The organism is Salegentibacter echinorum (assembly GCF_900129445.1).
In the GTDB taxonomy this organism is placed as follows: domain Bacteria; phylum Bacteroidota; class Bacteroidia; order Flavobacteriales; family Flavobacteriaceae; genus Salegentibacter; species Salegentibacter echinorum.
In genome coordinates this window covers 1-57,671 of sequence record NZ_FQVT01000008.1, presented here as the reverse complement: position 1 = coordinate 57,671, position 57,671 = coordinate 1, and the positions used below count along the sequence as shown (strand labels likewise).

Genomic DNA, 57,671 nt, shown 5'->3' with positions numbered 1-57,671 from the left:
TGCGGCGGGCCTCACTTTAGCGGCTTCAGAATATGAAAATTTTAAATCGAAATTTGAATCGGTGGTTGCTGAAACTATAGATAGACGCTTGCTAACACCAGAAATTTCTGTTGATGCTGAAATTAACTTAGATGAAATCACACCCAAATTTTTTAGGATCCTGAAGCAATTCGCACCTTTTGGACCGGGTAATATGACTCCGGTTTTTATGACACAAAAACTCACCGATACCGGTTTTGGAAAATGTGTTGGCGCCGAAGATGCCCACCTTAAATGCCAGGTAAAACAAAGAGGGAAAAAACCAATTTTTGATATGATAGGCTTTGGATTGGGACCTAAATTTGAAACTATTTCAGAAAAGAAAACTTTTAAGGCGGTTTATTCTTTAGATGAAAACGAGTGGAATGGTAATGTTTCCATTCAACTAAAGCTAAAGGATATCAGCGAATAAATTTATTCCTAACATTTGAAAAATGCAAACCTACGTTGTTAGGGGTGATTTAGCGACTTCAAAATTACTCTCCTCAATATTTAAAATATTCAGGAAAGATGTTAATTGAGAAATCTTATTTTAGAAGAAAAGTTAAGTTATGTCTCTTGTCTCTTGTCTCTTGAAGCGCAGCTTTTCTTCCTTGTAAATATATAATCAAGACTTAGGAATTTAAAGTGTAACGTTTATTAAACACCGGCGTCTAATGGGTAAACAATAGGGAATTAGACCGTTTAGCCCATGCTAATATATTTACGCGTACTTAAGGAGAGTTTTAATTTCGCGATTAATGCGTTAAAAAATAATAAGTTAAGGACATTTTTATCCTTACTTGGGGTAACTATTGGTATCTTTTCTATTATAGGCGTTTTAGCTGCAGTAGATTCGCTCGAGAAAGAAATTAAAGGCAGCTTGAGCGCCCTGGATAATAGCACTATTATCGTGATGCGGTTTTCTTTTGGTCCTACCGAAGTTCCGCAATGGAAACGCCAACAATTCCCCGATGTTAGTTACGACGAATATCAATATTTAAGTAGAAACCTCCCCAATACACAGGCTGTTAGTTATAGTATTGGCGTGCCCAATGAGTCTATAAAATATCAGGATGTTACCAGCACTGGGGTTGGCGTTGGTGCAGTGACCAGTGAATATTATGACATTGAATCTTTAGACCTGGCCGAAGGACGCTTTTTTAACGAGGCCGAATCGGTGAGCGGTTCCCCGGTAATAGTGCTGGGTCATGAAATAGCTCAAAATTTGTTTGATGGTTTTGATGCTATGGGGAAACAAGTGCGTATTTACGGCAGAAAATTAACGGTGATTGGCGTATTGGAAAAACAAGGCTCCAGTCTGTTTGGAAACTCTAAAGACGGGCAGGTGTTTCTACCTGCTAATCTGGCCCGTAGGGTTTACGGTGATAACAACCAGGGGGTTTTTCCGCAATTGGTTTTGAAACCGGAAGAAGATGTGGATAATGCAGAGTATATCGCTGTCCTGGAACAATACCTGCGAAATTACCGCGGAATAAAACCGGGTGATATCAACAATTTTTTTGTGAACCAATTGCAGGGCTTTGCCGATTTTATAGATAATATTACAGGTCAACTTAACCTTATTGGATTAATAATAAGTGGTTTTTCGCTGTTGGTTGGTGGCTTTGGAATTGCCAATATCATGTTTGTGAGTGTAAAAGAACGTACCAACCTTATCGGGATTCAAAAATCTTTGGGCGCAAAAAATAAATTTATTCTCTTTCAATTTTTATTTGAAGCAATAATCCTGGCCATAATCGGCGGACTCGTGGGCTTGGCTCTTGTTTGGTTAGTAGCCCAGGCTGCATCTCAATTTACAGGCGATTTTGATTTTGTACTCTCACCGTGGAATATGTTTATTGGTACCGCTGTTTCGGGAATTATAGGACTTATTTCAGGAATAATCCCCGCGATTTCAGCTTCAAAATTAGATCCCGTTGAAGCGATTAGGACTGGGATGTAATTCTAGAAAATAGAAAATAGATTTTAGAATAGAGACTTTTATCTAACTGCTATATCACTGTTCTTTTCTCTTTGTTCTTTCTTCTCTGTTCTTTTCTCTTTTTTAGGCCTCTAAACCCTCGGCTACTTCCTCATTTACCCATTCCAAAAATTCTTCATCTTCCTTAGAAAAAGGATCTGGGGTGTGAGAGTCTATATCAATTTGGCCAATGTTCTCGCCGTTTAGAAAAAGCGGTACTACAATTTCAGCTTTTACATTAATGCTGCAGGCTATGTAATTTGTTTGGGCTTTTACATCGGGTACTACAAAATTTTCATTGGAAACAGCTACCTGGCCACAAATCCCTTTTCCGAAGGGAATAATTGTATGGTCGGTTGGTTCTCCCGCAAATGAGCGCAGTTTTAATTCCTCTTTATCACCATTCTTAAAATAGAAACCTACCCAATCGTAATATGGAACATTTTCTTTTAGAATTTCACATACTTGCGATAATCTATGATCTACAGATAATTCCTCGCTAGTTAGGATTTTTTTAATTTCCGGTTTTAATTTCTGAAGTGGCATAACTTAAATTTTAAACAAAAGTATTTAAAATTTATAGCAACCGCCGATTCTTATTTCTATAAGTTTGTTAAAAACCATTTTCTAAAACTTGCTAAAGCTTTTTGTTAAATATAAATCGGTGCTACGCTTCATCTTTATGTTTCTGGGAAGCTATTTCGTGCTTAGTATTTGCTATAACCTGTACTTATCATTTTTTAGAAACTCAAAATATTACCCAGATCCTATCACTCATTTGGTAGCAAAACAAAGTGAAGCCCTGGTAGATGGTTTTGGCTACAATGCCCAAATTCTACCACACCATGCAGAACTTTCTATGAAACTTATAGTGAATCAGGTTTATCTTGCCAGGATTATAGAAGGTTGCAATGCTATAAGTATCATGATACTTTTTGCTTCTTTTGTGCTCTCTTTCTTCGGAAGGTTAAAACTTAGTTTATTGTATATCTTAGCTGGACTGGTCTTAATTTATGCTATGAATATTATTAGGATCGCCGTCCTCGCTATTGGAATTTATAAATTCCCACAGCACACCGTTTTTTTACACAGTATTATCTTTCCCCTAATAATTTATGGGACGGTATTTTTACTTTGGGTCGCCTGGGTTCGCATTTATGCTAAAAAACAAAACTCTTGAAAAAGCTTCCTAAACTTCTTGGAATAGCTTGTCTCGTTATCCTGCTAATTTTGGTGAGGTTGTTTGAAAATGAGCTTTTTTACGATCCTTTGATAAATTTTTATCGTTATGGTGGTCATTTATCAATGCAATTACCGCAAATTAATTTATCAAAATTGCTCATTTTCCTGAGCCTTCGGTTTTGGTTGAATACGCTAATCTCCTTAGGAATTCTTTTTATAGCTTTCCGAAGTAATCCAATGATAAAATTTTCCGCAATATTATTTAGTATTTTTTTCATTATGGGTTTTGCTGCATTTTGTTTTTTCTATATAAATTTAAGCCAGCAAAACGTGATGACCTTATTTTATATAAGGCGCTTTTTGATTCATCCTCTTTTCATCTTAATTCTACTGCCTTCATTTTATTACTATCGGCTTCAGAAATAAAAAACCATAATTTTGAAAGCTTTTCATAAAATCTAAAAAAGACGCTAAATAAAAAAGTGCTATTTTTGTAACCGATGAAAAAAGCTTTCCAAAATAGCGGCTCTGTTTTAATAGCACTCCTGGTGCTGTTTTCAACCTTTTCTTTTGCGGTTGATAAGCATTTTTGCGGAAGTTTTTTAGTAGATAAAGCCATTTTTTCTGCAGCAGATACCTGCGGCATGGAAATTTCTACCGATGGTGAATGTTGCACCAACGAAAAAGTAGTGGTAGATGGGCAAGATGAATTAAAACATCAATTTGATTCGTTAGACCTTAGCCAACAGCAGTTTCTCATCGGCTTTACTTATTCTTATATTTTTATTTTTGAAGATTTTTCTAAGGAAATTATTCCTTTTAAACAATATACTCCTCCACATCTGGTCAAAGATATACAGCTTGTAGACCAGGTATTCCTTATTTGATTATCGAATGTTAGACACTTACCGGATTTCTCGTAAATCTGGCAATGCCCCTGTTTCCATAACCGGGCTTTTAATTGATTCTAAAATTTGATATTCATAAAATCATGCTGAATAAAAGCATTAAATTCTTAATAGAGAATAAACTCGTGGCGGTGATTCTCCTTGTCCTTTTTGTGGGTTGGGGCGTGGTAAATGCACCTTTTAATTGGGAAACCGGATTAATTCCGCGCGATCCCGTGGCGGTAGATGCAATCCCCGATATTGGTGAGAACCAGCAAATTGTTTTTACTAAATGGGAAGGGAAATCTCCCCAGGACATTGAAGACCAAATTACCTATCCGCTCACTACTTCGTTATTGGGTATTCCCGGCGTGAAGACTATCCGGAGTTCCTCTATGTTTGGTTTTTCCAGTATTTATATCATTTTTGAAGAAGATATCGAGTTTTACTGGAGCCGAAGCCGGATTTTGGAAAAACTGAATTCCCTGCCGGCAAACCTGCTGCCCGAAGGCGTGAACCCCGCCTTGGGTCCCGATGCCACCGGTTTGGGACAGATTTTCTGGTACACTCTCGAAGGGCGTGATAAAGATGGTAATGTTACCGGTGGCTGGGATTTGCACGAACTGCGCAGCATTCAGGATTATTATGTGAAATATGGGCTTTCCGGTGCCAGCGGGGTTTCCGAGGTGGCTTCCATAGGTGGCTATGTTCAGGAATATCAAATAGACGTCAATCCTGAACTGATGCGCCAATACAATATTTCCCTGGCACAGGTGGTGAAGGCGGTAAAAGAGACCAACCGTGATATTGGCGCGCAAACCCTGGAAATAAATCAGGCCGAATATCTGGTACGTGGGTTGGGCTACGTCCAGGAAATAGAAGATATTGAAAATGCCGTGGTAACTTCAGAAGATTTTACCAGCATTAAAATAGGTGACATCGCCAAAGTAAACCTGGGGCCGGAAACTCGCCGTGGTATTTTGGACAAAGAAGGTGCCGAGGTGGTTGGCGGCGTGGTTGTGGCCCGTTATGGTGCCAATCCTTTGAACGTGATTAATAATGTAAAGGATAAAATAAATGAACTTAGCCCCGGCCTGCCCACCAAAACCCTTGAAGACGGCCGCGAATCGCAGGTAACCATTGTACCTTTTTACGACCGTACCCAACTTATCCATGAAACCCTGGGCACGCTTAACGAAGCCCTAACCCTGGAAATTTTAATTACCGTGCTGGTAATTATCGTGATGGTATTTAACCTGCGGGCCTCTATTCTTATTTCCGGCTTGCTGCCGGTTGCGGTTTTGATGGTTTTTGTCTCGATGAAAATATTTAACGTCGATGCCAATATCGTGGCGCTTTCCGGGATTGCTATTGCCATTGGGACCATGGTGGACGTAGGCGTGATTTTATCTGAAAATATCATCCGCCATCTCGATCAGGACAAAGAACGGAAACTGCTCACCACAAACGAGATAGTTTACAATGCAACCTCCGAGGTGTCTGGGGCAATTATGACAGCAGTGCTTACCACGATTATTAGTTTCCTTCCCGTCTTTACCATGGTGGGGGCAGAAGGAAAACTTTTCCGTCCGCTGGCTTTTACCAAAACCATGGCCCTGGTAGCCTCGCTTATCGTGGCACTGTTCCTTATTCCGCCATTTGCTGCTTCGTTCTTTAAAAAACGTACCCGGCGTACATCTGCGAGTTGGACGATACAGGCTATTCTTGTAATAGCAGGACTTACTGCTATTGTTTTTGGTTATTTCATCGGGATTGTTTTGGTCGCTTTTGGCGCAACCGGAATGCTACTCTTGAAAAAGAAAATTACCCCCAAAACATCAAATATTATCAATATTGCTATTTCGGCTTTCGCCATCGTGCTGCTTTTAGCTGAATATTGGCGACCGCTGGGGCCAGAGAATAGCATTTTTTGGAACTTTATTTTGGTAGGGATTATCGCTTTTGGCTTGCTGGGCGTGTTCGCCTTGTTCCAAAGGTTTTATACCCGTATCCTCAACTGGGCCCTGGGCAATAAGCTACTGTTTTTATCGGTACCTACAATCCTTGTGATCCTCGGATTTATGATTATGCGGAATACCGGCGAAGAATTTATGCCTTCGCTGGATGAAGGCTCCTTCCTACTAATGCCCACTTCACTTCCCCACGCCGGAGTGGAAGAAAACAAGCGGGTCTTGCAGCAATTGGATATGGCCGTGGCCGCGATTCCAGAAATCGAGACCGTGGTAGGGAAAGCCGGCCGCACAGAGTCAGCTCTCGATCCCGCGCCGCTTTCCATGTATGAAAACGTCATTCAGTATAAATCTGAATATATGCTGAATGAAGACGGTGAGCGACAGCGCTACCGGGTAAATGAAGATGGTTTGTTTTTGCTGAAAAACGGAAAACTGGCGATAAATCCAAGTTTAGAGGTGGACGAAGATGCCGCCGGTACTTATGGCGAAGATAAAATAGTAGAATTTCACCGTGTAAAAAACGAACAACTCATCCCAGATGAAGACGGCGAATATTACCGAAACTGGCGTCCTGAAATAAGCTCGCCAGACGATATCTGGAACGAGATTACCGCGGCCACCAGGCTGCCGGGGATAACTTCGGCGCCAAAGCTGCAACCTATCGAAACGCGGTTGGTGATGCTTCAAACCGGAATGCGCGCACCTATGGGAATTAAAGTACAGGGACAAAACCTACAACAAATAGAAGACTTTGGCCTTCAACTGGAAGAACTGCTAAAAGAAGTGGAAGGTGTAAAAGACGAAGCCGTTTTTGCCGACCGAATTGTAGGAAAACCCTATCTGCTGCTGGATATTCAACGCGACCGACTTGCCCGTTATGGTATTAGTATAGAAGAAGTGCAGCAACTTCTGGAGGTTGCCGTGGGCGGAAAACGCCTAAGTCAAACGGTTGAAGGACGCGAGCGGTACGGGGTGCGTGTACGCTATCCGCGGGAACTACGGGACAGCCCCGAAGACCTGGGCAATATCTATGTTCCGGTAGAGGATGGCTCACCGGTGCCGTTGGATGAATTGGTAGAAATACGTTATGAGCAGGGGCCACAGGTGATAAAAAGTGAAGATACCTTCCTTATTGGCTATGTGCTTTTTGATAAACAGGATGGTTTTGCTGAGGTAGAAGTCGTGGAAAATGCCCAGGCCCTTATTCAGGATAAAATCGATAATGGGGAGCTTAGCGTGCCAAAGGGCATTAGCTATAAATTTACCGGAACTTACGAAAACCAGATACGTGCCGAAAAGACACTGAGCGTCGTGGTGCCACTGGCATTAATGATCATCTTTTTGATTTTGTATTTCCAGTTTAAAAAGGTTTCCACATCGCTGATGATCTTCAGCGGAATCCTGGTAGCATTTTCCGGTGGGTTTATCCTCATTTGGCTCTACGGACAAGGGTGGTTCCTGAATTTCGACTTTTTTGGTGAAAACCTTCGGGATATGTTTCAGATAAAAACCATAAACCTGAGTGTGGCCGTATGGGTAGGCTTTATCGCCCTCTTTGGTATCGCCACCGATGACGGTGTGGTAATGGGCACCTACCTAACCCAAACCTTCGATAGGAACGAGCCCGAAACACGGGAAGATATCCGTAAATCGGTGATAGAAGCAGGCTCCAAACGTGTTCGTCCTGCCTTAATGACTACGGCGACCACCATCCTGGCACTCCTGCCCGTGCTTACCTCCTCGGGGCGTGGTAGCGATATTATGATCCCGATGGCCATCCCTGCTTTTGGCGGTATGTCTATCGCGCTAATCACCCTGTTTGTGGTGCCGGTGTTGTTTAGTTGGAGAAAAGAGGCCGGTTTAAAAACCTTGAAGAGAGGGGATGATGATAGGAGAATTGAAAATAGAGAATAGAAAAAGACTTTTAACATGAAACTGATAGATCTTTTAATAATTAAATTGAGTAATAAAAACGGAATGCTCTCTATTCTTTTTTCCCTATTCTTTTTTCTTATAGGAACAGCCCAGCAGCTCCAGCCTTACCTTACCCAGGCTTTAGAGAACAACCCGGAGATAAAAGCATTTGAACTGCGGTATGAAACGGCCAGGGAAAAGGTGCAAGAAGTGGGGATGCTGCCGGAAACCCAATTTGGTGCGGGTTATTTTTTGAGCGAACCGGAGACCCGTACGGGACCACAGCAGTACAAACTATCGGTGCAACAAATGATTCCGTGGTTTGGGACCATTACTGCAAGGAAAAATTATGCTTCCAGCCTTGCCGATGCACAATATGTGGAAATCGCCACGGTCCAACGGCAACTATTGTTAAATGTGGCCGAGAATTATTACAGGCTTTATGCCATTAGGGCAAAACAACGCGTCCTGGAAGAAAATATAGACCTGCTAGAAGCTTATGAGCAGCTTGCGCTTACTTCGTTGGAGGTGAACCAGGCTTCAGCGGTAGATGTGCTTAGACTTCAAATGCGGAAAAATCAGTTGCAGGAACGTTTTGAAAACTTTGATGAGGAATTTAAAGCTGAACAAGCTGCTTTCAATACCCTGCTCAATACCGAACGTGGTGCTACGATAGAAGTGTTCGACTCCCTGGCGGTGCCACAGGAAGACCCGGTACAATTGCCAGAGGTGCCACAAATACACCCTGAACTGTTGCGTTTTGATAAGTTGTATGAATCGGTAGAGGAGGCTGAAACACTTAACCGAAAAGAAGCATTGCCCGATATGGGTTTTGGCGTGGATTACGTTTCGGTTGGGGAAGCAACGGCGATGGAAGCCCCAGATAGCGGGAAAGATATACTAATGCCCATGGTTTCGATAACAATCCCAATTTTCGGCAATAAATATAAATCGGTTACCCGGCAGAACGAACTGAAGCAACGCGAGCTCAATGCACAACGGGAAAACCGGCATAACGAGTTGGTGTCGCGCCTGGAAGCCGCGGTGAGCAACCGGACAAAGGCACGCATAAGCTACCAGACGCAAATGCTGAACTTACAGCAAGCAAAAGATGCTGAAGAAATCCTGATGCGAAATTACGAAACCGGTACCATAGATTTTAATGATGTGCTGGACGTGCAGGAGTTGCAGCTCAGTTTTCAGCTGAATTTGATAGAAGCGGTAAAAAATTATTACCAGGCCAGTGCGAACATCAATTATTTAAGCGATAATTCAGAATAAATTTAAAACAAAAACGATGAAAAAATATATCATTTATATCGGAATATTGCTGGGCGGGCTGCTTCTGGGCTACCTGATCTTTGGCGGAAATAATGCTGAAAGAAACACCGAAACGGCTACTGAAGAACACGATCACGATGCGGAAAACCAGCTGTGGACCTGTTCTATGCACCCGCAGATTATGCAACCCGAGCCGGGCGACTGCCCCATTTGCGGGATGGAACTTATCCCTGCCGAAAATGGTGGTGGCGAGGTTGGTCCGCAACAAATAGAAATGTCTGAAACCGCCCTGGCCCTGGCCAACATCCATACGATGAAAATAGGCGAGAACCTTTCCGGGGAACAGGAATTGGTGCTTTCAGGAAAAATCGTGAAGAATGAAGAAGCAAAAAGCGTTCAGTCTTCCTATTTTGATGGCAGGATAGAGAAACTATATATAAATTATACCGGGGAGGAAGTACGCCGCGGACAGGTGCTGGCCACGATATATTCGCCCGAGCTGGTTTCTGCCCAGCAGGAATTGCTCACCGCCGCCAGGATGAAGGATTCACAATCCAGGTTATATGAGTCGGTGCGCAGAAAATTGAAATTATGGAAACTTAGCGATAAGCAAATTCAGGAAATCGAAGCTTCGGGAGAGGTAAAAGAGTATTTCCCTATTTACGCCACAGTTTCAGGCACCGTGACCGAAAAACTGGTGGAAGAAGGTGATTACGTGAAGCAAGGCCAACCCCTTTATGAGATCGCCAACCTTAGTACTGTTTGGGCGCAATTTGATGCTTATGAAAACCAGATTGCCCAACTTGAAGAAGGACAGCAAATAAACGTTACCGCCAATGCTTTGCCGGGCAAAGAATATGAAGTACCCATCACTTTTATCGAGCCCCTGTTAAGCACCGCCACGCGAACCATTAATGTGCGCGTGGAACTTTCCAATAAAGAGGGCCGATTAAAACCCGGGATGTTTGTACGCGGGAAAGTAGGATCGGCTGAAGGAGATTCGGGTGTGAATAAGGAAAATCGGATGATTACCGTGCCGAAATCGGCGGTGATGTGGACGGGGGAACGTTCGCTGGTTTATGTGCAACCTAACCCGGACCGCCCGGTTTTTGAAATGCGGGAAGTGGCACTTGGCGCCGCTGCGGGTGATAGCTACGCGGTTACCGAGGGCTTGCATAGTGGTGAGCGCATTGTGGTAAATGGTGCTTTTACCGTAGATGCCGCTGCGCAACTGCAGGGTAAAAAATCTATGATGAATAAAGACGGTAACAAGACTTCTACCGGGCACGAAGGTCATTCCGGGATGGAATCTGGAGCGAATTCTAACAATACGGCACCTGTAGAAGTTGAGGAACAATTTGAAGTATCCCAAAAATTGGTTGGTCAGTTTAGCAGGGTTTTTAATGAATATATAGCCTTAAAAAATGCGTTGGTAAAGGAAGATGCCGAAACAGCCCAGGCAGCTTCCAATAAAATGCTTCAGGCATTGAACAAAGTAGATATGGGCTTGTTGAAAGATTCTAAAGCACACAATCGCTGGATGTCGACTTCCGAAAAAATACAAAATATGGCGAAAAAAGTGGCTGAAACCATAGATATCGGGAATCAACGCGAACATTTTAAAGCTTTATCTGTGAATTTTAGTACGGCGGTGCAACTTTTTGGAGTAAGACAGACCGTATATGAACAATTTTGTCCTATGGCCGATGATAATAAAGGGGGATATTGGCTAAGCCTTAATCCCGAAATTGAAAATCCGTATTATGGGGAGGCGATGTTGAGCTGTGGGGAGACGCAACGAAAATTATAAAAGCTGAAAAAAATCTAAAAAGATGGACCCAATGATTGTAGAAGCTTTTGTTAAAAATATGGTTTGCAACCGCTGCATAAAGGTATTAAGAAACGAACTTCTTGAAGCAGGCCTGGATGTTAGAGAAGTAGAGTTGGGCCGGGTAGTTTATGCAAGCGAAAATATAGAAAACGATACCAGGAAATTGCATAATGTTTTACGCGAAAATGACTTTGAATTATTGCAGAATGCCGATAAAATCCTGGTAGAGCAGGTAAAATTAAGCTTGATTAAACTATTGGAAAAGCTTCCCGTTCAAAAATCTGGTACTTTATCCAGCTATTTATCCAAAGAGACCGAAACTGATTATTCGCGGTTAAGCCGGATTTTTTCCTATACCGAAAATATAACCCTAGAAAAGTATTTTATAAAACTTAAAATAGAAAAGGTTAAGGAACTTATCCAGTCCAGGGCCTATAATTTTACCGAGATAAGCCAACTGCTGGACTACAGTAATGTTAATTATCTTTCTAGACAATTTAAAGCTGAAACAGGAATGAATTTATCTGAATATAAAGGTCTTGATAAAAATTTTAGAAATTCTTTGGACAAAATTGTATAGATGTTTTACATAAATTTGACAGGTTAAAACTTTGACAACCTGTAACTTAGTTTCAATTTTAAAAAATAGAAAAATGAAAAGTAAAATTTTAAACCTTGGAATATTTCTTTTTATGGCCATTAGCCTTACTTCCTGTTTTGATAATAAGGCAAAACAATCTGTAGAAATAGATACTCCGGAAGAGGTTAAAAAAGCCGAAGAAAAGACAGCTGATATTGCTGACCAGGATTTTATTGATGGGATGACCGGTAAAATATGGCATAATTACCTGGAAATTAAAATTGCCTTAACCAAAGCTGATGCTGGCCAGGTGCAGGATGTAGCTAAAAGTATGGCAGATTCTTTTGCAGAAGAACGAGCCGATATGAAAGAAATTGCTAAAAAACTAAGCAAAACCGGGAATATTGAAAAACAACGCAGATTGTTTGCGGAATTCACAGAATTGGCGGGCCCTATGTTTGAAGATGCGCTTTCCGGTGGTACTATTTATAAAAAATTCTGTCCCATGGCGTTTAATAACAATGGCGCATACTGGTATGCCGATATTGAGGAAATAAACAACCCATATTTTGGCGATAAGATGCTCAAATGTGGTTCTGTGAAAAAGACCATTAAGAAGTAGGATACATTAACCAACCAAAAATCATATAAAATGAATTCAGAAGATAATATACAGAATAAAAAGAGTAGTAATTACCTTAGATTTTTTCTAATGCTAGGTTTGTCGTTTATAGCGATGTACATCACCATGTATTTTAATACTTATGAGTTTGATCACGTATATTTTAGCCTTACAAGATTTTATATGACCTGCCTGGGAATTTCTGCCATGGCAGTAATTATGTTATCATTAATGCTTAAAATGTATAAAAACAAGAAAAAAAACATCGCTATTTATGCCGGGAGCCTTATCCTGTTTGTTTCTGCATTAGGCTTAGTTAGGGCGCAACGTCCCATAGTTGGAGATCTTTTATATATGAAAGCGATGATTCCTCATCACTCTATTGCGATACTAACCAGTAAAAGGGCAGATCTTGAAGATCCTGAGACTAAAAAACTGGCTAAGGAGATTATTGAAGCCCAGGAACGGGAAATCGCCCAGATGAAAAAGATTATTTATAGATTGGAAAATAAGGATTGAGTTTGCCTAAAAAACTCCAAATAAATTTTATCTAATTTTACATTATCAAAAACCAAAACAATGAAAAGAAAATTTAGAAGCATTAGTATGTTAAGTCTGCTTGCAGGTAGTTTAGTGCTATTCTCGTGTAAGAACAACGAGAAAAAAGAAGTAGAAGCGCAACCTATGCAAAATGAAATGCACCAGCCAGACACAGATAAACAGGCTAAAATGGAAACTTATGAAGGTGAAGAGTTAGAAGCCGAATTCAAGGATGAAAAGACAGCAAAAATCTATAACTTATATGTAGAAGTTAAAGATGCTTTTGTAAATACTGATGCTGAAAAAGCAAGTGACAAAGCCGGCGAACTCGCTGAAAAGGCAAAAGAAAATGAAGACATTGCTTCTATTGCCAGGTCGATTTCAGAAAGCGAAGATGTGAACAAACAGCGGGAAGAGTTTTCTAAATTAACGGCGGCAATGGAGCCTGTATTGACCAACGCATTAGCTTCCGGAGAAATCTATAAACAATACTGCCCTATGGCTTTTGAAGGAAAAGGAGATTTTTGGTTTTCGAATTCCAAAGATATTTTTAACCCATACTATGGGGATAAAATGCTAAAATGTGGTAGGGTAGAAGCCACAATTCAGTAACAAGATTTATGCTTGCAGCCTGATTTTTCGGGCTGCAAGTTTTATTAATCCCTCAAAAGGATTTAATCGTGGGGCGATAGCCAAGGAGTTTAATTCCCTGGGGACCTGTCTCGAAATTTTGAAAATTTTTGCTGATTCATACTTCGTGGGCTTGACCCTGAGGTGTTGATTATTTGATAAAGTTTGGAAAAAAATATCCTACATATAAAAAATATGGTTTGTGACCGTTGTCTTATGAGCGTTCGCAATATTATGGATAGCTTAAATCTTGAATATAATAATTTGAGTTTAGGCCGGCTTGAATTGAGTAAACCTTTGTCTGCCGCAAATTTTGATAAATTAGATAAGGAACTTCAAAAAGTAGGCTTTGAGATTGTTGCAGAACGCAATTCACGTATTGTCACGACCATTAAGGCCAGGATTATCGAGTTGGTGTATGAAAAGAAGGATTTTGGCGATAAAAAGCTATCAGAAATCTTAAGTGACGCACTGCATTATGATTACAGTTATCTTACCGGTATTTTTACGAAAGCTGAAGGCAGAAGCATACAAAGTTATCATAACAAAATAAAAGCCCAACGCATAAAGGAATTGTTGGAATATGACGAACTGAATATTTCAGAAATAGCCGATAAAATGGACTTTGGCAGTGCAGCTTATCTTTCCACTTTCTTTAAAAAAGAAACCGGCTTAAGCCCCTCCCAGTATAAACTTCAATATTGGGAGCGAAAATCCCTTAATGATATCTGATGCCTTTTTATTTTAAATATTGTTTGTTCCTCTTTACTTTTCTAATTTTTTAAGCTGCAATTTTTTCCCGTCAAAAACTGCATAAGTATAATGCGTAATCCAATCACCGGTGTTCACGTAAGTTGCTTTTCCATTTAAGTCGATCTCAAGTGGTAAGTGCCTGTGGCCAAAGAGGAAATAATCATAATCCTTAGTTTCTAATTTTCTTTTGCAATATTGAATAAGCCATTCCTTTTCTTCACCTAAAAACTCCTGTTCTTCTTCGCCGGAAATTGCTTTGTTTTTTACTGAAAAATATTGAGCCAGAGGAATACCAATATCAGGGTGTAGCCAGCGATAGAGCCATTTGGATACCGGATTGGTAAAAACTTTTTTCATGCGTTTGTACCCGTGATCTCCCGGGCCCAGCCCATCGCCATGGCCAATTAAAAATGTTTTATTATTAAATTCAAATTCTTTTGGTTTGTGAAATGTGGGAATGCCCAACTCTTTTTCAAAATAATCCTGCATCCATAAATCGTGGTTTCCTACGAAGAAATAAACGGGAATTCCGCTGTCTTTTATTTCAGCCAATTTTCCTAAAGTTCTTACAAAGCCTTTAGGAACAGCGTGTTTGTACTCAAACCAAAAATCAAAAAGGTCTCCGAGTAAGAAAATAGCGGCAGCATCTTCTTTAATTTCATTCAGCCATTTTACAAATGTAGCTTCCCGCGGTTTACTTTCTTGCTGGGTAGGCGCCCCCAGGTGATTGTCACTAGAAAAATATACTTTTTTGCCTTTGGGAATATTCATTAATAATTATTATGAGCTGTGAATATAATTAATTAAGTGTACACCTCATAGATTTTAGAATCTGTGAGGTCTTAAGTAAGCAGTTTACTCCCCCTTCGGGGTTTGGGGGGCACTTTGATCACTGGCATACCATTCAGCAAAACTGGATTCTGTTTCCTGTAATTTCAGGGAATGCAGCTTTATATGATCTGGTAAATGCTTTTGAATTTTTTTGGCAAAATCGACCACCATGTTCTCACTGGTTGGTTGATAATCTACCAAAATCACGTGGTGCTCCCGTTCTTTTAACTCCCGGGCAAGTTCAATATGTGGCGTGTTTTGATTAAAAACCGTTGCATGATCAAATTGATCTACAATTTCAGACTTCACGATTTTTTTTAAATCCCCAAAGTCTATTACCATTCCGTTTTTTACGTGATCCATATCGTTAATAGGCTCGCCAATCACGCAAACACTAAGTTTATAACTATGGCCATGAACATTTCGGCATTTTCCATCGTAGCCGTATAGCGCATGCCCGGTTTCAAAAGAAAATTTCTTGGTAATTCTAATCTTGCTCATCACAGGTTATTTTTTGCAAAGGTAAGGGTTTTTTAGCGTTATATTTTTTCTCAAAAAATTAAGTTTCTGTTGTATATTTGTCTGCCTTTTTTATGAAAAATGAAAACCGAAACTGCTTCAGAACTATTTGAACAATTGGATTTTAAAGAAAATCCTTTCTACGAAAACATTATTACCAATTTAGTTGAAAATCACTATAGCATTGTAGATAATTTTTTTAATGCTGAAGAAGTTGCGGTGCTTCGAAAGGCATTAAAATCGAAATTTGACGAAGCTCAATTTAAAAAGGCGGCAATTGGGAACAGAACCAATGAAATTGTGTCCAAATCTATTCGTGGCGATTTTATTCTATGGCTCAATGAGACCGAGGCAGGGGAAGCTGAAAGCTTGTTTTTCAACAAAATTAATTCCTTAATTTCTTATTTAAATAAAACCTGCTTTTTGGGAATTCTAAGCACAGAATTTCACTATGCTCTTTATCCCGAAGGCACTTTCTACCAGCGGCATTTAGATACCTTTCAGAATGATGGAAGGAGAAAACTTTCTTTGGTATGCTACTTAAACGAAGAAGATTGGAAACCTGAAAACGGTGGGGAATTGGTGATTTATTCAGAAGAAAACGGGATAGAAGTTTCCAGGGCTATTTATCCAATGCCCGGTAGGGTGGTGATTTTTGAAAGTCAGTTAATGGAACACGAAGTAAAACCGGTAAAAACCGCCAGATTGAGTATAACCGGTTGGTTAAAAACTCGATAATGGAGATTAATGTCAATTTAACCCATAATGACGCATTCCAGCTTGTTCTTTTTAATTATTGAATTTTTTATAAAGTACTACAATAATTAAAACAAGCGCTAGAATTAACCAAAATCCCATTCCGCTTAGAAAGCTTAAGAATTCCCAAATATCTTTATCCATTAATTCATGCGATTTTTTTCATGTCTTTTACGCCAGCTATACCGTGCGTAAAAAAAAACAGCAAGCAGAAATAGAATTGCAAGTAAGTAAAGCCAGTTGTTTATGATAAATTCCCAAATGGTAAAACCCCACTCTTCATCGCGGGTAGCGGGCCTGTCTTTTGGTAAATGCTCTTGTTGAATGTTCATAGCTTTTATATAATAAGCAAGATACGCCTTTAAGGCCAGAGTATTTGTTATAGGGATGCTAATTCACTTTCTTAAAAGTTAAGTATAGATTTGTTTAGCGGTCTAATCGAGAATTAGTCTCTAAGCGATTTTCTGTTTTGTCTAATTATCCTGATGAGAATAAACACGACAATGATGGCAAATATGAGTAGTCCTCCTAGGATCGCGTACAAGTTACTTCCTACAAAGAAACCTAATTGATATGCCAGGTTTTCGCTATTTTCACTAGCCTTTTGAATAAGATAAAGTAGTGGTACCTGCATAATGTTATTTTTTATATTTGGATAATGCGTTTTTAGTAAAATCTGAAAGGACTAATTCCCCCGAGATTGCAGCTCTTTCCTCTAGTAACTGCTCCCAATTATCAGTATCTTTCCAAAGCATTTTTTTCATTTCCTGAAGTGCTTTAGGGTTATAGGAAGCTAATTTTTCAGTAAAAATTGCTACTTCTTTATCCAGGTCTTTTAGGTTGTCGAATACCCGGGCATACAGGCCTTTCTCCTTTGCCCAATAAGCATTTTTCCATTCGTGTGCTGCCAAAGAAAGTTCGCCCAGGGCACCAACTCCAATTTTGCGCTCTATTGCTGGTGCAATTACAAAAGGGCCAATTCCAATGCTGATTTCAGATAGTTTGATCGCGGCAGCATCTGTAGCCAGCGCATAATCACAGGCGGCAATTAAACCAACGCCACCACCCACTGTTTTTCCGTGAATGCGTCCCACAATAAGCTTCTGGCATTCTCGCATCACATTTAATACTTTTGCGAAGCCCGAAAAAAATAATTTTCCTTCCTCTAAAGTTTCAATAGCGACCAATTCATCAAAAGATGCCCCGGCACAAAAAGCTTTCTCCCCTTCAGATTTCAACAGGATCACTTTTACACTTTTATTTTCAGATAATTTTTGAAGCTCCCCGGCCAAACGGTCTAAAAGTTCTGATGGAAAGGAATTGCTGGCGGGATGACCAAATTCTAAATGCGCTATCCCGTTCTCGATATTAGTATATAAGCTTCCGTTTTCTCGTGTGGTATTCATAAATGATCCTCAAATTTGCTGAACTACCAAATTTAGAAAGTTTAATCATAAAAATGTTAGATTTATTTGTTTTTTCTATCAGTAATTTAAAAAATAGCCTGAAATTATTGTTTAATTCTAAGAAAATTGTCAATTTTTATTATAGAGACTGCCGACTGAGACTGCCGACTGAGACTGCCGACTGAGACTGCCGACTGAGACTGCCGACTGAGACTGCCGACTGAGACTGCCGACTGAGACTGCCCACTGAGACTGCCCGCTGAACTCACACTTCCTTGTTCAAATATTTTCTTCGGAATTTTATAATAAGTCCGCCGCCCCTTATCAGCATCCACACAAAAAAAGCGATCCAAATTCCGTATAATTTAAGTCCGAAATAATCGGAAATAAGTAGGGTGGGGGTAAAACCTAAAAATGTGGCTATCAGTAATAAATTTCTTAAGTATTTTGCCTCCCCCAGGCCTTTAAAAATGCCATCATACATAAAAGCGATGGCATTTACGGGCTGCATAAGTAAAACGATCCAGAAGACAGAGGCAAATATGGCCAGTACCGCCTCGTCTTTATTAAAGATTAATCCTATTTCATTATAAAACACGCCGCACATTGCCATTAAAATAAAGGCTATTAAGACCGCATATTTGCTTATTTTTTTACTTAATTCCCAAAGATTTCGGTAATCCTTGGCTCCTAAAAGTTTGCCGCCAATCGCATTACCGGCATTGGCATAACCATCAATAAAGAAACTAAAAAACAACCAAATATTCATTAAGATACTTTGTGCTGCAATAAAGTTTTTACCATAATCTGTAGCATAAGCGTTGGCCAGGTAAATTGCAAAATTAAGTGCTGCGGTACGCACAAAAAGATTGGCAGCCATAAGCAGCAATCCTTTTAACCGCGGATTAATATTAAAACTCAATTTTAAATGAAATGGTGTTTTCTTAAAGAAAAACCATAGCGCCATCACCAACATTGTAGCTTGAGCAGCAAGGCTTGCATAGGCGGCGCCTTTTAAATGCATTGCGGGAATTAATCCATCTACTCCATAAACCAAGAGATAATCTAAGGCTACGTTTACAAATGCGCCCGTTAAACTACACTTCATGGCCCATAGCGTATTTTGCAAACCTCTAAAAACCCCGAAAATTGCAAAGGTGACCAGGGTAAGCGGGTATCCCAGGGCCCTAATTTGATAATATTCTGAGGAATATTGTAAGATCAAACCTTCAGCATTGTAAGCGCTAAAAATGGAATTTGCGAAAAAAGCAGTAGTGAAATAAATAATTAGGCTAAAAACTAAATTAAAATAAATTGCCTGCGGAATTAATGTTTTTACCGCGTGTAACCTATTTGCACCTAAATGTTGTGAGATAATCGCTGAAATTGCAGTTTTGGTTTGAGCTACGATCCAGATAATGGCCGAGAGAAATGAACCTACAATTCCAGCCGCGGCAAGTGCCTCTACCGAGTTGTTTTCTACATTACCAATTACCGCGATATCGGTGAGGGAAATAAGCGGCTCGGCAATTCCCGCAATGATCGCAGGAATTGCTATTCGGTTGATATTTTTAAAGCTAACTGCTGTTTCCAAAAACGAAATTTAATGGGCAAATATAGGACGCTTATTTTTTTAATCCCTAAAGAATTGGCTTGTAGTTTGAAATGTTCATTCGATAATCTAGATTTAAATTCTCCGAAGTTGTCCCGAGCTAGTTTAAGTTGTTTTTTTCCGCTATATGCATTAAAGAAGAATCACATAATCTTTTCGTAACAATAAAAAGGAGCGCTGCTTTTATCTGGAAAATAAACAAAGCCTGAACGATCATAACCTCGAGCTTCATAAAATTTAAGATTTCGTTTGTTTTTGCTAAAAGTGTCTAACCTAATGGAGGCACAATTATTTTGTTTTGCGGTTTCTTCGGCGAAATCCATCATTTTTCGAGCATAGCCTTCTCCCCAATATTCGGGATGTGTCGCCAACCGATGAACATACAAATTATTTTTATTTGGTGTAAACCAATGAACATCGTTGTAAACCGAGGCCATTGTGCTTGTGAGTACCATAATTGAAACTATCCTTTTATCTTCTTCCCAAAGGTAAAGTTCATTTTTTCGAATATCTGCGGCTAATTTTTCGCGGGATGGGTAATTCTCGTTCCATTGAAAGATATTTTTCGCCTGTAGCGCTTTAGCACAGGCTTCGGTAAGTGATTTAATTGCGGGAAGGTCTTCCCTGATAGCTTTTCTTATCATTTCTAAAATAAAACAAAAGTTTGTTCGTAATTTACAGAAAATTATTACATTTGCCTTCCAAACGGGGGATTAGCTCAGCTGGCTAGAGCGTTTGGCTGGCAGCCAAAAGGTCATCGGTTCGACTCCGATATTCTCCACACAAAACCACTGTTCTTCTACAGTGGTTTTTTTGTTTCCACCAATTTTGCCGCTGGTTGGAGGGTCCCGATGCCAGCTCGAGAAGGTTTCGGAAGTTAATTCGTAACAGGCTACCGGTTTCCCCGAAACATCCGGGCAATATTCTCCACACAAAAAAGCTGTCTGAAAAGTAAGGTTCAACGTTATCACGTCGCGATGATTATAGGGAGAAGTGAAATAATCTTTGGTTTATTTCCTAAGTTTTAAGTGGAACATTCTTCACGCAATGATTGGTTTTTCATTGCTTCTTTAAAATTTTCACAAAGATAGTGATTTTACTATCTTTGTGAAAGTTGCTTAATAAACCATTTATGAAATATAGTAAATTTCTAAAACTTGCTAAGAAGAATGGTTGGCAATTGCTTAGACAGGGAAAAGGAAGCCACGAAATTTGGTTTAAAAATAATAGAAAAGTCGTAATTCCAAATCACGGCGCTAAAGAAATGTCGAAAGGCCTGGAAAAAAGTTTAAGAAAGGAAATGGGATTATAAAAACTGGTAGAAACAATATTGATAGCTATGGATGAAATAAAAGTAATTATCGAAAAAAGTTCAGATTCATACGGAGCTTATTCAGAAAACGTTCCTGGATTATATGGAGCGGGAAACACTCCAGAAGAATGTAAGGAATCTATATTAGATGCTATTGAAACTATTAAAACCTTAGATGATAATGAAATTCCAGATATACTTAAAGGCGATTATAATATAACTTATAAATTTGATACAGAAAGTTTATTGAACTATTATAAGGGAATATTTACTAATGCTGCTTTTGAAAGATTAACGGGAATAAACCAAAAACAATTACAGCATTACTCTAGCGGACTTAAAAAGCCAAGAGAAGCAACAAAAAGTAAAATTGAGGATTCTTTACATAAATTAGGAAAGGAACTTCTGGCTGTTAAACTTTAATTATCAATTTTTTACTATGATGTTTTTCATAATAAAACCTGCCAGAATTAATTTTGGCAGGTTTTATTGAAAATTTGAAATTAGGAATCTGCTTCCTCGTTGTCTATATATTCGTCTTTAAGTTCCTGCACACTAGCGTCCAGAAACTCTGCTGTTCTATTTAATACATGCTGAAATTCTTTGGTAACCTCCTCTTTGTTCCAGGGGTGTGAGATGCCAAAAACGTGATCGGCATTTTCTACCAAAAGCAATTTTGAGATTTCGCTCCATTCGAATAAATTCCCTGCATCTGCTATAGAAACGCTGGTGTCGTTACTTCCGTGAGCGATAAAATGGGGGATATCCAGTTTTTTAGTCGCTTTTTGAATATTTAAGCGTTCTTTATTTTCTTTAAAATTTTTATAAAATTGGTAGTGATGGGGTAGCTGTTGCCCCGTGCGGGTATTGGTAATATAGCTAACACCTTTCTTTTCCCAGGCTTCTAATTCTTTTTCCTTCGGAAAACGGGAGCCAAAATCACTAACGGAAGCAAGAGTAATTAGTTTATCAACCCGTTTTTCTTCCGCAGCTTTTAAGATTGCGATTCCGCCGCCCCGGGAGTGACCAATAAGCGTGATGTTTTTTACATCTATTTGTTGTGCTTCTTGAAAATCTGGTGTAGAAACCCAGTCTATTACAGATTGCAGGTCGTCTAATTCTTTAATGTAATTGTTGTCCCCAAAACCTTCAATATTAAGAAATTCGGTAGGATTATCTGGAGTTGTTCCGTTATGAGAAAAATTAAACTTTATAAAGAAATAGCCTTTTTCAGCATAAAATTTGCCCATGTTTTCCCAGGCGCCCCAATCTTTAAAACCTTTATAGCCGTGACAGAAGATTACGATAGGTTTTGGTTTTTTGTCTTCCTTAAAAATTAAATCTATTAAAATGGGTTTATTATGCTTGCCCTCAATTTGAAGATTGGTTCTTTTCGTAATTTCCATAGTAGTTTTTATATTTCTTTTTCTCTGAAAGGAATTTCAGGGTTGCAAATCTCGATAATTAATTTCTTTAATTCTAAATGAAATGCGTTAAGAGTTTCTTTATTTATTGCCGTTTCCTTAGAACTTGCTCTCGGTTTGTCTTTTTTTCCGAATTTAAGAAAACCGTTTTTTAAATTTTTAAAGGAAATAATTCCTGCTTCTACCGGTAACTCTAGATTTTTTTGGCCTTCCATCATACTGGTGTAAGCTAGAATTTGGAAACTTTTCCCGTATTTTTTATAATCACTCGTAAGCTCTTCCCAAGCTACAATTTCTACTTCGCTTTGTAGAACCTTTCCTGTTTTATAATCAATAATTCTGGTGATTCCGTTAGTATTTTCTACCCTATCTACTTTCCCGCGTATAGCAACAGGAAAATCTAATTCCCTTATTTCAATTTCCTGTTTCAACTTTTCTTCAATACTTAGAATTTTAATTTCATCGGTTTTTAAACGGTCTAGTTCTAAATTTAAAAAGTTGGTTAGATAGCGTTTGGCAACTTCATAAATAAGTAAGTTTTTTCCCCTGTTTACCGGTCCGCTGCCATAAGTTTTTTGAAATTGTGCTTCAACTTCTTTATTAATTCTACTTTTAAAATTTTTGATATCTTCTTCAGAAATAAATTTATTTTCCAAAGGCTTATAGAAATTTTCCAGACTATCGTGAATCACGGTACCCAGGGTGTTATAGGCCACAGTTTCTTCCACTTCTTCTTTATCCCGAACTCCCAGGATATATTGTCGATAAAAATCTAAGGGGTTTCTAATATAAGAGGTGAGTGCAGATGGTGAAAACCCATAACCGGCAAGGGCTTTTATTTGTGCCATAATTTCCGGCGTTTTTTTAACCTCTCTTAACTGAGTTTTGATCGCCGGCACCAGCGGACTTACCATAGTATGCGTGAGTTTATGGGCGGGTTGCTTTTCTATTTCAAGCTGCGTTAGAAAGCGACTTTTTTCGCCAGAGTTTAATCCGCTACTTTCTGTATTGTACAACAAGTGAACATTTTCTGCACGCTGTAAAAGCCGGTAGAAGTGGTAGGTGTAAACCGCGTCTTTTTCCTTATAGGTTGGTAATTTATAGGTTTGTTTAAGATCGTAAGGAATAAAGGAGTTCCCAGATTTCCCCGAAGGCAAAACCCCTTCGTTAACCGAGCAAATAATAATATTTTTAAAATCTAAAGCTCTGGATTCCAGCATTCCCATGAGCTGCAATCCTTTAAATGGACGTCCCTGAAAATCCAAACTTTCGGTGCTCATAATTTCCTTGTAAAATTGATAGAGCGATTTAATGGTTTGCAAGTAAGGATAAGATTCATAAAGATTCCTAAGCTTATTAAAAAGCACGTGGAAATGATATAAAAACTCAAGGCCCAGGACATCCTTTTCTTCTTTTAAATGGGTCTTGATGAAATTTATTATTTGTTGAAATGACTGTAAAGCAATTTCAGAATTATTGGACCAGTCTTTAAAACAGGCAGCGATCAATTCTTTTTCATCAGAAGAAAATTCAGCTGTTATTTCGGTTTCAGATAGGTTAACAATATTTTCTGTTTGAATTTTATCGATAAACTTGCTAGATGAAACTCCCAAAAACTCCTGAAGGCTGGGATGATTAATTATGGAAATTACATCTTTGTAATAAAATTTTTCGGCAGAATTTTGATGAATTTGAAACAACTTGTCAAATAAGGAGGCTATGGGTGCATTCTTTAACGGAAAACCCATTGTGATGTTGAGGTCTTTTACATTAGGCGGTAAGCTGTTTAAAATGGGTAAGAGAAGGTCTTCTTCGCCAAGCACTACGGCGGTTTCCTGTAGTGTCTCTTCATCGAGACTTGCCAATAGCTCCCCAAGATATTTCGCTTGGCCAATATTCTTGGGAATACCGGTAAGCGCTATTTCTTTGGGTTTAGCATATTCTTTTACACCTGTTTTAGGTGTTTTTTGCTGGTAAATTGGCCAGTTTTTTAAATATTGGTTAATAAAAAGTGAAGCATCGTGGTGACGGTCTTTAAGAAAAACTTCGTCCAGGTCCCAATAGATTTCGGCAAGATTCTGCTCCATTAGGTATTGCACAATTTTTTGTTCAGAAGCATTTAAAGCATTAAAACCAATAAAGACGTGTTGCCTGGTTTGAGTTTTGCTATAAGCTTCAATTTTCTCTGATGCAGCACGATAAATTAAGCCCTGGTAACCGGAATTATTTGCTAACAATGCATTAGCAAGAGCTTTATAATATTCAGGGAGCTTATGCCAAAACGCCAGGTAGTTCTTAATAAGTTTGGTCTTCTCCTTTTTTACATACCAGTGATTAATGTCCTGAATATCTGCCAGGTAATCAAAGAAATTCTTATAGTCTATTAAATAGCGGTCTATTTCATTAAAATCGTGAATTAGACTTTGTGCCCAGGTAATAAAGGTTTCAAAATCTTCCTGTTCTTCATTTGGAGTAAGTTTTTTATAAACAGTATAAAATTCAAACAGGCTGGTAGTATTATCTATTCCATGAAGTCCCGAAACTGTTTCGGTAAATTCTTCAATACTGTAAATTTTTGGAGCAAAAATACTTTTATCGCTTAAAGTAGAGAGTTCTTTAAGCAGAAAACTACCGGCTCTTTTACTGGGGAGTATAAAGATAGTTTCTGAAATATTTTGATTTGAAGATATGAGTTCTTTAAGAACTTCCTGAATATAAGATGCCATGGTATAAAAATAAAAAACGCCCCGGAAAACCGGAGCGTTTTTAATCAATAATTAATTAAATAATTACATATTATCAGAGTCTCTCATCTCTTTATCTTTATCTAAAGAAATCTCAACACGTCTGTTCTCTTTTCTTCCAGCTGCGGTGCTGTTAGAAGAAATAGGTCTTTCTTCACCATAACCATTAGAAGTGATTCTTTTTGCAGGAATCCCATTCTCTTCAAGGAATTTCTCTACAGAAGCAGCACGTTCTTTAGAAAGTTTCATGTTATAAGCATCAGCTCCAACACTATCAGTATGACCACCTACGTGGAAGATAGTTTGTGGATACTCTTTCATAATCTCGATAATTGAATTCAATGCATCTTCAGATCCACTGGTAATTTTAGCGCTATCAAATTCAAAAGTTACTGTCTTAGAATATTCGTTAAGTTCTTTAATAACTTCAACGTCTGGTTCTGGACATCCATTATTGGCTACAGTACCTGCAACATCTGGACAATCATCATCTTTATCTAATACACCGTCACCATCACGGTCTTCTTCAGGACAACCATTGTTAGATGCAGGACCAGCTTCGTTAGGACAGTCATCTTCGTTATCGGCAACTCCGTCACCGTCAGAATCTGGACATCCGTTCATTTCTTTTAATCCGGCTACTTCAGGACAGTCATCTTCGTTATCTGGAACTCCGTCACCATCAGTATCAGGACATCCGTCAAACTCAGCTAAACCAGCCTGGTCTGGGCAATTATCCATACGGTCTTCAATCCCATCACCGTCAGAATCTGGGCATCCGTTAAATTCTGGTAATCCAGGAGTTTCAGGACATTCGTCATCTTTGTCGTAAACACCGTCGCCGTCAGAATCTGTTCCGCCAAACATAAACTTCACACCGGCAGCGTGTTGAAAGTGAGTTGCACCATCTTCGTTAAATACGTGCTTGTAGTTAGACTCTAAAGTAAGTGCGATGTTGTCTGAAAACCAGAAGTTAAAACCTAACTTACCGTTTAAAGTTGCTACATCAAGATCGGAAATTGGTTGATCACCACTATCTCCAATACTAGTGTAACCACCACCAACACCTACGTAAGGATCAAACCAGCCATCATTAAGCAGGGCTCTAAGGCTGTAGTTGAAAGATCCATCTACAGAGTAGTAAGACATTTGTGGTACACTGGTGTCGCCATAATCTTCAATTCGGTTTACAGAACCCGCAAGTTCAAATACAAAACCATTTCCTATATAACGACCAACAGTTAGTCTAGATACAGAAGGTAAAATGTTCCAGTGATCACCAACATTAAAGTAGTCACTAAAAGTTCCACCAAGATCTTCGGTAGGATAAAAATCTACCGCATTAGTTTGAATCCCTATTGCCCAGGGATTGTCGGAATCTTGTGCCGTTGCCGAAGTAACGCCAAGAACCAACATTGTAGCGAATAAAATTTTGCTAAGATGTTTCATATTCAATAGTTTAGTTTTAAGTGTTAATTGTTAACAAAAGTATATTCTTAATGCCTATTGGCAAAGTGAAAAATAATAAAGTTTTCTTAATAATCCCTTGAATAATGCCGTATTTGAGCGTTTTTTAAGGATAATTAAGCACCTATTTTAGCATAAATTTAGTACCAATATCACTGTAAAACTATATGCTAAATTATTTTCATTTCTTTACCAACTTTAGTAAATGCTGCTATAGCTTTGTCTAGATGTTCTTTATCGTGTGCGGCAGAGAGCTGTACCCTAATTCTTGCTTTCCCTTTTGGTACTACCGGGTAAAAGAAACCAATTACATAGATTCCTTCTTCCAAAAGTTTATCTGCCATTTCCTGGGATAATTTAGCATCATGGAGCATTACCGGTACAATCGCAGCGTCACCGTCAATAATTTCGAAACCTGCATCTATAATACCTTTTTTAAAGTAACTGGTATTTTCTTTAAGTTTTTTACGCAGGCTGTCATCGGTCTCCAACATTTCAAAAACCTTAAGAGATGCTCCCACAATGTTTGGAGCTAAAGAGTTAGAGAATAAATAGGGGCGAGAACGTTGTCTAAGTAATTCTATAATTTCTTTCTTGGCGGTAGTGTAGCCTCCCATAGCTCCGCCCAGGGCTTTCCCTAGAGTTCCGGTAATGATATCTACCCGGTCCATAACTCCTTTTTCTTCTAAGGTTCCAATTCCTTTTTCTCCAATAAAACCGGTAGCGTGACATTCATCTATCATCACTAAGGCATCATATTTATCGGCAAGGTCACAAATCTCGTCTAATGGCGCAACCAGCCCATCCATAGAGAAAACCCCATCGGTCACGATAAGTTTAAAGCGGGCGCCTTTTTCATTTGCAGCTTTTAATTGTTCCTCAAGATCTGCCATATCCCCATTTTGATATCGGTAACGCGCCGCTTTACATAAACGTACCCCGTCTATAATTGAGGCGTGGTTAAGCGAATCTGAAATAATCGCATCTTCCTTGGTTAATAGCGGTTCAAAGATTCCGCCGTTCGCATCGAAGCAGGCCGCATATAATATGGTGTCCTCGGTTCCGTAGAAATCGGCAATTTTTTCTTCCAGTTCTTTGTGAATATCCTGGGTGCCGCAAATAAAACGCACACTAGACATTCCAAAACCGTGCGAATCTAAAGTGTCTTTCGCAGCTTTTATAACTTCAGGATGAGAAGAGAGCCCTAAATAATTATTGGCACAAAAGTTTATTACTTCCTGTCCCGTAGATATTTTTATCACCGCATCTTGTGGTCCGGTAATAATTCGCTCTTTTTTGAACAAACCATCTTCTTTAATTTGTTCCAATTCTTTTTGCAAATGTTCTTTAATTGCTCCGTACATAGTTACTGTTTTTTACAAAATTACATTTCTTTTATACAAGGCGAACTTTTAGCGACTTATTTGTATAAACCAGGTTTTTACTGGCTACGCTGTAACCCATCTCTTCCAGGACACTGGCGTAGTTATTAATTTGGTTTTCATGGGAAGTATGGTAACTCCCCGTTTTATAATCTATTATATTTATCGTATTTCCCAAAATATTTAATCTATCTGGGCGCAGGCGTTTTCCTTCCGGGCTTAAAATATCTCGTTCATTATAATTTAATGCATCTTCATCGTAGAAGGACGAAAGTTGTTCGTGATTGGTGATCTCCAGTAATAATTTTTCAATTTTTTCTGCGGAATTTTTAGTGATTACCCCATTGCTTACCGCTTTCTCTACTACCGGTCCCACCTGCTGCTTATAATCTATTTGTGCGAGCAAATCGTGAAGAATTTCCCCTTTTTCAATGGCTTCTTCTTGTTTGCTGTCCCATAACATCCCAGATTTTGTTACAATATTTACTGCTTTATTTTGAGTAGCCGAAGAATAGAATTTTTGGGAAATTGAAGTAGCTGTTTCCGTTTTAGAAGGCGTTGGTGTCCCAATTTCACCAAATTCATAAGTTGACTCATTGTCATTCCACATGCCAACTTGTTTTAAAAATCCAATCAATAAGCCAGAAGTTTTATAAGGTTTTTCGTTGCCTTTTTTATCGATCTCCTTTTTACTTAGAAGATAGAGTTGTTGCGAAGCCCGGGTACAGGCTACATATAATACGTTAAGTGTGTCTAGTTCTTTCTGCTCAATTAATTCTGAAAAAACTGCCGATGCGTGGGCACCCCAATTCAGCATTTTTTCTGATGCGCTTAGATAATTCACAGGAATTTCATTTAAGGGAGGCTCCATAGTTAACCAAACCGAATCCATACGGGTATCTTTAAAATCTGAATTCGCGTAAGGGTAAATTACCACGGGAAACTCTAAACCTTTAGATTTATGGATGGTCATGATTTGTACAGCATCTTCAGCTTTAGGTACTACTATGCTTAAACTTTCTTTTTCCTGCTCCCATAGTTCCAGGAAATCTGTGATACCAGAGGTGGCTTTTTGTGTGCTTTCAAAGATGAAATCCAGGAAAAATTGAATATAGGCATTGGAACCCGGCACCAGGTTAAAACTTCTTATGATATATTCGGCCGCCTCATATATGGAAAGTTGCTTTATTTTTTGCAGCTCAAAATGTAGTTCATAGTCCTTTAGCCAGTCGAAAAAATGTGATCCGTTTTTTTGTAAATTGGAAGAGATATTTGAAAACCGGTCTTCAATTTGCAGGAAATCTGCCAGAAAATCGAAAATTTCCAATTTTAAATTATTGTCATTTGGCGTTAAGGAAAATTCCAGTAGTGCAACGATAAAGTTGACTTCCGGTGCATTGGCTACCAGAAGGGTTTCCGAAGAAACTACCGGGATATTTTGCTCACTTAAATAATTTGCAATATTAATTCCTTCACTTCGTCGGCGCGTTAGAATACAAATGTCCCCTTTCTTAAAATCTTTATTTTCCAGATTTTGGATAATCTCTAAGATTTTTTCGGGATATAATTCGTGTTCTTCATCGGCATTTTTAGCGTCTATAAAACTTAAATTCACATAGCCAAAATCGCCCTTTTTGGGGTTTTGCGAACTATCTTCAAATAATTTGGAGTACGATTTATTTTGTAAATAAGCTGAAGCAAAATTAAAAAAGCTATTGTTGAAGTTTACCAGCTCACTGCCGCTTCGGTAATTATCTGGCAGGTTCTTTACCTCTTTTTCAATACTAAACGGATTAATATTTAGGCTAAGGTCTATAAATTGTTCGGCTTTCCCGCCCCGCCAACGATAAATAGATTGTTTAGCATCTCCAACCAACATCGCGCTGGCCGGTTCTTCGGTGTTTTCTGAAGAAAGCCTGTTTTCAATAAGCGGGATAAGGTTTTCCCATTGCATTTGCGAGGTGTCCTGAAATTCGTCTATAAAATAGTTTTGGTAACGTTCTCCCAGCCGTTCATAAATAAAGGGTGCAGGTTGATTTTTCACCTGCTCGCTTATTTTTGGGTTAAATTCTGAAATTAAGATAAAATTCCGCTCGCTTTTTATGGCTTCAACTTCCTGATTAATGGCGTTCAATAAAGAAAGCTGAGTGATGTTTTTTCTTATTTCCTTGAGAAACTCTAATTCTAAGTATGCTCGTTTAGAAATTTCAAAAGAGCTCACCACTATGGGTTGAATATCGTCTAAGGCATTTCTTATCGCTCCATTTTTATTGGACTTAGCATAAAGTGGATCTGTTTCCAGATTTTGCATCCATTTTAAATTGAAGTCGGCTATCTTCTGGCCTTCTTGTAGTTTTTTAAAATGTTTGGGAACCGAGCCACGGGTAAAGTCTTTTTCATCTAAATTATGGTTTTGCAGTAAATCGAAAAACTGTGTTACCATCTCTTCAATAAGGTCCTGGGTTTTGTCTATTTCCTCATTTACCTGTTTCTTGAATTTTTGGAAATCAGCCGTGGTTTTGTTTTCTAATTTCTTGAGAGCCTCCTGATTGTTTTCACCAACAAGTAGTCTGGAAATTTCAAAAAGGTCTTTGGTAATATCCCAACTTTTGTCTTCATCGGTCTTACTTAGAGCAAAAGCGACAAGAATTTTAGTGAGTTCTTTTTCTGTCCCCGCTTTACTTACCAAACGTTCTACAGCTTCCAGCAAAATTTGATGCGTGTTTAGGGCAATTTCAAAATTAACCGGTAAACCAAGATCTTTGGCAAAAGTGCGCAACACCCGGTGGGTAAAGCCGTCTATAGTAGAGACTTCAAAACCGGCGTAATTGTGAATAATGCTTTTTAAGATCTTTGCGGCTTTTGTTTTAAGCTCTGCTTCAGATAAATTGGTTTCTTCTAAAATAGCCTGAAAAAGCGGATTGTTACCTTTATTGGTTTCTTCAGCAGTAAAAGCTTTAAGACTTTCAATAATCCTGGTTTTCATTTCGGCTACAGCCTTATTGGTAAAGGTAATAGCGAGAATATTTTTAAAAGCATCGGGGCGCTTGCTTTCAAAAAGTAGAAGTAGGTATTCTTTCACCAGGGTGAAGGTTTTTCCAGAGCCGGCGGAAGCATTATATATGGTAAACTTATTTTTCAATGCTGCATTGTTTTTTGAAAATTGGTTTTAATTGAGATTAATCTTAAAAAATACTGACTGGTCTAGAGCTATGAAGTTCAACCATTTCGATTTTTTCGGAATTAATTCACAACAAAAAGTATTTTTTGGTAAATACGTGAAATATGCGGGTTAAAGGTAAAATAAAAATGTTTTCCCTGTTTGGAACGGCTTTTAAGTAATTTATAACATTAAAATGTTTTCATTAAACACCTTAATACCTAAATTTGAGTGAATTTAATACTAATCACTAAAAAAATATTAATATGGCTTTTGAGTTACCGAAGTTAAAATATGCATTTGATGCATTAGAACCACATATAGATGCTAAAACCATGGAAATTCACCACGGAAAGCATCACGCAGGTTATACTAAAAAATTAAATGCTGCGATAGAAGGAACAGATTTAGAAGGAAAGAATATTGAAAACATTCTTGAAAATCTTGATAAATCCAATAAAGCAGTAAGAAATAATGGTGGCGGATTTTACAACCACCGTTTATTCTGGGAAATAATGTCTCCCGATGGTGGCGGAAAGCCAAGCGGCGAGCTGGAAAAGGCTATCGACAATGCTTTTGGTTCTTTTGATGCTTTTAAAGAAGAGTTTTCTAAAGCGGCTGCAGGACAATTTGGTTCTGGTTGGGCATGGCTTTGTGTGCACGAAGGTGGAAAAGTAGAAATTTGCTCTACAGCAAATCAGGATAACCCACTAATGCCGGGAATTGGATGTGAAGGAACTCCAATTCTGGGAATCGATGTTTGGGAGCACGCTTATTATTTAAACTACCAGAATAAACGTCCAGAGTATATTGATGCTTTTTTCAATGTAATTGACTGGAAAGAAGTAGGTAGTAGATATGCAAAGCATAAATAAGAAACTTCCTTATTAAATACTATGAATAAAAAGGCCGCTTTTAGCGGTCTTTTTTTATGCTGAATTTTTAAAATAAAAAAAGGTAGATTTTTTCAAATCTACCTTTCTTTGCCCCAAATCTACCATGAACTTAACCTACTTACGTTATGGTGGTACCAAAGTATAATGAATATTGCTTACTACAAACTTTTTTAGTTTAAAGGTTAAAATATTAGTTGAACTATAACTTTTGAAGCATAATTGTAGGAAAATAAATGTTTTATAGAGTAGGATTTGTGTTTTATGTAAATGAAAAGATCTTTGCAATTTTAAATTTGAACCTAATTGAAAATTGAAGGAATAAAAGAAATGAATTGAGATTTAAAATATGAAAAGTTGCCACGAATGCACGAATATTTTTAATTATTACAGTGATTGTGGTTTTATCTCAAATAACCGGTTTTTACAAACACAAAATTTGTCACGAAGATTAAAGAAAATCACAAAAATAGTTTCGCCTAATTTTTCCTTAAGTTTTAGAGCCATTGTAGCGCAGATTGTTCAAAATAAAAAAAGGCAGATTTGAAAAAATCTGCCTTTCTTTGCCCCAAATCTACCATGAACTTAACCTACTTACGTTATGGTAGCACCAAAGTAGAATGAATATTGCTTATTACAAAATATTTTAGTCTAAGAGTTAAAATATTAGATAAACTAACTTTTTTAAATATAAATGTAGGAAAATGAGGATGTTTCTGATTAAATAACTTCAGTTTGTGATCATGTTCAAGCCATCTTTCTTTTAAAGAAGGAGGCTTTCATACCCCATGCCAGACTTTGGAATTATTTTAGAACATAAAAAAGCATAAAAAAAGGCGAATCGAGAGATTCACCTTTTTTTGCCCCAAATCTACCATAAACTTAACCTACTTATGTTATGGTGATGCTAATGTATAGAAACTTTTCAGTCTCCAAAATGATTTTAGACGAACGGCACAAAAAATTGATTAACGGCATTAATAAGCTCTATCGGTATTTCCTTCAAAGAAATTTATAAAAGCTCTGTTCACTACGCGATTCCCGCCAAAGGTGGGGTAGTTTCCTGTAAAGTACCAGTCTCCCAGGTTCTTAGGGCAGGCCTTGTGAAGATTGTCCACCGTTTGATAGATTACTTTTACTTTTGCATTGACATCTTTATCGCAAATTAATTCTGAAATTTTATCTGAAATCTGCTGGTCGCTAAAGGGTTCGTAAATTTCTTTTACAAAGTTTTTTACCTCTTCATCGGCGAGATCTACTTGCAGCTTACATTTTTCATAAACTTCCTTAACCAATTCGTATTTATTGTGGTCCTTTAGAAGCTCGAGGGTCGCCCTAAAAGCTACCAGGTCTTCTAAGCGTGCCATATCTATCCCATAACAATCTGGATAGCGAATTTGTGGCGCTGAAGAGACGATGACAATTTGTTCAGGATTAAGTCTATCGAGCATTTTAATAATACTTTTCTTTAAAGTGGTGCCTCGCACAATACTATCGTCTATAATTACCAGGTTGTCCTTTGGTCGCACCACACCATAAGTAACATCATAAACATGCGCTACCAGATCATCCCGACTACTGTCTTCGGTAATAAAAGTTCTTAGTTTTACATCTTTAATGGCTATTTTTTCGGTGCGTAACCTATGCGCCAGGATTTCTTTGAGACGCGCATCTGTGAGTGTTTCCTTTTCCTCCAAAATCGCATCGTTCTTCTGTTTGTTAAGCTCATCTTGTGCAGCTTCTACCATCCCATAGAAACTTGTTTCAGCGGTATTCGGAATAAAAGAAAATACCGTATTAATGGTATCGTGGTCTATAGATTTTAAAACTTCGGGCATTAATAAACGACCCAACATTTTTCGTTCCTTATAAATTTCGGCATCGCTTCCGCGGGAGAAATAAATACGTTCAAAGGAACAGGCTTTTCGTTCTAAAGGTTTTAGAATTTCTTTTATGGAAACCTTTCCGCTTTTTTTGGTGATGATGGCATTCCCCGGGGGAAGCTCATGTACATCGTTAAAATCTACATTGAAAGCAGTTTGAATTACCGGTCTTTCCGAAGCGACAACTACCACTTCATCGTCTTTGTAATAATAAGCAGGTCTAATTCCCGCGGGATCCCGAAGTACAAAAGAATCACCGTGCCCTAGTAAGCCGGCCATCGCATAACCGCCGTCCCAGGTCTTCGCAGACTTCTTCAGAATTTTAGCAACATTTAGTTTCTTTGCAATCACAGGAGAAGCTTCAACTTTACTAAAGCCTTGTTTTTTAAGCTTATTGTAAAGTTTTTCTACTTCAGAATCTAGAAAATGACCAATCTTTTCCATCACGGTCACAGTATCGGCTTTTTCCTTGGGATGTTGCCCCAATTCCACCAGGCTGTTAAAAAGCTGATTTACATTGGTCATATTAAAGTTACCGGCGACGATTAAATTTCTGTGCATCCAATTGTTCTGTCTAAGAAACGGATGAACACTTTCAATGCTGTTTTTTCCAAAAGTGCCATATCTTACATGCCCAAGATACACTTCGCCCACATAAGGCAGGTGCTTTTTTTGTAAGCTAACATCATTGGCATACTCGGGATTTTCTTTTATTTCTGAATTGATCCTGCTGTTAATCTGTTCAAAAATATCCTGAATAGGTTGCGCTTCATTAGAACGAATACGACTAATGTAGCGATCTCCCGGCGCAGTATTCAATTTAATATTGGCAAAACCAGCCCCGTCCTGGCCACGGTTATGCTGTTTTTCCATCATTAAATACATTTTGTTAATTCCGTAGAAAGCGGTGCCATACTTCTCTTTGTAATATTCCAGGGGTTTCAGTAAGCGTACTTGGGCAATTCCGCATTCGTGTTTTAGGGCGTCACTCATAATAAATACTTCCAGGTGTTTTTAATGCTTTTATGTAAAAAAAATGCCCTGAAAAATCAGGGCCTGTGTTTTTAAGTTAATTCTATTTCAAATTGAGTTAATTTTTTAAAGGCTGCAAGACGGGAGCGAACTTCGTCTTTAGAAAGCTTTTCCATTCTTTCGGTACCAAATTTCTCAACACAAAAAGAAGCCAGGTTGGACCCGTAAATAATGGCGTTTTTCATGTTTTCAAAACTAATGTCGCTAGAAGCCGCTAAATAACCTGCAAAGCCACCAGCAAAAGTATCGCCGGCACCGGTTGGGTCAAAAACTTCATCCAATGGTAGGGCGGGGGCGAAGAATACTTCCTCTTCGTGGAATAATAAAGCGCCGTGTTCTCCTTTTTTTATCACCACATATTTTGGTCCCATAGTGGCTATCTTTTTTGCCGCTTTGGCCAAAGAATATTCGCCAGAAAGTTGTCTTGCTTCTTCATCGTTAATTGTGATCACATCTACTTTGCTTATCACGTTTAGTAGATCATCTAAAGCATTATCCATCCAAAAATTCATAGTGTCTAAAATCACTAATTTAGGATTTTCCACTTGTTCTAAAACGCTTAGTTGAACCAAGGGATGTAAATTTCCCAGCATCACAATTTCAGCATCTTTATAATTGTTTGGCACCACTGGATTAAAATCGGCCAGCACGTTTAATTGGGTGTCTAAGGTGTCCCTGGCATTTAAATCGTTGTGGTAACGGCCACTCCAGAAGAAGGTTTTTCCGCCGGGAACTACTTCGATTCCATCAATATTAATATTATTTTTAGTGAGTAGGTCTAAATAATCCTGCGGAAAATCGTCTCCTACAATAGACACTACTGCGCTATCAACATTAAATTGAGAAGCCGAAAGGCCTATGTAAGTTCCTGCTCCTCCTAAAATTTTATCGGTTTTTCCAAAAGGTGTTTCTATAGCGTCGAAGGCTACTGTGCCTACAATCAATAATTTACTCATAATTAGTTTTAAAAAAGATGCTGCAAATATACAGTTTGTTTTTAAAAGCACTCTAAGCATAAAAGCTTAAATAACCTGGTTTATTAAGATTCTAAAAAGCCTTCGTCTATTAGTAATTTTTTCTCTTTAGAAGCGGCTACCGCAAGTGCATCGCAACGTTCGTTTTGTTTATGGTTATTATGTCCTTTAATCCATCTAAACCTTACGTCGTGTTTACGGAATTCTTTAAGAAAATCAATCCACAGATCGGCATTTTTGCGATCTTTAAAGTTTTTTTTCTCCCAGTTAAAAACCCATTTTTTGTTTACGGCATCTGCCACGTACTTAGAATCTGTGAAAACTATGGCGCTAATTCCCGGTTTTTTAAGTTTTTTGAGCGCTTCTATAACTGCAAGTAGTTCCATTCTGTTATTGGTGGTGTGTTTGTAGCCTTTAGCGAATTCTTTACGATAGCCTTTGCCTACCCACTCCATCACGATTCCATAGCCGCCGGGGCCTGGATTTCCCCTGGCTGCTCCATCGGTATAAATATGAACCTGCGCTGTTTGATTTGTCATTATTTTTCCTCCAATAATTGCTGAATAACTTCAGGAAAGTGTTTGTATTCTAATTGGTGTATTTTCTCTGCCAGGCTTTCTGGTGTGTCACCTTCTAAAACTTGGGTTCTCGCCTGCAGGATTATTTCGCCTTCATCATATTTTTCGTTCACATAGTGAATGCTAATACCACTTTCTTTTTCTTTATTCTCAATAATCTTTTGGTGTACTTTCATACCATACATCCCTTTGCCCCCATACCTGGGTAACAGGGCGGGATGAATATTTATAATTTTATCAGGAAATTTTTTAATAATATTTGCAGGAAAAATCCACATAAAGCCCGCCAAAACAATCAAATCTGGATTGATATCCTGCAAGATATGCAGCACTTCATTACTATTATATAGGGCATCTCTATCAAAATGCAAGGCTTTTATATTATGATTATGAGCTTTTCTTAGTACCTTTGCCGATCGTTTATTGGAAAAGACCGCCACTACTGCGGCTTGAGAAGATTTTTGAAAGAATTTAATTATATTTTCGGCATTGGTGCCTGTGCCCGATGCGAAAATCACAATTTTTTTCTGGTCGGTATTTTTTAGGTGGTTCAAAATAAGCGAGTTAAGTATTATTAGTGCATAAAATTAAGTCCTTTCGAGGAAATTATGTAAATTACAATCACATTTTTAAAGTAAAAATCGGTTTTAAAATAAAGTTTTTTATTTTTGCCACCTAATCAAAATTAAAATAGAATATTATGTCAGACATTGCATCAAGAGTAAAAGCGATTATCGTTGACAAGTTAGGAGTTGACGAGAACGAAGTGGTTAACGAAGCAAGCTTCACCAACGACTTGGGTGCTGATTCATTGGACACAGTGGAACTAATTATGGAATTTGAGAAAGAATTCGATATCCAGATTCCAGATGATCAGGCTGAGAATATTGCCACAGTAGGTCAGGCAATTTCTTATATTGAAGACGCAAAGAAATAAAAAGAGTATAGGCCATATGGAGTTAAAGCGAGTTGTAGTAACGGGGCTGGGAGCCCTAACCCCCATTGGTAACAATATTGATGAATATTGGGAGGCTTTGGTGACCGGAAAAAGTGGTGGTGCACCTATTACCTATTTCGATACCGAAAAATTCAAGACCAAATTCGCTTGTGAACTCAAAAACTATAACCCGCTAGACTTTTTTGACCGCAAGGAAGTAAGAAGGCTGGATAGGTTTGCCCAATATGCCATTGTAGCTTCAGATGAAGCTATTCAAGATTCCGGCATCAACCTCGATACCGTAGATAAATATCGGGTTGGTGTAATATGGGGGGCCGGAATTGGTGGATTGGAAACTTTTCAGGACGAAGTGATGAACTTCGCTGCCGGTGACGGTACCCCAAGGTTTAATCCCTTTTTTATTCCGAAGATGATCGCAGATATTGCCCCGGGTAATATCTCTATTCGTCACGGGTTTATGGGAGCGAATTACACCACGGTTTCAGCTTGTGCCTCTGCGGCAAATGCTATGATAGATGCCTTAAATAATATTAGGCTGGGACATAGCGATGTTATTGTTTCAGGAGGATCTGAAGCGGCAGTTACCATAGCGGGAATGGGTGGATTTAATGCCATGCATGCGCTTTCTACACAAAACGAAAATCCAGAGACAGCATCAAGACCTTTTGATGCTACTCGTGATGGTTTTGTGTTAGGAGAAGGTGGAGGTGCCTTAATTCTTGAGGAATATGAACATGCTAAAGCCAGGGGAGCCAAAATTTATGCAGAAGTATTAGGTGGCGGTTTGTCTTCTGATGCTTACCATATGACAGCACCGCATCCTGAAGGGGATGGAGTTGTGGCAGTAATGGAAAATTGTCTTAGAAATGCGGGAATGAACCCCGATGATGTGGATGCCATTAATACCCACGGAACTTCAACACCACTGGGTGATGTAGCCGAATTGAAAGCTATTAGTAAAGTGTTTGGCGAACATGCTAAAGATATTAACATCAATTCAACAAAATCAATGACCGGTCATTTGCTTGGTGCTGCAGGAGCAGTAGAAGCTATTTCGGCAATTTTATCTATGAAACACGGGATGGTACCACCTACCATAAACCATCAACATAAAGATGAAAATATTGATCCAGAATTGAATCTTACTTTAAATAAAGCGCAAAAGCGCGATGTTAAAGTAGTGATGAGTAATACTTTTGGTTTTGGAGGTCACAACGCTTGTTTATTATTTAAAAAATTTGAAGAATAACCTAATGTATTATGGGCGTTATTCGAAATATATTAAGTTCCCGCTCTAATAAAAGCGGGAATTTTTTTTCGGTGCTGAATAAAACCCTGGGATTTAAACCCAAAAATGTTTTGCATTACCGAAAAGCATTTACCCATCGCTCCCTCAATATAAAAGATGAAAAGGGCAACGCGATTAGTTTTGAGCGCATGGAATTTTTGGGCGATGCTATTTTAGGAGCTGTAATTGCCTCTCACCTTTACAAAGTAGCGCCCGGCGGTGATGAAGGTTATCTTACCAAAATGCGTTCTAAGGTGGTGAGTAGAAAACATCTAAATGAACTGGGAAAAGATCTAAAGCTTATAGATCACGTAGAAACAAATATTCCTAAAGATCAATTTGGCGCTAATATTCACGGTAATTTATTTGAATCCCTAATTGGTGCGATTTACCTGGATAGAGGATATAAATATTGTAAGCGCTTTATTTACGATAGGGTAATAGATCCTTATGTAGATATTGAGCAGTTAGAAGGACAGGTGATAAGTTATAAAAGCTTGCTTATCGAATGGTGCCAAAAAGAAAAGAAAGACTTTGAGTTTGAAGTTTATGAGGATACCGGGAATGATGAAATGAAGCATTTTGCGGTAAAATTATGGTTAGATGATAAAGTGGTAGCCAAAGCCAGGGCCACTTCAAAAAAGAAAGCAGAAGAAAAAACTGCCAAACGGGCTTATTATGCGCTACAAAACAAAATAAGCTAATTATTTGAAAGATTAGCACTCAACTACAACGTTTTCGTAGATAATAGCCAAATTTTAAGGCAGTTAACTCGGCATATTCTCAATGATGTGTTATCTTTAGCCTTAAATTAAAAGTTATGCAATCGCATAAAGTCCTGCTGGAGGAAGTTGAAGAGGAAGATTTTAGATTAATAGCTATATACTGCAATATTGAGGCTTACAGGATGGCTTATTTAATAAATGAGTTTCTGGGCCTTCAATTAAAAAGGGAACGAAAGGACGTAGATTTTAACCATAAATCCTTAGAGGCATTCTATGCCCATTTTTCGTTTAAAGATTTCGCAAATCACCGGTCTTACCATTTGGTGGCCAACAAGTTTAAAGGTGAACCAAAAAAGGTGTTGAGTTCCGGTTCTTTATTTGAAGAAGAAGAAGTACGCCCCCTGCAGGTTAATTTAATACCCGAGTATAAAAAAGTAGATTTTTTCCTTAAGATAGAGGAAGAGTTAAATGGGAAAGACCTAAATAAATTGGTACACGCTATTGGCCAGATACCACAAGTCTTAACCGTATATAAAATTGATACAGATTTTTTAAAATCTAAACAAAATTTAATTTTTGAATAATGCCAAAAACACCAACAGATAAGAAAACAAAGATTGTTGCCACCCTGGGGCCGGCAACAAGTTCTAAACAAACTTTAGATAAAATGCTCCAGGCAGGAGTAAATGTGTTTAGAATTAATTTTTCACACGCTAATTATGACGATGTTAAAGAACGCATCAAAATGATTAGGGACCTAAATAAGGAAAAAGGTTATAATGCCGCTATTCTTGGGGATTTACAAGGCCCAAAATTACGGGTAGGCGTTATGAAAGATGAAGTCTTAGTTGAAGAAGGAGATGAGATCATCTTTGCAACCGGAAAAGAATTTAAGGGCACCGCAGAGCGTGTATATATGAATTATGAGACTTTTCCAGAAGATGTTTCTGCCGGTGAACGAATCTTATTGGATGACGGAAAATTAATCTTTGAAGTAATAAGCTCCAATAAGAAGGATGAGGTAAAAACCAAAGTAATTCAGGGTGGTCCTTTAAAATCTAAAAAAGGAGTAAACCTTCCCAATACTAATATTTCTCTTCCTGCTTTAACAAAAAAGGACGTGAAAGATGCCATTTTTGCTTGTGAACAGCAGGTGGATTGGATGGCACTCTCTTTTGTGCGACACGCCGAAGATCTAAAAGAATTGCAGGACCTTATTAGCGAACATAGTGAATTTAAGATCCCGATTATTGCTAAAATTGAGAAACCGGAAGGTGTTAGTAATATTGATAAAATTGTTGCTTACTGTGATGGTTTAATGGTTGCCCGAGGTGACTTGGGAGTGGAAATTCCTGCCCAGGAGGTTCCGTTGATTCAGAAGAAATTAGTGCTTACCGCTAAAAAAGCCCGTATTCCTGTGATTATTGCTACCCAAATGATGGAGACGATGATTAGCAGTCTTACGCCAACCAGGGCAGAGGTTAACGATGTCGCCAACTCGGTAATGGATGGAGCAGATGCGGTAATGCTTAGTGGAGAAACATCGGTAGGACAATATCCCGTACAGGTTATTGAAAAAATGACTCAAATTTTGGAAACTGTAGAAAGCTCCCCCTTAATTAACGTACCACACGACCCACCGCACGTGCGTACCAAACGATATATTACAAAATCTGTATGTTATCACGCTGCGCATATGGCAAATGAAATTAAAGCCAAAGCAATTTGTACTTTAACCAATAGTGGATATACCGCTTTCCAGATTTCGGCCTGGAGGCCAGAAGCACATATTCTGGTATTTACCTCCAATACGAGAATCCTTTCCCAGCTAAATTTACTTTGGGGAGTGAAAGCCTTCTACTATGATAAATTTGTAAGTACAGATGAAACCATAGACGATATTAACCGGATTGCAAAAGAAAAAAGCTATGTTGAAATAGGCGATTTCACCATTAACCTGGCCGCAATGCCCATTGGTGATAAAGGGATGGTAAACACACTTAGGGTTTCTGAGATAGAGTGATGTTAATATGGTAATGTGCTGATATGCTGATGGGTTGATATGTCAATGTAATTGGAAAAACCAAATGAAGTTGGCAGTCTCGGTTTGCAGTGATCTATTTTAGTGAAATCTTAATTTTGAACCTTATGCTTTGAATTGACCGCAAGGAATTTAAAACCCAAGAATTAAATAAAAAAAGCCATAAACGCGCTAATAGTAGCAAGTTTGTGGCTTTTTTTGTTTCTATAATTCTATCTAAAATTTGATTCCCAAACTTAGTCCCAGGGATTTATAAAAAATATTACCGGGATCTTCATCAATAATTATTGGATCACTTCCATTTAAACTTAAATAATTCTGTTCAAAGAAAAGATTTGTGTTAATATTAAAACCTTCTCTTTTTAGAACAGGAAAACCTAAGCCGAACCTAAAATTATTACCATAATCAAATTGAGACTTATCGAGGGAAATATCTACCGCATCGTGTAAATAAACATATACATTGTTCTGGTCAACAAAAAAATACCGTATAGTTCCACCAATTTTAGGCATATTAAAATTAGGGTTAAAATGTGCCTGGAAGCCTCCCACAACACCAAGGCTAAGTTTATTGAATACCATATAATTAAAAGTATATAATAATCCTAAACTTAGATCTTTGTTAAGGTCAACAGATCTACCTCGATTTTCTATTCCATAATCATATCTCGCTTCATAAGGTATGATTCCTTCAATTTCAGCTGTGGAATACCACTTTTTTTGATCGCCAACACTTTGTTGTGCATTTAAGCCATTAAAGGAAATAAATAAGAATAGAAAAACGCTGCAAAAATAAAAACTTTTCATGCTACCATTCTTTATTTGTGAAATTTTTAGTTCGTAATACTGAAGTATTTTTTCTCATTACAGTAGGTGTTAAAGATTTGTTAAGTGCAAACCTATTTTTTTTTTGAATATTGCAAAAATATAGATGTTAAAAAATTAACATATTTTATTTTTTAGGTTTTAGTATAATGTGTCTTTAAATCATAATCTTAAATATGATAAATAAAACTAAAGAAACTTAGTATTATTTATAGAACATAGAATTATAAACACCAATTAAAATGTTGACCTATTTTTGTGATAATTTCGATTATAAGATAATGGGTTAATGTGGTGATACGCTATTTTGTTGATTCAAACACCAAACACATAACCGACATTCTAAAATTCAAATTTTAACTGAACTTCAATTTCTTTTTCTTCAATTGGTTTTTTGTTTGCCTTATCGGTATTTAAATTAGAAAGTGAAATTCCCAAAAGTCGCACAGAGTTGCGCATTTTTTCCTGGTAGAGCAGTTCTTTGGCGATTTCAAGGATTAAATCTTTGTTGGCGATATAATGGTTAATGGTTTTACTGCGGGTTTGTTGCGTAAAATCGCTGTATTTTATTTTTAAGGTAATTGTTTTTCCGGCTATATTATTTTTGCCAAGCCTTTTTTCTATTTCTCCTGCAATGTTTTCCAGACGTTCCAACATAAATATTTCTGAAGAAATATTTTCATTAAAGGTGCGTTCAGCTCCAACAGATTTTCTAATTCGGTTGGGTTTTACGGCACTTAGGTGCACACCTCGAACCACGTTAAAATAATGCGTACCGTTTTTTCCAAATTTTTCGATTAAATATTCCCGGGATTTTTGTTTTAGGTCTTTTCCGGTGAAAATTCCAAGTTTATACATCTTTTCGGCTGTAACTTTGCCTACACCGTGAAACTTCCTAATATCCAAAACTTCTAGAAACTCCTCAACCTCCTCAGGACCAACCGTTTTTTGTCCGTTGGGTTTATTAATATCGCTGGCTACCTTTGCAATAAATTTGTTGATAGATATCCCGGCAGAAGCATTTAGGCCTGTTTTTTCTTTGATCTCTTTCCTAATCTCGCGCGCAAGCAAACTTGCACTGGGATTTCCCTTTTTATTCTCGGTTACATCAAGATATGCTTCATCTAAAGAGAGCGGTTCTACAAGCTCGGTATATTCTAAGAAAATTTCCCTTATACGTTTGGAAATTTCGCGATATCGCTCAAAATTTGGTTTTACAAAAATAAGATGCGGACAGTTGCGCTTTGCCAAAACACTACTCATGGCGCTTTTTACGCCAAACTTACGCGCTTCATAACTTGCTGCAGTTACCACGCCCCGCTGCTCATTCCCGCCAACGGCAATCGCTTTATCGCGTAAGCTAGGGTCGTCTAATTGCGCTACCGAGGCATAAAAGGCATCCATATCAATATGGATGATTTTGCGAATGGGAAGTTCGGTGCTCACAATGCAAATTTAGTAAACTTCCATTTACCGAACTAAAGAGAAAAACGAATTGATTTACTTATTCGGTAGGCAGAGGAGTATCTTTTTCCAAACGAAACTTGCATATGACATTTCCTTTCTTAAAGTTTCGTTAGGGCTATAGATAAAAACATATAATTTAACTAACTTAATTTAATAGAAAGAAAATTATTAAATAGGTTCTTTGCACAAGTAAGAAGATTGCAGAATTAGACCTTAAATAGAGAAAAAACAAAAGACCAATTATGCCAAAAACAGCAATAATATTAGGAGCTACCGGACTCACCGGTGGCTTGTTACTTCATAATTTACTGGAAGACGATCGTTATGAAAAGATTAAGTTATTTTCCAGGAAATCTGTAGAAATAAATCATCCTAAAATTGAAGAGCACCTGGTTGATCTTTTAAAATTGAAAGAAGAAAAAGATAAGTTTACGGCAGATGAAGTCTTTTGCTGTATAGGAACGACCAAAAGTAAAACGCCAGACGAAAAGAAATACAGTAGTATAGACAGGGGGATTCCAATCGCGGCAGCTAAGTTATGCAAAGAAAATAACATAGACACTTTTTCAGTGGTATCTGCGCTAGGAGCTAATCCCAAAAGCCGTATGTTCTACAATCGAACCAAAGGTAAGATGGAAGATGAAGTGCTGGCGCAGGAAATTAAAAACACCTATATCTTGCAGCCTTCGCTTATAACCGGGGAAAGAAAAGAAAACCGGTCTAGTGAAAAAGTAGGTAAAATCATGCTTAATTTTCTCAATCCCTTTTTTCTGGGAACTTTGCGGAAATACAAATCGATTTCTGCCGAAAGTATTGCCGAAGCTATGGTGAAAATTACTAATTCATCAGAATTGAGTTTAAAACGGATTCCTTCCGATGAAATAAAAAATATAGCCAATTCGAATTATGGAGGAAATTGAACGAAAATATAGAGTGGTTTCAACAGAATTTAAAGATGATTCCCACCAAAAATATACGATTAAACAAGGCTTTTTAAACACACATCCCGAACGTACTGTAAGGGTGAGAATTACCGGGTCTACAGCTTTTTTGACTATAAAGGGAAAATCTACCGCAGATGGTTTAAGTCGGTTTGAATGGGAAAAAGAAATAGACGCGAATGAAGCCACACAATTATTAGCGCTATGTGAACCGGGAATGATTGTAAAAGATCGTTACCTGGTGAAAAAGGGAAATTTCACTTTTGAAATTGACGAATTCTACGGGGAAAATGAAGGTTTAATTGTTGCTGAAATTGAGCTTAACAATAAAACTGATAGTTTTGAAAAACCAAATTGGTTGGGAGAAGAGGTTACCGGGGATACCAGGTTTTATAATTCTCAATTAAGCAAAAATCCATATAAGTACTGGAAGAAATAGTTAAAATAAGTTGAGTATAAATGAATTTTAAGACTGTAATCTAATATAGCGGGTACAGTGGGAATGAACTCTCATTCCAACGTAGAATGAATCTCTCCCTTAGAATTAAAATTCCTGGCTCAAAACAGGTTTAACACGAAAGTTTTTAAATGAGGAGCCAAAATATTTAAAACGTAGCGCTAAACTATAACCATTTTTAAAGAATTAGTTATGGAAATTAAGCAAATACAAGAAGAAAATAGAGGTCGCTTTAAAGCAATTAGAAATAATGAAAAAGCTGGTGAAATTATTTATACCTGGGCAGGACAAAACACGATTATTATAGATCACACTGAAGTAGCCCCCAATTTTAGAGCGCGTGGTATAGCTAAAAAGCTTTTAGCAGCTACCATAGATTTTGCAAAAGAAAACAAATTAAAGGTGATCCCGCTTTGTTCTTTTGCTAAGAATCTTATGGAGAAAACACCCGAATTTCAAAAGGTTATGGCCTAGGTGTGACTTTGGTTTGTAAAAGACCACGGGATTTGCAGAAAGATATTTTCCATAGTTTTAATGAGACTTAATCACTTCCAGGATTTGGTCTTTTTGTAAAACACCAGATTGGCGCCAAAGCTGTTGGCCGTTTCTAAACAGTATCATAGTAGGTACGCCTCGCACCTGGTATTTACCGGCCAGCTCTTGATTTTTATCTACATCAATTTTTACGATCTTAATCTCATCTCCCAGGGTGGCTTTTACTTCTTTTAAAATTGGAGCCAGGCTTTTGCAGGGACCACACCAATCGGCATAGAAATCTATCAATACCGGTTTTTCATCTTTTATAATTTCGCTGAAGTTACTTTTCATTACTGTTAGTTTGAATACTTTCCAGGAATTTGACTTCCTCAAATTTTTATTTCAACCCTAAAAATAGCAATTGTACTTGTAATTTACTCAATAATTGAGATTTAAATGCTCCTGGGCTTGTCTTGAAATCCAAATTATTTTTATTAGAATATTTTGTGGGTTCATACTCAGATAGTTTACTAACTGAATTTTAAAAAGACCCCGTAATTCCTACCTGACCAAGACCTACATTCAATTTCCAGCTAATTTTATTTTGAGGCTTTTTTCCATAATCCCTTTCTTCATTGAGATAGGTGTCTATTGTTTCTACCACTAATACGCTTATGGCGATACTTAAACCCACGTCTGACAACCAGTGAGCACCAGCCCAAATTCTGGAAAGTGGGGTAATCATACCCACACCATAAATTCCTGCTTTTACGAAGGGATTATCGAATTGTTTAGCAATGGCATAAGCCGTGGTAACCGATAAAATGGTATGTCCCGATGGGAAACTATGGTAAACACCTTCCTTGCTAAAGGGTTTAAACTTGCCTTTTCCTTCGTTATTTCCCGGTCTGGAACGTCCCGTTGCAGTTTTAGAGATGGTTTGTATAAGTCCCGCGGTAGAAACCGCAGACAGTAAAAGCACGCCTGTTTTTCTTATTTTCTCATTTTTTGTAAATAAACCGTATAGATATAGCGCTCCATGAGCAGCATAGACATTTTGTGGATTTCCGAAGTACCATCCGAATTCTTTTATAACGTCTGGCACATTCTTCTCCTGGGTACCAAACCATTTTTTGGCATCATCATCTATTAAATACAATGCACCGGTACCCAGGACAATGGCTCCAGCAGTAATAAAATCGTCCTTCTTCCATTGTAATGGACGAGTGTAAGTGGTGGTGAGACCATTAAATGCGCTAACTCCATCATATTTTAATAACTCCCAGGTAGAAAGGGTATTTTCTTTTATTAAAATACTGTCCTGGCTATACGTCGAGCTCATCAATAAAAAAAAAGAGCAAATAAATAAAAAGAAATTCCGCATGGTTATTTTATACTTTTTGAATACTAAAAATTTCGATTTTAGATTCTCTTCCGGTAAGAGTTTTAATGCCCAGGGAAGAAATGTTATATTTAGATTTATCTTTTTGCAGATTTTTAACTGCTTCAGAAATAAGAATGGGTTTTTTATAGATTCCGCAGAGTTTTTCCAACCTGGCAGCTACATTAAGAGTATCCCCGTGATAGGCAATATCCCGTTTTACATCTCCTACTTCTACAGCGGTTACCATGCCCGCATGGACTCCCGCTTTAAAAAATGGCAAACTTTTATATTTGCTCAGGTAAAACGCTTCGCGCTCCCGAAATTGTTTTTGTACACTAAAAAAGAAATCAATACAATTGAGATTTCTAAAGCTATTTAGTGGCCAGCTTACAACAATTTCATCGCCTACATATTGATAAATTTCAGCATTATAATCTTTAACCTTTTTATTGATGTCCAAAAAACAATCCTGAATAAGGGAACTGTATTTAATATGTCCCAGATTCTCGGCAAGTTTAGTGGAAGCTTCTAAATCGAGAAACATGAAAATACGTTCCTCTTCCCTGGGCTGCCTAAACCTCCCAAAAAGGAAAGGAAGAAGTAGACCGGGACCAAATTTTTTACTCATCTGGTTAATAAAGCTCATGACCAGCGTCATAAAAAAGGTATAAATTAATAAGATAAAATAGTAGTACTTCCAATTTTTATCTAAGACAAGAGCGGTGGTTTCATCAAAGAAGAACGAGCCGGCGTGTTCAAGAAATACCTTTCTTGTAAGCGTGACAATCCCAATAAGGACTATAAAATATAATAAGCTCCCAATAAGGATACTAATCCCCAAAGGCCTGTTTTTGAAATATCTTTTTTCTAATAACCCGTCTATAATCCCCAGGGATACGCCCAGAGAGAGACCGGCAAATAAAACAAAAGAAATTAAAGAGCTAAAAGTTATATTAAAATCCCGGTCTATTGTTTTAAAGATGGATAGCGCATTTAAATGAATAATAATGACCAGTAAAGAGAATGCAATTATCCAGAAAACCACTTGTTTTATAATGCTGGTTAAAAGCGGGTATTTGTTAGCAAGTCTTATGGTTCTAAAAGTGTAGTTGTTTCTCATTCGCAGTTCTTTTATTGCTGAGAGTTAGATGATAAAATAGGTATAAGAGCTTAAGGTTTAAAATTGTAGTATTCCAATGACTATTCGATGAGAACACTAATAAGATAAGAATATTAAATAAAATAAGCAGTCTCAAATATATTTATTGGGACTGCTTATCTTCAACAATTAACAAAACAAATTCAACTCAATTCATTTATTGCCAGCCGCCACCAAGGGCTTTATAAAGATTCACAATAGAACTTAGTTTATTATACTCGGCGTCGATGAGGTTTAACTGGGAGTTTAGTGCGTTTTCTCTGGCTCTTAGAACTTCCAGGTAATTGGCGAAACCATTATTTAGTAATTCTTCAGAATATTCAGAAGCTTTACTATAGGCTTCATACTCGTCTTTTAAAACCTCCATTCTATCGGTGCTGGCATCATAATTATACAATGCATCTGAAACTTCTTTCCCCGCCTGTAAAATCGCTTTTTTAAAATTTAATAAAGCTTGTTCCTGCTGGGCCTGGGAAACTTCATACTGGGTCCTTATTTGTCTTTTATTAAAAATAGGTTCCATTAATGATGCTCCTAAATTAGCAAATAAAGAATTAGCATTAAGCAATTTATCTAATTCTAAACTTTGAAAACCACCCGTAGCGGTCAATTTTAAAGAAGGATAAAAATTAGCCCTTGCCGCATTAGTAAGTTCAAAAGCATTGATTAGGTTAAATTCTGCAGCAATCACATCTGGTCTGTTTCTAAGCAATTGAGAGGGTACTCCTGTGTTTAAAGGAGTAGTGATCTTTTGATCCTCTAAATCTGTCCTTCTAATTTGCTGCGGACCTTGCCCTAATAAAATAGAGAAAGAATTTTCCAGTAACCTTATTTGATTCTTAATTTGAATCAACAAAGCTTCTGCAGTATGAAGCTGAGCTTTGGTTTGTTGTACCCCAACTTCATTCACATTTCCTGCCTCTTTTAAAGCTTCGGTGGTTTCCAGGCTGCGTTTTCTGGTTTCCACGGTTTCTTTGGTGATGCGCAACTGCTCATCTAAACTTAGTAGCTGGTAGTAATTTTTTGCAATGCTTGCAATTAACTGCGTCTTAACAGCTTTATGGGCTGCTTCACTTTGTAAGTAAGCCGCGGTAAAAGCTCGGTCATTACTTCTTATTTTTCCCCAAATATCTGCTTCCCAGGACAGATTTCCCGAGAGTTCAAATTGATCTTGCGAACCGCTTAGAAAATCTCCAAACTGACTATTGTTTGACATTTCCTGGTGGGTAGCCGAAGCATTGGCAGAAAGCGTAGGGAAGTAACTAGCCTTCCCTTGCTTTACGTAAGCTTCTGCTGCAAGCATTTGCTGAATGGCAATTCTAATATCCAGGTTATTTTGCAAACCTTCTTCAATATGTTGAGCCAAAACAGGATCCCTAAAAAGCTCTCGCCATGAAATTGTAGCTATAGTTAGCGAATCTTGCGGAAGCTTGTCTGTTCTGTAAAGATCTTCAGAAAGTTCTTCTATTTCTGGCCTATCATATTCTTTGGCAGCAAAACAGGAAACCAATAAAAGCGGTAAAACTCCTGCCAGCACAAATTTATATACTCTATTCTTTCTCATTGCTATTCGTATTTTCAGAGATCGATTCATTTTCTGTTGTTATAGGTTCTGGTGCTCCACTTATTTTTTCCTGTAACCATTGGAAAAGGATAAATAAGATAGGGATCACAAATACCCCAAGTACAGTACCTATTAACAATCCGCCAACGGCACCTGTACCAATAGACCTGTTACCTGCGGCACCAACACCGCTTGCTAAAACCAAGGGCATTAAACCGAAGATAAAGGCAAAAGAGGTCATCAAAATAGGGCGTAATCTCACTTTTGCACCATCTATGGCAGCTTCTACAATAGATTCCCCCTGTCGTCTTCGCTGTATGGCAAATTCTACAATAAGAATCGCGTTCTTCGCCAATAACCCAATAAGCATGATCAAGGCAATTTGGAAATAGATGTTGTTCTGTAATCCTACCAACATTGTTACTAGATACGCACCAAAAACCCCAAGCGGAATAGAAAATATTACTGATAATGGTAGTAAATAACTTTCATATTGTGCCGCCAATAGGAAGTAAACAAACACAATTACCAAAATAAAGATCATTGTAGTTTGGTTTCCTGCATTTACCTCTTCCCGGGTTAGACCAGAGTAAGCGGTTGTAAAATCCTGGGGCAGAGTCTTAGCAACTTCCTCAACTGCCGCAATGGCATCACCGGTACTATAACCTGGATTTACTGCCCCGGTTAAAGAGGTAGAGTTGAAGAGGTTAAACCTGGTTACCGACTGTGGCCCATAAACGCGTTTTAACTTCACAAACTGGGTGATGGGCGCCATTTCGCCACTTTTAGTGCGTACCAGCAAGGCGTTAAGATCAGATTTTTCTGATCTTGCTTCGGGTAGCGCTTGTATATAAACCCTAAACTGTTTACCAAAGCGGGCAAAATCTGCGGCATAAATCCCACCAACATATCCCTGAATAGTTGCGAATATACTATTAATGCTTACACCAGATTCTTTTGCCTGGGGCACATTAATGTCCATCTCATATTGCGGGTAACTCGTGTTGAAGGAGGATTGCGCATATTGAATTTCTGGACGCTGTGATAACTTGCCAATAAATTCCTGGTTTACCTTATCTAATTCGGTAAACTCACCTCCCGAACGGTCTAAAAGGTTTACTTCAAATCCTGAAGAAGAACCAAAACCGGGAATACTAGGGGGGGAGAAGAAAATAATGTTGGCATCTGGAATGGTAGCGGCAATACCAAATAATTTTTTGGTAATTTCCTCTACAGACTGGTCCTCATCACGATCGTCCCAATCATTAAGTTTAATAAACCCTAAACCATAGTTACTTCCCTGTCCATTAAGTAAACTAAATCCATTAATCACAGAAACACCATTAACACCGGGGAGGTCTTTTACTTTATTGTATAATTCCTGGTTTACCTCATTGGTACGGTCTATAGAAGAACCGGCTGGTAACTCGGTGTTAACAAAGATCAACCCACGGTCTTCACTAGGTACAAAACCAGTAGGGACGGTGTTAGATATCCATAAGAAACCACCAATTGCACCAACAAGGACTACGGCGGTGATCCACCAATGTTTATGTAAGAAACCTAAAGATCTTCCGTAGCGATCTACAGTGGCGTTAAACCCACGGTTAAAGCCGGCATGAAAACGCTGCATTATATTTTTCTTCTTGCCTTTATCATCCCTTTCTTCGTGAGGTTTAAGGAATAAAGCACATAAAGCAGGACTAAGCGTTAATGCATTTACGGCCGAAATAATAATAGCTACAATTAAAGTAACTCCAAATTGCTCGTAAAATACTCCTGTTGGCCCGGTAATAAAAGTAACCGGTACAAACACCGCTGCCATAACCAGGGTAATAGAAATAATAGCACCGGCTATTTCGTGCATCGCTGTTAGGGAAGCTTTCCTGGCATCTTTACTACCTTCATCCAATTTGGCGTGTACTGCCTCCACAACTACAATAGCATCATCTACCACAATACCAATGGCCAGAATCATGGCAAATAGCGTTAGCAGGTTAATGGAATAACCAAAGAGGTTAAGGAAAAAGAATGTACCAATAATTGAAACCGGTACCGCTATCGCAGGGATTAACGTAGATCTAAAATCCTGAAGGAATATATATACCACAATAAACACCAGAATAAAGGCTTCAATAAGTGTATGGGTTACCTTACTAATAGAAGCGTTTAGAAATTCATTGGTATCATAAGGAATAAATACTTCAACCCCCTCGGGTAGATCGCTCTTTATCTCATCAAGACGCGACTTAATATTCTTAATAATTTCCTGTGCATCAGATCCCTTGGTTTGATAAACTGCCATAGAAACCGATGGATAACCTTTAGTAGTTGAGCCTGAGGCATAAGACTCTGCTCCCAATTCTATTTTAGCGACATCTTTCAGTCTAAGGAATTCACCGTTTCCTAGAGCTTTCAGAATTATATTTTCGTATTGACTTTCATTACTCAAACGCCCGGGATAGGTGATTACGTAAGAAAAGGCATTCCCATCATTTTGTCCTAAAGATCCGGCAGCTGCTTCCTGGCTTTGCTCCCGTAGGGCAGCACCTACATCGGCAGGTTCCAGGCCATATGCAGCGAGTTTCTCTGGTTGTAACCAAATACGCATAGCGTATTTTTTACTACCAAATATATTCACTTTACCAACCCCGTTTACCCTTTGAAATTCTGGAACAACATTAATATTTAAATAGTTCTGAATATAGGTGTCGTCATAATCTTTATTGGTACTGTAAAACGACATAAACATTAAAGCACTGGTTTGCTGCTTTTGTGTAAGCACCCCGGTTTGTTTTACTTCCTGGGGTAATAAGGGATTAGCCCGGGCCACCCTGTTTTGTACGTTTACAGCTGCAATATCTGGATCTATATCCTGATCAAAAAATACAGTGATTGATGCCGTACCGTTGTTGGTTGCAGTAGAGGTAAGGTAGGTCATACCTTCTACCCCGTTAATTTGCTCTTCAATTGGTACAATAACACTTTCCAGTACCGTTTGTGCGTTTGCTCCCGGATAAGAAGCAGAAACCTGTATAGTAGGTGGGGCAATATCGGGGTATTGCGTAACGGGTAGCGTTGTAAGTCCCAGCACACCCAATATCACAATGATAATGGAAATTACTGTAGAGAGTACAGGCCTATCAATAAATGTTTTTAACATAACTTCTTTCTTTCTTCAACTATTATCTAAATACTTGTTCCATCGGTTTAGCAATACTATCAAAAGGAACTTCCTGTGGCTTAATAGGGGTGCCGTTTTTCAATTTCCCAATCCCTTTCGCGATTACTTTGTCACCTTTCTCAATACCAGATTCGATGACATAGAGATTCTTAACAGGAGTCGTGATTTTTATTTGGGTAGAATTCGCTACGGTATTCGAGTCGGTTTCTACTACTTTATACACATAAGTTTGTCCCTGTTGCTCATAGGTTGAACGCTGTGGTACGACCACTGCATCTTCAAAGGTTTGTGGAATTTTAATTTCCCCACTGTTACCGTTTGTTAAAATTCTGTTCGGATTAGGGAATATGGCTCTAAAGGAAACAGAACCTGTACTCTTGTTTACCTGGGAATTTATCGCCTCTATTTTGCCTTCTTCAGCATAGGTTTTTCCATTGGCCATCACTAATTTTACAGGAGGCATGTTTTTAATTTTTTCTTCCCGCGTTTTTCCTTCAGCAGTATTAATAAAATCGAGATACTCATCTTCATTTAAAGAGAAATAAGCATAAACCTCGCTAATATCTGCCACGGTGGTAAGTGGTTGAGGGTCTGAGGGGCTTATCAACACACCTCTTCTAAACCTAATCGAGCCTACATAACCATTTACGGGGCTTTTAATATTAGCATAGCCAATATTTGCAGAAATACTGTTATAATTACTTTTCGCCTGTTGTAATTTAGCTTTTGCAGTTTCTAATTGTACTTCGCTAATTATATCTTTTTCTACTAAGGGCTTCAATTTATCTACTTCAACCTGGGCCGCATTTACGTTGGCTTTAGCAGCGTCTGCTTCTTGATTTAAAGATTCGGTCTCCAGTTTAAACAGGATTTGTCCTTTTTTTACTTTTTCTCCTTCGTCAACTAAAACATCGGTGATATAGCCGGAAACTTTAGCCCTCACTTCACTGCTTATAACTCCTTCAATACTGGTGGGGTAACTGCTGTAACCTGTTACGGTTTGTGTAGGTACTTCAAATACCGGAAATGGCATAGTGCGTTGTTGCCCTGCCTGTTGCGCATTTTGATCGTCCCCACAGGAGATTAATGTAAGGGTAGCCGTTAGAACAGCTATGTGTTTAATTATATTTCTCATTTTAATAAGCATTGATTGTTTCTAACTGTTTAATTATTTTGGATTTTAGACATTTTGCCAATTGTTTCCTGAAGATTTTCTTCTTGTTTAATCAAATAATCTTTAAAAAGCATGGTTACCTCACCGGTTCTTTTAAACTTCTCTTGATTGTAAATGGAGTTAAACCGTGTGATCTTTTCAATAAGTTTGATTTCTTCTGAAATAGCATCCTGATATTCCATAAGGGTGTTCTTTAAGTACATTCTACTCGCTTTAAAATAGCGTTTACGATCCCCAGATTTGGTGAAATACTCTACTTTTTTAAGCTGAATAAGTAGGTTGAGTTGTGTAGATACAGAGCTTTTACTTGCTTCTGTAATTGACATTATTTCCTCAAAAGTGTTCCCATCATTGGGAGAGAGAATCATGATCGCATAAATGCGTGCCGCTAAAGGAGCGATTTGGTGAACCTTTTCAAAGTGAACCCCAACTTCTTCAATAAGTTTGCGTTTTTCTGGTGAGCAGCAATTCATAATTATATTTTATAAAAAATCCGCTGCAAAGATACACGCAGTTCGGAACTAACCGAACTAACGAAACTTAAATTAATGTTAAAGTTGAGCTAGATGATTCTTCAAAATCATGAAAAGTACTCTCTAGCGTGGGTTAGCCGCCAATAAGAATAATTTGCGCTACTTCAATAATAATGGCGCTTAATCGAAGGCTCTTAAAATACCGAGTTCATTAGATCTTATCACAAAACCAAAGCGCACAATACTTTTAAATTCACTATAGTCAATAAGACTTTCTGCATGCCCGCTATACCATTCTAACATTAAATATAAGCTGGAAGCTTCAAAAGGCCTGTAATATAAGCGACTTCTAATGGCGCCTTTCCATTCCCAGTTTAAACCTTTTCTAATCATTAAATTAAAAACAAGTTTATCTGGTTTGAATTCGTGGGAAAGATTGACTTCTCCCGGCCCTACATACTCTAGCAGCTCGGGATTTCCGTCTTTATACTTAAAGGGAACCCAGGCCTTTACACTAAGTACTGTTTTGGGACTAATTGAGGTGTGATAACTAAAAGTAACCCTGTTCCAACTCCTGGAATATATACTATCCCTGCCGTTAGATTCATGTTCTAGTTCGATTGCTGCAAGTCCCGCTAATTGATCATCTTCCTTGTAAATGGCTTTCCCAAGTCCAATCCCAGGATTAAAATTTATTTCCTGAAACGGACTTGAAAACTCATAGATGTTCCAAAAAGCTTTTTGAGTATAAGTGAGATAGAGATAAGAATCTAGAGGTAAAGTGTTCCTGGTAAGGAGTTGTTTAAAACTAATTTGATATTTTGCATCGGCCGTTTTCTTAGAAACTTCTGTATTGGTGGGAATACCGCTTATAAAATAATTGTCTTTGTGAATAGAAAAAAGCGGCATTTTGGCAATCGTATCGTTTATTTCTTTTCTGGTTTGTGCATTTAAATAACCGGATAGAAGAAATAAAACAGAAAAAGTATAAAGTAATTTTTTTTTCATTTGTGCCATGGGTTTCGATTTTTAGCTTCAAAGGGCGAGGTTTATGGTTTGTGGAGTTTCTATGTGTAAAATACGTAGATCGTTTACATTATACCTCGAAAAAGTTTGCTAAATTAAAGGAATTTCAAAAATAAGTAGGCTGGAATAACTGTTATATTATTCCTCGCTTTCATAAATCCCTATCTTTAAATCTCCGCTTTTGTTCATTGTTGCGCGATACATGCCGGCAGTGTTGAACTCCATGCTTACATTTCCCTTATGGTCTATGGCGATAATTCCACCGTTACCTCCCAGTTCGGGTATTTTATGCTGAATAACTTCCCGGGCAGCTTCGGCTAATGATAAGCCTTTATATTCCATCATCGCAGAAATATCGTATGCGGCCATTCCGCGAATAAAGAATTCACCCCATCCGGTGCTGGAGATCGCTGCGGTTTTGTTATTGGCATAAGTCCCGGCCCCAATAATTGGAGCATCTCCAATGCGGCCCCATCTTTTATTGGTCATTCCGCCGGTAGAAGTACCTGCAGCCAGGTTGCCGTTTTTGTCTAATGCCGCACAGCCTACAGTACCAAACTTAGAATTTTTGATAAAAGGATCTGTAAAAGCTGTTTTTTTATCATCGTGGTCTAATTCAGTTTTTTCTGAATTTCTTTTCTTTAAACGCTGCAAAGATTTAAAACGCTTATCGGTATAAAAATAAGCTGGGGCCACCAATTCTATATCCTGTTCTTTGGCAAAAGCTTCGGCACCTTTTCCAGAAAGCATCACGTGTTCAGAATTTTCCATCACTTCCCAGGCCAGGTTTATAGGATTTTTTACCGTGGTGACACCGGCGACTGCTCCCGCGTTTAAGGTTTTTCCGTCCATAATTGAAGCGTCTAGCTCATTGGTTTCGGCATTGGTGAATACCGCGCCTTTTCCCGCGTTAAAAAGTGGCGAGTTTTCCATAATGTTTATACTGCGTTGTACTGCTTCTATCGCTGTACCGCCATTAGCGAGAATTTCATGCCCTGTTCTTATGGCTTCTTCCAGTTTCGTTTTGTAAGCTTTTTCTAAAGAATCGCTCAGGTTTTCTTTTAAAATAGTACCGGCGCCCCCGTGAATTACAATGCCAAAATTTTCTACGGAATCGACTTGTTGTTTACCTTGTTTAGATTCAATGGTGTTATCCCGATGTTCTGGCCTATTATTACAGGCCATTAAAATAGAAATAGAACAGAGTAGTAGTAATTTTTTCATAAAATTATTCTTTCAATGCTAATGATGCGGAAAAGATAAGCATTTTTATAACTATATGTTGCGCCAGGGATAGCAGCGAAAAGCCCACAGGAGCCAAAGGCGACGAGGACTTGTAGCGGATAGCCCGGTTTAGGCGCCCAAAAAAATATTATCACAACATAATATTTTGTTAGCTTTAACCCGCATAATCCAGGACATGCATGAAAAGTGTTTCGAGCGAGTAACTCCCTCCCGATAGCAATTGGGATAGGATAACTTATGTTTCAGTATCAAAAATGTTAGTTGCACTCAATCGCTTTAGATCTTTCAATAGTTTTGATGAATAACCCAGATTAAACTGTAATTTTAAACAAATAAATTAAAAAAAATATGGCTGTAAATAAACCTTTTAACTTAAATAAGTGGATTGAACAAAACCGGGAAAGCCTTAAGCCGCCGGTTGGAAATCGCAACCTTTACAAAGAATCTGAAGATTATATTGTAATGGTGGTAGCCGGTCCCAACGCTCGCAAGGACTACCATTATAATCAAACCGAAGAGCTTTTTTATCAATTGGAAGGGGAGATTGAAGTGCATATCCAGGAGCAGGGAGAAAAGAAAACTTTTGTCCTGGGACCCGGCGATATGTATTTGCACCCTGCAAAGGTGCCGCATTGCCCCGTGAGAAAAGAAAATTCCCTGGGATTGGTGGTAGAGCGAAAACGCAATCAGCTGGATATTGAAGATGGACTTTTATGGTATTGTGATAATTGTAACCATAAATTATACGAGGTCTATTTTCCTTTAAATGATATTGAAAAGGACTTTTTAAAGCATTTTAAATATTTCTACGGAAATAGAAAACTGCGAACCTGTGATAACTGTGGTGAGGTAATGCCGGTAGATGAAAAGTTTGTCGCCAAAGACGATTAATTTAGGTTAACCCTTGTAATTTAGACTAATGTTGAGAAGTGCTTTTAAATGAGGGATAATCTCAAATTGTCCCCGGCATTCGAAATAATTTTTAATACTCAAAAATAGGTGTAACTATCCCAAGCTATCCCTTTAGGTTTGTAAAGTACAATTTCACTTATTTAAGAAAGGATGGTAATGATGATGAAAATTTCTTTTTTTGCTTCTTTTTTTCTTTGTTAATA

The 57,671-nt window shown here is 38.1% G+C and carries 53 protein-coding genes and 1 tRNA gene (1 of these 54 running past the window's edge); 27 read left to right on the top strand and 27 right to left on the bottom strand.

Going from position 1 to position 57,671, the window contains the following annotated elements:
- Together recJ and BUA71_RS12215 are read left to right on the top strand one after the other, a co-directional pair.
- Positions 1-451, top strand: the final stretch of a protein-coding gene (gene recJ, locus BUA71_RS12220; protein WP_072880178.1) for a single-stranded-DNA-specific exonuclease RecJ. It extends 1,244 nt beyond the left edge of the window; 451 of the gene's 1,695 nt are visible here — the last part of the coding sequence; the start codon falls outside the window, past its left edge; its stop codon occupies positions 449-451.
- 279 nt (positions 452-730) lie between these two features.
- Positions 731-1,984 (top strand): ABC transporter permease, encoded by a 1,254-nt coding sequence (locus BUA71_RS12215; RefSeq protein WP_072880176.1) that lies wholly within the window; start codon positions 731-733, stop codon positions 1,982-1,984.
- 102 nt (positions 1,985-2,086) lie between these two features.
- Here BUA71_RS12215 and BUA71_RS12210 read toward each other — a convergent pair whose 3' ends face one another.
- Complete coding sequence (locus BUA71_RS12210) at positions 2,087-2,548, bottom strand: GAF domain-containing protein (protein WP_072880174.1); 462 nt, start codon at positions 2,546-2,548, stop codon at positions 2,087-2,089.
- 88 nt (positions 2,549-2,636) lie between these two features.
- Between BUA71_RS12210 and xrtF the strand changes: the two genes are divergently transcribed.
- From xrtF to BUA71_RS12155, 11 genes are all read left to right on the top strand, one after another.
- On the top strand, positions 2,637-3,182 hold the full coding sequence (gene xrtF, locus BUA71_RS12205) for an exosortase family protein XrtF (RefSeq protein ID WP_072880172.1): 546 nt from the start codon (positions 2,637-2,639) through the stop codon (positions 3,180-3,182).
- Entirely contained in the window at positions 3,179-3,610 is a 432-nt protein-coding gene (locus BUA71_RS18015; protein ID WP_072880169.1) for an exosortase F system-associated membrane protein, read from the top strand. Before xrtF ends, BUA71_RS18015 begins: the two co-directional genes overlap by 4 nt.
- A gap of 74 nt (positions 3,611-3,684) precedes the next feature.
- Positions 3,685-4,071 (top strand): HYC_CC_PP family protein, encoded by a 387-nt coding sequence (locus BUA71_RS12195; protein WP_072880167.1) that lies wholly within the window; start codon positions 3,685-3,687, stop codon positions 4,069-4,071.
- A gap of 104 nt (positions 4,072-4,175) precedes the next feature.
- Positions 4,176-7,958 carry an efflux RND transporter permease subunit gene (locus tag BUA71_RS12190; RefSeq protein WP_072880165.1) on the top strand — a complete coding sequence of 1,261 codons (3,783 nt, stop codon included), beginning with the start codon at positions 4,176-4,178 and terminating at the stop codon, positions 7,956-7,958.
- A gap of 15 nt (positions 7,959-7,973) precedes the next feature.
- A complete protein-coding gene (locus BUA71_RS12185) occupies positions 7,974-9,239 on the top strand; it encodes a TolC family protein (protein WP_394333534.1) in 1,266 nt (421 codons plus the stop codon).
- A 16-nt stretch (positions 9,240-9,255) separates the two neighbouring features.
- Positions 9,256-11,049 (top strand): efflux RND transporter periplasmic adaptor subunit, encoded by a 1,794-nt coding sequence (locus BUA71_RS12180; RefSeq protein WP_072880163.1) that lies wholly within the window; start codon positions 9,256-9,258, stop codon positions 11,047-11,049.
- 31 nt (positions 11,050-11,080) lie between these two features.
- On the top strand, positions 11,081-11,650 hold the full coding sequence (locus BUA71_RS12175) for a helix-turn-helix domain-containing protein (protein ID WP_072880161.1): 570 nt from the start codon (positions 11,081-11,083) through the stop codon (positions 11,648-11,650).
- Positions 11,651-11,723: 73 nt separating this feature from the next.
- Complete coding sequence (locus BUA71_RS12170) at positions 11,724-12,272, top strand: DUF3347 domain-containing protein (RefSeq protein ID WP_072880159.1); 549 nt, start codon at positions 11,724-11,726, stop codon at positions 12,270-12,272.
- A 30-nt stretch (positions 12,273-12,302) separates the two neighbouring features.
- The gene (locus tag BUA71_RS12165; protein ID WP_072880157.1) at positions 12,303-12,791 is read left to right on the top strand and encodes a DUF305 domain-containing protein; all 489 of its coding nucleotides are present in this window, start codon (positions 12,303-12,305) and stop codon (positions 12,789-12,791) included.
- A 60-nt stretch (positions 12,792-12,851) separates the two neighbouring features.
- A complete protein-coding gene (locus BUA71_RS12160) occupies positions 12,852-13,424 on the top strand; it encodes a DUF3347 domain-containing protein (protein WP_072880155.1) in 573 nt (190 codons plus the stop codon).
- 183 nt (positions 13,425-13,607) lie between these two features.
- Positions 13,608-14,174: a helix-turn-helix domain-containing protein gene (locus tag BUA71_RS12155; RefSeq protein ID WP_245812584.1), complete on the top strand. Its 567-nt coding sequence runs from the start codon at positions 13,608-13,610 to the stop codon at positions 14,172-14,174.
- Positions 14,175-14,207: 33 nt separating this feature from the next.
- Here BUA71_RS12155 and BUA71_RS12150 read toward each other — a convergent pair whose 3' ends face one another.
- Together BUA71_RS12150 and BUA71_RS12145 are read right to left on the bottom strand one after the other, a co-directional pair.
- The gene (locus tag BUA71_RS12150; protein ID WP_072880150.1) at positions 14,208-14,966 is read right to left on the bottom strand and encodes a UDP-2,3-diacylglucosamine diphosphatase; all 759 of its coding nucleotides are present in this window, start codon (positions 14,964-14,966) and stop codon (positions 14,208-14,210) included.
- Positions 14,967-15,050: 84 nt separating this feature from the next.
- Positions 15,051-15,527 (bottom strand): 6-pyruvoyl trahydropterin synthase family protein, encoded by a 477-nt coding sequence (locus BUA71_RS12145; RefSeq protein WP_072880148.1) that lies wholly within the window; start codon positions 15,525-15,527, stop codon positions 15,051-15,053.
- A gap of 99 nt (positions 15,528-15,626) precedes the next feature.
- Here BUA71_RS12145 and BUA71_RS12140 point away from each other — a divergent pair, with 99 nt between their 5' ends.
- Positions 15,627-16,283 (top strand): 2OG-Fe(II) oxygenase, encoded by a 657-nt coding sequence (locus BUA71_RS12140; protein WP_072880146.1) that lies wholly within the window; start codon positions 15,627-15,629, stop codon positions 16,281-16,283.
- 463 nt (positions 16,284-16,746) lie between these two features.
- Here the strand turns inward: BUA71_RS12140 and BUA71_RS12130 are convergent, their stop codons facing one another.
- From BUA71_RS12130 to BUA71_RS12115, 4 genes are all read right to left on the bottom strand, one after another.
- The gene (locus BUA71_RS12130; RefSeq protein ID WP_072880142.1) at positions 16,747-16,935 is read right to left on the bottom strand and encodes a hypothetical protein; all 189 of its coding nucleotides are present in this window, start codon (positions 16,933-16,935) and stop codon (positions 16,747-16,749) included.
- Between the two features lie 4 nt (positions 16,936-16,939).
- Entirely contained in the window at positions 16,940-17,707 is a 768-nt protein-coding gene (locus tag BUA71_RS12125) for an enoyl-CoA hydratase/isomerase family protein (RefSeq protein ID WP_072880140.1), read from the bottom strand.
- Positions 17,708-17,972: 265 nt separating this feature from the next.
- Entirely contained in the window at positions 17,973-19,301 is a 1,329-nt protein-coding gene (locus BUA71_RS12120) for an MATE family efflux transporter (protein ID WP_072880139.1), read from the bottom strand.
- A 161-nt stretch (positions 19,302-19,462) separates the two neighbouring features.
- Positions 19,463-19,963, bottom strand: a complete 501-nt coding sequence (locus BUA71_RS12115; protein ID WP_072880137.1) for a GNAT family N-acetyltransferase — start codon at positions 19,961-19,963, stop codon at positions 19,463-19,465.
- Between the two features lie 63 nt (positions 19,964-20,026).
- Here BUA71_RS12115 and BUA71_RS12110 point away from each other — a divergent pair.
- From BUA71_RS12110 to BUA71_RS12100, 3 genes are all read left to right on the top strand, one after another.
- Positions 20,027-20,100, top strand: a tRNA-Ala gene (locus tag BUA71_RS12110).
- A gap of 351 nt (positions 20,101-20,451) precedes the next feature.
- Entirely contained in the window at positions 20,452-20,631 is a 180-nt protein-coding gene (locus BUA71_RS12105) for a type II toxin-antitoxin system HicA family toxin (RefSeq protein ID WP_072880135.1), read from the top strand.
- 27 nt (positions 20,632-20,658) lie between these two features.
- Entirely contained in the window at positions 20,659-21,054 is a 396-nt protein-coding gene (locus tag BUA71_RS12100) for a type II toxin-antitoxin system HicB family antitoxin (protein ID WP_072880133.1), read from the top strand.
- Positions 21,055-21,134: 80 nt separating this feature from the next.
- Here BUA71_RS12100 and BUA71_RS12095 read toward each other — a convergent pair whose 3' ends face one another.
- The 5 genes from BUA71_RS12095 to BUA71_RS12075 form a co-directional block, all read right to left on the bottom strand.
- Positions 21,135-22,037 (bottom strand): alpha/beta hydrolase family protein, encoded by a 903-nt coding sequence (locus tag BUA71_RS12095; RefSeq protein WP_072880131.1) that lies wholly within the window; start codon positions 22,035-22,037, stop codon positions 21,135-21,137.
- Positions 22,038-22,045: 8 nt separating this feature from the next.
- The gene (locus BUA71_RS12090; RefSeq protein WP_072880255.1) at positions 22,046-24,781 is read right to left on the bottom strand and encodes a PD-(D/E)XK nuclease family protein; all 2,736 of its coding nucleotides are present in this window, start codon (positions 24,779-24,781) and stop codon (positions 22,046-22,048) included.
- A gap of 63 nt (positions 24,782-24,844) precedes the next feature.
- A complete protein-coding gene (locus tag BUA71_RS12085; RefSeq protein ID WP_072880129.1) occupies positions 24,845-26,248 on the bottom strand; it encodes an OmpA family protein in 1,404 nt (467 codons plus the stop codon).
- Positions 26,249-26,436: 188 nt separating this feature from the next.
- Positions 26,437-27,630 carry a glycine C-acetyltransferase gene (kbl, locus tag BUA71_RS12080; protein WP_072880127.1) on the bottom strand — a complete coding sequence of 398 codons (1,194 nt, stop codon included), beginning with the start codon at positions 27,628-27,630 and terminating at the stop codon, positions 26,437-26,439.
- Positions 27,631-27,661: 31 nt separating this feature from the next.
- Entirely contained in the window at positions 27,662-30,790 is a 3,129-nt protein-coding gene (locus tag BUA71_RS12075) for a UvrD-helicase domain-containing protein (RefSeq protein WP_072880125.1), read from the bottom strand.
- A gap of 284 nt (positions 30,791-31,074) precedes the next feature.
- Between BUA71_RS12075 and BUA71_RS12070 the strand changes: the two genes are divergently transcribed.
- Positions 31,075-31,683, top strand: coding sequence for a superoxide dismutase (locus BUA71_RS12070; RefSeq protein ID WP_072880123.1), 609 nt, complete (start codon positions 31,075-31,077; stop codon positions 31,681-31,683).
- A 995-nt stretch (positions 31,684-32,678) separates the two neighbouring features.
- Here the strand turns inward: BUA71_RS12070 and BUA71_RS12065 are convergent.
- The 4 genes from BUA71_RS12065 to purN form a co-directional block, all read right to left on the bottom strand.
- Positions 32,679-34,577, bottom strand: coding sequence for an amidophosphoribosyltransferase (locus tag BUA71_RS12065; RefSeq protein ID WP_072880121.1), 1,899 nt, complete (start codon positions 34,575-34,577; stop codon positions 32,679-32,681).
- Between the two features lie 71 nt (positions 34,578-34,648).
- A complete protein-coding gene (locus BUA71_RS12060; RefSeq protein ID WP_072880107.1) occupies positions 34,649-35,572 on the bottom strand; it encodes a PfkB family carbohydrate kinase in 924 nt (307 codons plus the stop codon).
- A gap of 83 nt (positions 35,573-35,655) precedes the next feature.
- Entirely contained in the window at positions 35,656-36,129 is a 474-nt protein-coding gene (rnhA, locus tag BUA71_RS12055; RefSeq protein WP_072880105.1) for a ribonuclease HI, read from the bottom strand.
- Entirely contained in the window at positions 36,129-36,722 is a 594-nt protein-coding gene (purN, locus tag BUA71_RS12050; protein WP_072880103.1) for a phosphoribosylglycinamide formyltransferase, read from the bottom strand. The genes rnhA and purN overlap by 1 nt, the downstream gene beginning before the upstream one ends.
- A 146-nt stretch (positions 36,723-36,868) precedes the next feature.
- Here purN and BUA71_RS12045 point away from each other — a divergent pair, with 146 nt between their 5' ends.
- The 5 genes from BUA71_RS12045 to pyk all read left to right on the top strand — a co-directional run bounded on the left by BUA71_RS12045 (position 36,869) and on the right by pyk (position 41,162).
- Positions 36,869-37,105 (top strand): acyl carrier protein, encoded by a 237-nt coding sequence (locus tag BUA71_RS12045; RefSeq protein ID WP_013069791.1) that lies wholly within the window; start codon positions 36,869-36,871, stop codon positions 37,103-37,105.
- Between the two features lie 16 nt (positions 37,106-37,121).
- Positions 37,122-38,375 carry a beta-ketoacyl-ACP synthase II gene (gene fabF / locus BUA71_RS12040; RefSeq protein ID WP_072880101.1) on the top strand — a complete coding sequence of 418 codons (1,254 nt, stop codon included), beginning with the start codon at positions 37,122-37,124 and terminating at the stop codon, positions 38,373-38,375.
- Between the two features lie 11 nt (positions 38,376-38,386).
- On the top strand, positions 38,387-39,118 hold the full coding sequence (gene rnc / locus BUA71_RS12035) for a ribonuclease III (RefSeq protein WP_072880099.1): 732 nt from the start codon (positions 38,387-38,389) through the stop codon (positions 39,116-39,118).
- Positions 39,119-39,234: 116 nt separating this feature from the next.
- Positions 39,235-39,723, top strand: a complete 489-nt coding sequence (locus BUA71_RS12030) for an IPExxxVDY family protein (protein ID WP_072880097.1) — start codon at positions 39,235-39,237, stop codon at positions 39,721-39,723.
- Positions 39,723-41,162, top strand: coding sequence for a pyruvate kinase (pyk, locus tag BUA71_RS12025; protein ID WP_072880094.1), 1,440 nt, complete (start codon positions 39,723-39,725; stop codon positions 41,160-41,162). The genes BUA71_RS12030 and pyk overlap by 1 nt, the downstream gene beginning before the upstream one ends.
- A gap of 234 nt (positions 41,163-41,396) precedes the next feature.
- Here the strand turns inward: pyk and BUA71_RS12020 are convergent, their stop codons facing one another.
- Both BUA71_RS12020 and dinB read right to left on the bottom strand, forming a co-directional pair.
- A complete protein-coding gene (locus BUA71_RS12020; RefSeq protein WP_072880092.1) occupies positions 41,397-41,987 on the bottom strand; it encodes a hypothetical protein in 591 nt (196 codons plus the stop codon).
- A 360-nt stretch (positions 41,988-42,347) separates the two neighbouring features.
- Complete coding sequence (gene dinB / locus BUA71_RS12015; RefSeq protein ID WP_072880090.1) at positions 42,348-43,451, bottom strand: DNA polymerase IV; 1,104 nt, start codon at positions 43,449-43,451, stop codon at positions 42,348-42,350.
- A gap of 263 nt (positions 43,452-43,714) precedes the next feature.
- Between dinB and BUA71_RS12010 the strand changes: the two genes are divergently transcribed.
- The 3 genes from BUA71_RS12010 (at position 43,715) to BUA71_RS12000 (ending at position 45,344) form a co-directional block, all read left to right on the top strand.
- Positions 43,715-44,392, top strand: a complete 678-nt coding sequence (locus tag BUA71_RS12010; protein WP_072880088.1) for an NAD(P)H-binding protein — start codon at positions 43,715-43,717, stop codon at positions 44,390-44,392.
- The gene (locus BUA71_RS12005) at positions 44,379-44,852 is read left to right on the top strand and encodes a CYTH domain-containing protein (RefSeq protein WP_072880086.1); all 474 of its coding nucleotides are present in this window, start codon (positions 44,379-44,381) and stop codon (positions 44,850-44,852) included. The genes BUA71_RS12010 and BUA71_RS12005 overlap by 14 nt, the downstream gene beginning before the upstream one ends.
- Before the next feature lie 210 nt (positions 44,853-45,062).
- On the top strand, positions 45,063-45,344 hold the full coding sequence (locus BUA71_RS12000) for a GNAT family N-acetyltransferase (RefSeq protein WP_072880084.1): 282 nt from the start codon (positions 45,063-45,065) through the stop codon (positions 45,342-45,344).
- Between the two features lie 57 nt (positions 45,345-45,401).
- Here the strand turns inward: BUA71_RS12000 and trxA are convergent, their stop codons facing one another.
- The 9 genes from trxA to BUA71_RS11955 all read right to left on the bottom strand — a co-directional run bounded on the left by trxA (position 45,402) and on the right by BUA71_RS11955 (position 56,535).
- Positions 45,402-45,698: a thioredoxin gene (gene trxA / locus BUA71_RS11995; RefSeq protein WP_072880082.1), complete on the bottom strand. Its 297-nt coding sequence runs from the start codon at positions 45,696-45,698 to the stop codon at positions 45,402-45,404.
- A 190-nt stretch (positions 45,699-45,888) separates the two neighbouring features.
- Positions 45,889-46,689 (bottom strand): phosphatase PAP2 family protein, encoded by an 801-nt coding sequence (locus tag BUA71_RS11990; protein ID WP_245812583.1) that lies wholly within the window; start codon positions 46,687-46,689, stop codon positions 45,889-45,891.
- A 49-nt stretch (positions 46,690-46,738) separates the two neighbouring features.
- The gene (locus tag BUA71_RS11985) at positions 46,739-47,851 is read right to left on the bottom strand and encodes an adenylate/guanylate cyclase domain-containing protein (protein WP_072880078.1); all 1,113 of its coding nucleotides are present in this window, start codon (positions 47,849-47,851) and stop codon (positions 46,739-46,741) included.
- Between the two features lie 196 nt (positions 47,852-48,047).
- Positions 48,048-49,454, bottom strand: a complete 1,407-nt coding sequence (locus tag BUA71_RS11980; RefSeq protein WP_072880076.1) for an efflux transporter outer membrane subunit — start codon at positions 49,452-49,454, stop codon at positions 48,048-48,050.
- Positions 49,441-52,617, bottom strand: a complete 3,177-nt coding sequence (locus BUA71_RS11975) for an efflux RND transporter permease subunit (RefSeq protein WP_072880074.1) — start codon at positions 52,615-52,617, stop codon at positions 49,441-49,443. Before BUA71_RS11975 ends, BUA71_RS11980 begins: the two co-directional genes overlap by 14 nt.
- Positions 52,618-52,639: 22 nt before the next feature.
- The gene (locus BUA71_RS11970) at positions 52,640-53,773 is read right to left on the bottom strand and encodes an efflux RND transporter periplasmic adaptor subunit (RefSeq protein WP_072880253.1); all 1,134 of its coding nucleotides are present in this window, start codon (positions 53,771-53,773) and stop codon (positions 52,640-52,642) included.
- A gap of 29 nt (positions 53,774-53,802) precedes the next feature.
- The gene (locus BUA71_RS11965; protein WP_072880072.1) at positions 53,803-54,285 is read right to left on the bottom strand and encodes a GbsR/MarR family transcriptional regulator; all 483 of its coding nucleotides are present in this window, start codon (positions 54,283-54,285) and stop codon (positions 53,803-53,805) included.
- Positions 54,286-54,465: 180 nt separating this feature from the next.
- Positions 54,466-55,293: a phospholipase A gene (locus BUA71_RS11960; RefSeq protein ID WP_072880251.1), complete on the bottom strand. Its 828-nt coding sequence runs from the start codon at positions 55,291-55,293 to the stop codon at positions 54,466-54,468.
- 156 nt (positions 55,294-55,449) lie between these two features.
- Positions 55,450-56,535 (bottom strand): isoaspartyl peptidase/L-asparaginase family protein, encoded by a 1,086-nt coding sequence (locus BUA71_RS11955; RefSeq protein ID WP_072880070.1) that lies wholly within the window; start codon positions 56,533-56,535, stop codon positions 55,450-55,452.
- Positions 56,536-56,904: 369 nt separating this feature from the next.
- On the opposite strand from BUA71_RS11955, the gene BUA71_RS11950 reads away from it, so the two are divergent.
- A complete protein-coding gene (locus tag BUA71_RS11950) occupies positions 56,905-57,447 on the top strand; it encodes a 3-hydroxyanthranilate 3,4-dioxygenase (protein ID WP_072880068.1) in 543 nt (180 codons plus the stop codon).
- The last annotated feature ends 224 nt before the right edge of the window (positions 57,448-57,671 follow it).

Excerpts from the sequence above, each read along its gene's own strand:
- BUA71_RS12020 (WP_072880092.1), bottom strand. The coding sequence starts at position 41,987 with ATGAAAAGTTTTTATTTTTGCAGCGTTTTTCTATTCTTATTTATTTCC.
- BUA71_RS12005 (WP_072880086.1), top strand. The coding sequence starts at position 44,379 with ATGGAGGAAATTGAACGAAAATATAGAGTGGTTTCAACAGAATTTAAA.
- rnc (WP_072880099.1), top strand. The coding sequence starts at position 38,387 with ATGGGCGTTATTCGAAATATATTAAGTTCCCGCTCTAATAAAAGCGGG.
- fabF (WP_072880101.1), top strand. The coding sequence starts at position 37,122 with ATGGAGTTAAAGCGAGTTGTAGTAACGGGGCTGGGAGCCCTAACCCCC.
- BUA71_RS12100 (WP_072880133.1), top strand. The coding sequence starts at position 20,659 with ATGGATGAAATAAAAGTAATTATCGAAAAAAGTTCAGATTCATACGGA.
- BUA71_RS12045 (WP_013069791.1), top strand. The coding sequence starts at position 36,869 with ATGTCAGACATTGCATCAAGAGTAAAAGCGATTATCGTTGACAAGTTA.
- BUA71_RS12215 (WP_072880176.1), top strand. The coding sequence starts at position 731 with ATGCTAATATATTTACGCGTACTTAAGGAGAGTTTTAATTTCGCGATT.
- pyk (WP_072880094.1), top strand. The coding sequence starts at position 39,723 with ATGCCAAAAACACCAACAGATAAGAAAACAAAGATTGTTGCCACCCTG.
- BUA71_RS12115 (WP_072880137.1), bottom strand. The coding sequence starts at position 19,963 with ATGATAAGAAAAGCTATCAGGGAAGACCTTCCCGCAATTAAATCACTT.
- BUA71_RS11990 (WP_245812583.1), bottom strand. The coding sequence starts at position 46,689 with ATGAGCTCGACGTATAGCCAGGACAGTATTTTAATAAAAGAAAATACC.
- BUA71_RS12030 (WP_072880097.1), top strand. The coding sequence starts at position 39,235 with ATGCAATCGCATAAAGTCCTGCTGGAGGAAGTTGAAGAGGAAGATTTT.
- trxA (WP_072880082.1), bottom strand. The coding sequence starts at position 45,698 with ATGAAAAGTAACTTCAGCGAAATTATAAAAGATGAAAAACCGGTATTG.
- BUA71_RS12000 (WP_072880084.1), top strand. The coding sequence starts at position 45,063 with ATGGAAATTAAGCAAATACAAGAAGAAAATAGAGGTCGCTTTAAAGCA.
- BUA71_RS12190 (WP_072880165.1), top strand. The coding sequence starts at position 4,176 with ATGCTGAATAAAAGCATTAAATTCTTAATAGAGAATAAACTCGTGGCG.
- BUA71_RS11965 (WP_072880072.1), bottom strand. The coding sequence starts at position 54,285 with ATGAATTGCTGCTCACCAGAAAAACGCAAACTTATTGAAGAAGTTGGG.
- BUA71_RS12125 (WP_072880140.1), bottom strand. The coding sequence starts at position 17,707 with ATGAATACCACACGAGAAAACGGAAGCTTATATACTAATATCGAGAAC.
- BUA71_RS12085 (WP_072880129.1), bottom strand. The coding sequence starts at position 26,248 with ATGAAACATCTTAGCAAAATTTTATTCGCTACAATGTTGGTTCTTGGC.
- BUA71_RS11960 (WP_072880251.1), bottom strand. The coding sequence starts at position 55,293 with ATGAAAAAAAAATTACTTTATACTTTTTCTGTTTTATTTCTTCTATCC.
- BUA71_RS12180 (WP_072880163.1), top strand. The coding sequence starts at position 9,256 with ATGAAAAAATATATCATTTATATCGGAATATTGCTGGGCGGGCTGCTT.
- BUA71_RS11970 (WP_072880253.1), bottom strand. The coding sequence starts at position 53,773 with ATGAGAAATATAATTAAACACATAGCTGTTCTAACGGCTACCCTTACA.
- BUA71_RS12185 (WP_394333534.1), top strand. The coding sequence starts at position 7,974 with ATGAAACTGATAGATCTTTTAATAATTAAATTGAGTAATAAAAACGGA.
- BUA71_RS11955 (WP_072880070.1), bottom strand. The coding sequence starts at position 56,535 with ATGAAAAAATTACTACTACTCTGTTCTATTTCTATTTTAATGGCCTGT.
- BUA71_RS12010 (WP_072880088.1), top strand. The coding sequence starts at position 43,715 with ATGCCAAAAACAGCAATAATATTAGGAGCTACCGGACTCACCGGTGGC.
- BUA71_RS12160 (WP_072880155.1), top strand. The coding sequence starts at position 12,852 with ATGAAAAGAAAATTTAGAAGCATTAGTATGTTAAGTCTGCTTGCAGGT.
- BUA71_RS11950 (WP_072880068.1), top strand. The coding sequence starts at position 56,905 with ATGGCTGTAAATAAACCTTTTAACTTAAATAAGTGGATTGAACAAAAC.
- BUA71_RS12150 (WP_072880150.1), bottom strand. The coding sequence starts at position 14,966 with ATGAATATTCCCAAAGGCAAAAAAGTATATTTTTCTAGTGACAATCAC.
- BUA71_RS12095 (WP_072880131.1), bottom strand. The coding sequence starts at position 22,037 with ATGGAAATTACGAAAAGAACCAATCTTCAAATTGAGGGCAAGCATAAT.
- BUA71_RS12170 (WP_072880159.1), top strand. The coding sequence starts at position 11,724 with ATGAAAAGTAAAATTTTAAACCTTGGAATATTTCTTTTTATGGCCATT.
- BUA71_RS12195 (WP_072880167.1), top strand. The coding sequence starts at position 3,685 with ATGAAAAAAGCTTTCCAAAATAGCGGCTCTGTTTTAATAGCACTCCTG.
- BUA71_RS12210 (WP_072880174.1), bottom strand. The coding sequence starts at position 2,548 with ATGCCACTTCAGAAATTAAAACCGGAAATTAAAAAAATCCTAACTAGC.
- BUA71_RS12130 (WP_072880142.1), bottom strand. The coding sequence starts at position 16,935 with ATGCAGGTACCACTACTTTATCTTATTCAAAAGGCTAGTGAAAATAGC.
- BUA71_RS12060 (WP_072880107.1), bottom strand. The coding sequence starts at position 35,572 with ATGAGTAAATTATTGATTGTAGGCACAGTAGCCTTCGACGCTATAGAA.
- BUA71_RS12090 (WP_072880255.1), bottom strand. The coding sequence starts at position 24,781 with ATGGCATCTTATATTCAGGAAGTTCTTAAAGAACTCATATCTTCAAAT.
- rnhA (WP_072880105.1), bottom strand. The coding sequence starts at position 36,129 with ATGACAAATCAAACAGCGCAGGTTCATATTTATACCGATGGAGCAGCC.
- BUA71_RS12105 (WP_072880135.1), top strand. The coding sequence starts at position 20,452 with ATGAAATATAGTAAATTTCTAAAACTTGCTAAGAAGAATGGTTGGCAA.
- BUA71_RS12070 (WP_072880123.1), top strand. The coding sequence starts at position 31,075 with ATGGCTTTTGAGTTACCGAAGTTAAAATATGCATTTGATGCATTAGAA.
- BUA71_RS11985 (WP_072880078.1), bottom strand. The coding sequence starts at position 47,851 with ATGAGAAACAACTACACTTTTAGAACCATAAGACTTGCTAACAAATAC.
- BUA71_RS12065 (WP_072880121.1), bottom strand. The coding sequence starts at position 34,577 with ATGAGTGACGCCCTAAAACACGAATGCGGAATTGCCCAAGTACGCTTA.
- BUA71_RS12175 (WP_072880161.1), top strand. The coding sequence starts at position 11,081 with ATGATTGTAGAAGCTTTTGTTAAAAATATGGTTTGCAACCGCTGCATA.
- BUA71_RS11980 (WP_072880076.1), bottom strand. The coding sequence starts at position 49,454 with ATGAGAAAGAATAGAGTATATAAATTTGTGCTGGCAGGAGTTTTACCG.
- BUA71_RS12145 (WP_072880148.1), bottom strand. The coding sequence starts at position 15,527 with ATGAGCAAGATTAGAATTACCAAGAAATTTTCTTTTGAAACCGGGCAT.
- BUA71_RS12165 (WP_072880157.1), top strand. The coding sequence starts at position 12,303 with ATGAATTCAGAAGATAATATACAGAATAAAAAGAGTAGTAATTACCTT.
- kbl (WP_072880127.1), bottom strand. The coding sequence starts at position 27,630 with ATGTACGGAGCAATTAAAGAACATTTGCAAAAAGAATTGGAACAAATT.
- BUA71_RS12140 (WP_072880146.1), top strand. The coding sequence starts at position 15,627 with ATGAAAACCGAAACTGCTTCAGAACTATTTGAACAATTGGATTTTAAA.
- BUA71_RS11975 (WP_072880074.1), bottom strand. The coding sequence starts at position 52,617 with ATGTTAAAAACATTTATTGATAGGCCTGTACTCTCTACAGTAATTTCC.